At 62.8% G+C, this 55707-nt stretch carries 56 protein-coding genes, 1 tRNA gene and 1 riboswitch (2 of these 58 only partly in view); of the genes, 32 read left to right on the forward strand and 25 right to left on the reverse strand.

Annotated features, from left to right (window positions below; all coding sequences use genetic code 11):
* The 5 genes in view from ACIOTL_RS04005 to ACIOTL_RS04025 are tightly spaced (at most 3 nt apart) and all read right to left on the reverse strand, a layout consistent with a single transcriptional unit that may run on beyond the window.
* Nucleotides 1-1354 carry the 5' portion of a penicillin-binding protein 2 gene (locus ACIOTL_RS04005; RefSeq protein ID WP_133833750.1) on the reverse strand. The gene continues 107 nt to the left of window position 1, outside the view, so the window shows 1354 of its 1461 coding nt (coding positions 1-1354); its start codon is at nt 1352-1354; its stop codon lies beyond the left edge, outside the window.
* Nucleotides 1351-2748 carry an FtsW/RodA/SpoVE family cell cycle protein gene (locus ACIOTL_RS04010; RefSeq protein ID WP_400341857.1) on the reverse strand — a complete coding sequence of 466 codons (1398 nt, stop codon included), beginning with the start codon at nt 2746-2748 and terminating at the stop codon, nt 1351-1353. Before ACIOTL_RS04010 ends, ACIOTL_RS04005 begins: the two co-directional genes overlap by 4 nt.
* On the reverse strand, nt 2745-4139 hold the full coding sequence (locus ACIOTL_RS04015; protein WP_400341859.1) for a PP2C family protein-serine/threonine phosphatase: 1395 nt from the start codon (nt 4137-4139) through the stop codon (nt 2745-2747). Before ACIOTL_RS04015 ends, ACIOTL_RS04010 begins: the two co-directional genes overlap by 4 nt.
* A gap of 3 nt (nt 4140-4142) precedes the next feature.
* A complete protein-coding gene (locus tag ACIOTL_RS04020; protein WP_105658670.1) occupies nt 4143-4622 on the reverse strand; it encodes an FHA domain-containing protein in 480 nt (159 codons plus the stop codon).
* Complete coding sequence (locus tag ACIOTL_RS04025; protein WP_181148929.1) at nt 4619-5434, reverse strand: DUF3662 and FHA domain-containing protein; 816 nt, start codon at nt 5432-5434, stop codon at nt 4619-4621. Before ACIOTL_RS04025 ends, ACIOTL_RS04020 begins: the two co-directional genes overlap by 4 nt.
* A 283-nt stretch (nt 5435-5717) precedes the next feature.
* On the opposite strand from ACIOTL_RS04025, the gene ACIOTL_RS04030 reads away from it, so the two are divergent.
* Nucleotides 5718-5801, forward strand: a tRNA-Leu gene (locus tag ACIOTL_RS04030).
* 85 nt (nt 5802-5886) lie between these two features.
* Here the strand turns inward: ACIOTL_RS04030 and ACIOTL_RS04035 are convergent.
* A complete protein-coding gene (locus ACIOTL_RS04035; RefSeq protein WP_105658668.1) occupies nt 5887-6342 on the reverse strand; it encodes a DUF523 domain-containing protein in 456 nt (151 codons plus the stop codon).
* A 78-nt stretch (nt 6343-6420) separates the two neighbouring features.
* On the opposite strand from ACIOTL_RS04035, the gene ACIOTL_RS04040 reads away from it, so the two are divergent.
* The gene (locus ACIOTL_RS04040; RefSeq protein ID WP_105658667.1) at nt 6421-6957 is read left to right on the forward strand and encodes a YdeI/OmpD-associated family protein; all 537 of its coding nucleotides are present in this window, start codon (nt 6421-6423) and stop codon (nt 6955-6957) included.
* Here ACIOTL_RS04040 and ACIOTL_RS04045 read toward each other — a convergent pair.
* Together ACIOTL_RS04045 and ACIOTL_RS04050 are read right to left on the reverse strand one after the other, a co-directional pair.
* Nucleotides 6946-7113 carry a hypothetical protein gene (locus tag ACIOTL_RS04045; RefSeq protein ID WP_166650740.1) on the reverse strand — a complete coding sequence of 56 codons (168 nt, stop codon included), beginning with the start codon at nt 7111-7113 and terminating at the stop codon, nt 6946-6948. The two genes, ACIOTL_RS04040 and ACIOTL_RS04045, sit on opposite strands and share 12 nt — an antisense overlap.
* 3 nt (nt 7114-7116) lie before the next feature.
* Entirely contained in the window at nt 7117-8166 is a 1050-nt protein-coding gene (locus ACIOTL_RS04050; RefSeq protein ID WP_105662193.1) for a LacI family DNA-binding transcriptional regulator, read from the reverse strand.
* Between the two features lie 150 nt (nt 8167-8316).
* On the opposite strand from ACIOTL_RS04050, the gene ACIOTL_RS04055 reads away from it, so the two are divergent.
* From ACIOTL_RS04055 to ACIOTL_RS04095, 9 genes are all read left to right on the forward strand, one after another.
* Nucleotides 8317-9288 carry a nucleoside hydrolase gene (locus tag ACIOTL_RS04055; RefSeq protein WP_105658665.1) on the forward strand — a complete coding sequence of 324 codons (972 nt, stop codon included), beginning with the start codon at nt 8317-8319 and terminating at the stop codon, nt 9286-9288.
* An 87-nt stretch (nt 9289-9375) separates the two neighbouring features.
* The gene (locus tag ACIOTL_RS04060) at nt 9376-10074 is read left to right on the forward strand and encodes a dienelactone hydrolase family protein (RefSeq protein WP_400341862.1); all 699 of its coding nucleotides are present in this window, start codon (nt 9376-9378) and stop codon (nt 10072-10074) included.
* A gap of 54 nt (nt 10075-10128) precedes the next feature.
* Entirely contained in the window at nt 10129-10560 is a 432-nt protein-coding gene (locus ACIOTL_RS04065) for a universal stress protein (protein WP_038992696.1), read from the forward strand.
* An 88-nt stretch (nt 10561-10648) separates the two neighbouring features.
* Nucleotides 10649-11365, forward strand: coding sequence for a LysR substrate-binding domain-containing protein (locus ACIOTL_RS04070; RefSeq protein WP_388024706.1), 717 nt, complete (start codon nt 10649-10651; stop codon nt 11363-11365).
* 42 nt (nt 11366-11407) lie between these two features.
* Nucleotides 11408-12196: an enoyl-CoA hydratase/isomerase family protein gene (locus ACIOTL_RS04075; RefSeq protein ID WP_105662190.1), complete on the forward strand. Its 789-nt coding sequence runs from the start codon at nt 11408-11410 to the stop codon at nt 12194-12196.
* A 14-nt stretch (nt 12197-12210) separates the two neighbouring features.
* Nucleotides 12211-12876, forward strand: a complete 666-nt coding sequence (locus ACIOTL_RS04080; protein WP_332503170.1) for an alpha/beta hydrolase — start codon at nt 12211-12213, stop codon at nt 12874-12876.
* 9 nt (nt 12877-12885) lie between these two features.
* Nucleotides 12886-13785, forward strand: a complete 900-nt coding sequence (locus ACIOTL_RS04085; RefSeq protein WP_359189306.1) for a PfkB family carbohydrate kinase — start codon at nt 12886-12888, stop codon at nt 13783-13785.
* Nucleotides 13786-14580: an HAD family hydrolase gene (locus tag ACIOTL_RS04090; protein WP_400341865.1), complete on the forward strand. Its 795-nt coding sequence runs from the start codon at nt 13786-13788 to the stop codon at nt 14578-14580.
* On the forward strand, nt 14577-15296 hold the full coding sequence (locus ACIOTL_RS04095) for a glycerophosphodiester phosphodiesterase family protein (RefSeq protein WP_400341867.1): 720 nt from the start codon (nt 14577-14579) through the stop codon (nt 15294-15296). Before ACIOTL_RS04090 ends, ACIOTL_RS04095 begins: the two co-directional genes overlap by 4 nt.
* 9 nt (nt 15297-15305) lie before the next feature.
* Here the strand turns inward: ACIOTL_RS04095 and ACIOTL_RS04100 are convergent, their stop codons facing one another.
* Entirely contained in the window at nt 15306-16283 is a 978-nt protein-coding gene (locus ACIOTL_RS04100; RefSeq protein ID WP_332486985.1) for a hypothetical protein, read from the reverse strand.
* Between the two features lie 92 nt (nt 16284-16375).
* Here ACIOTL_RS04100 and ACIOTL_RS04105 point away from each other — a divergent pair, with 92 nt between their 5' ends.
* A complete protein-coding gene (locus ACIOTL_RS04105; RefSeq protein WP_400341869.1) occupies nt 16376-19558 on the forward strand; it encodes an HAD-IA family hydrolase in 3183 nt (1060 codons plus the stop codon).
* Nucleotides 19559-19641: 83 nt separating this feature from the next.
* Here the strand turns inward: ACIOTL_RS04105 and ACIOTL_RS04110 are convergent, their stop codons facing one another.
* The 7 genes from ACIOTL_RS04110 to ACIOTL_RS04140 form a co-directional block, all read right to left on the reverse strand.
* A complete protein-coding gene (locus ACIOTL_RS04110) occupies nt 19642-21048 on the reverse strand; it encodes a sugar porter family MFS transporter (protein ID WP_388024699.1) in 1407 nt (468 codons plus the stop codon).
* Nucleotides 21049-21263: 215 nt separating this feature from the next.
* Nucleotides 21264-22547: a uracil-xanthine permease family protein gene (locus tag ACIOTL_RS04115; protein WP_388024698.1), complete on the reverse strand. Its 1284-nt coding sequence runs from the start codon at nt 22545-22547 to the stop codon at nt 21264-21266.
* Nucleotides 22548-22574: 27 nt separating this feature from the next.
* The gene (gene thiD / locus ACIOTL_RS04120; RefSeq protein WP_105662184.1) at nt 22575-23999 is read right to left on the reverse strand and encodes a bifunctional hydroxymethylpyrimidine kinase/phosphomethylpyrimidine kinase; all 1425 of its coding nucleotides are present in this window, start codon (nt 23997-23999) and stop codon (nt 22575-22577) included.
* Complete coding sequence (gene thiE, locus ACIOTL_RS04125; RefSeq protein WP_400341872.1) at nt 23996-24637, reverse strand: thiamine phosphate synthase; 642 nt, start codon at nt 24635-24637, stop codon at nt 23996-23998. The genes thiD and thiE overlap by 4 nt, the downstream gene beginning before the upstream one ends.
* A complete protein-coding gene (gene thiM / locus ACIOTL_RS04130) occupies nt 24630-25424 on the reverse strand; it encodes a hydroxyethylthiazole kinase (protein ID WP_134778967.1) in 795 nt (264 codons plus the stop codon). The genes thiE and thiM overlap by 8 nt, the downstream gene beginning before the upstream one ends.
* Nucleotides 25414-25508, reverse strand: a riboswitch (TPP riboswitch). It overlaps the preceding gene by 11 nt.
* Before the next feature lie 34 nt (nt 25509-25542).
* Nucleotides 25543-25911 (reverse strand): GntR family transcriptional regulator, encoded by a 369-nt coding sequence (locus ACIOTL_RS04135; RefSeq protein ID WP_388024692.1) that lies wholly within the window; start codon nt 25909-25911, stop codon nt 25543-25545.
* A complete protein-coding gene (locus tag ACIOTL_RS04140; protein WP_400341875.1) occupies nt 25908-27467 on the reverse strand; it encodes a hypothetical protein in 1560 nt (519 codons plus the stop codon). Before ACIOTL_RS04140 ends, ACIOTL_RS04135 begins: the two co-directional genes overlap by 4 nt.
* Nucleotides 27468-27526: 59 nt before the next feature.
* Here ACIOTL_RS04140 and ACIOTL_RS04145 point away from each other — a divergent pair, with 59 nt between their 5' ends.
* Together ACIOTL_RS04145 and ACIOTL_RS04150 are read left to right on the forward strand one after the other, a co-directional pair.
* Entirely contained in the window at nt 27527-28960 is a 1434-nt protein-coding gene (locus tag ACIOTL_RS04145; protein WP_388024688.1) for an aldehyde dehydrogenase family protein, read from the forward strand.
* 79 nt (nt 28961-29039) lie between these two features.
* On the forward strand, nt 29040-30488 hold the full coding sequence (locus ACIOTL_RS04150; protein WP_388024687.1) for an amino acid permease: 1449 nt from the start codon (nt 29040-29042) through the stop codon (nt 30486-30488).
* On the opposite strand, the gene pgm is transcribed toward ACIOTL_RS04150, so the two are convergent.
* Nucleotides 30485-32083 carry a phosphoglucomutase (alpha-D-glucose-1,6-bisphosphate-dependent) gene (gene pgm, locus ACIOTL_RS04155; RefSeq protein ID WP_400341876.1) on the reverse strand — a complete coding sequence of 533 codons (1599 nt, stop codon included), beginning with the start codon at nt 32081-32083 and terminating at the stop codon, nt 30485-30487. The genes ACIOTL_RS04150 and pgm overlap by 4 nt on opposite strands.
* A 56-nt stretch (nt 32084-32139) precedes the next feature.
* On the opposite strand from pgm, the gene ACIOTL_RS04160 reads away from it, so the two are divergent.
* A complete protein-coding gene (locus ACIOTL_RS04160; RefSeq protein ID WP_105658645.1) occupies nt 32140-32478 on the forward strand; it encodes a DUF4190 domain-containing protein in 339 nt (112 codons plus the stop codon).
* 63 nt (nt 32479-32541) lie between these two features.
* Here ACIOTL_RS04160 and ACIOTL_RS04165 read toward each other — a convergent pair whose 3' ends face one another.
* Together ACIOTL_RS04165 and ACIOTL_RS04170 are read right to left on the reverse strand one after the other, a co-directional pair.
* Nucleotides 32542-33999 carry a peptide MFS transporter gene (locus ACIOTL_RS04165; RefSeq protein ID WP_400341879.1) on the reverse strand — a complete coding sequence of 486 codons (1458 nt, stop codon included), beginning with the start codon at nt 33997-33999 and terminating at the stop codon, nt 32542-32544.
* Between the two features lie 52 nt (nt 34000-34051).
* On the reverse strand, nt 34052-35398 hold the full coding sequence (locus ACIOTL_RS04170) for an amidase (RefSeq protein ID WP_400341881.1): 1347 nt from the start codon (nt 35396-35398) through the stop codon (nt 34052-34054).
* A gap of 67 nt (nt 35399-35465) precedes the next feature.
* On the opposite strand from ACIOTL_RS04170, the gene ACIOTL_RS04175 reads away from it, so the two are divergent.
* Both ACIOTL_RS04175 and pheA read left to right on the forward strand, forming a co-directional pair.
* Complete coding sequence (locus ACIOTL_RS04175) at nt 35466-35792, forward strand: rhodanese-like domain-containing protein (RefSeq protein WP_105658642.1); 327 nt, start codon at nt 35466-35468, stop codon at nt 35790-35792.
* Nucleotides 35789-36712, forward strand: coding sequence for a prephenate dehydratase (pheA, locus tag ACIOTL_RS04180; RefSeq protein WP_400341882.1), 924 nt, complete (start codon nt 35789-35791; stop codon nt 36710-36712). The genes ACIOTL_RS04175 and pheA overlap by 4 nt, the downstream gene beginning before the upstream one ends.
* Before the next feature lie 65 nt (nt 36713-36777).
* On the opposite strand, the gene ACIOTL_RS04185 is transcribed toward pheA, so the two are convergent.
* The gene (locus ACIOTL_RS04185; protein WP_105658640.1) at nt 36778-37824 is read right to left on the reverse strand and encodes a diacylglycerol kinase family protein; all 1047 of its coding nucleotides are present in this window, start codon (nt 37822-37824) and stop codon (nt 36778-36780) included.
* Nucleotides 37825-37862: 38 nt separating this feature from the next.
* Here ACIOTL_RS04185 and serS point away from each other — a divergent pair, with 38 nt between their 5' ends.
* Both serS and ACIOTL_RS04195 read left to right on the forward strand, forming a co-directional pair.
* Complete coding sequence (gene serS / locus ACIOTL_RS04190; RefSeq protein ID WP_105658639.1) at nt 37863-39140, forward strand: serine--tRNA ligase; 1278 nt, start codon at nt 37863-37865, stop codon at nt 39138-39140.
* A 124-nt stretch (nt 39141-39264) separates the two neighbouring features.
* On the forward strand, nt 39265-40095 hold the full coding sequence (locus ACIOTL_RS04195) for an HAD family hydrolase (RefSeq protein ID WP_105662175.1): 831 nt from the start codon (nt 39265-39267) through the stop codon (nt 40093-40095).
* 9 nt (nt 40096-40104) lie between these two features.
* Here the strand turns inward: ACIOTL_RS04195 and ACIOTL_RS04200 are convergent, their stop codons facing one another.
* The 4 genes from ACIOTL_RS04200 to ACIOTL_RS04215 form a co-directional block, all read right to left on the reverse strand.
* Nucleotides 40105-40707 (reverse strand): hypothetical protein, encoded by a 603-nt coding sequence (locus ACIOTL_RS04200; RefSeq protein ID WP_105662174.1) that lies wholly within the window; start codon nt 40705-40707, stop codon nt 40105-40107.
* A 112-nt stretch (nt 40708-40819) separates the two neighbouring features.
* On the reverse strand, nt 40820-41479 hold the full coding sequence (locus tag ACIOTL_RS04205) for a YitT family protein (protein WP_105658636.1): 660 nt from the start codon (nt 41477-41479) through the stop codon (nt 40820-40822).
* A gap of 179 nt (nt 41480-41658) precedes the next feature.
* Nucleotides 41659-41880: a hypothetical protein gene (locus tag ACIOTL_RS04210; protein WP_133833724.1), complete on the reverse strand. Its 222-nt coding sequence runs from the start codon at nt 41878-41880 to the stop codon at nt 41659-41661.
* Between the two features lie 9 nt (nt 41881-41889).
* Nucleotides 41890-42513: a pyroglutamyl-peptidase I gene (locus ACIOTL_RS04215; RefSeq protein WP_105662172.1), complete on the reverse strand. Its 624-nt coding sequence runs from the start codon at nt 42511-42513 to the stop codon at nt 41890-41892.
* Between the two features lie 83 nt (nt 42514-42596).
* Here ACIOTL_RS04215 and ACIOTL_RS04220 point away from each other — a divergent pair, with 83 nt between their 5' ends.
* A complete protein-coding gene (locus tag ACIOTL_RS04220) occupies nt 42597-43805 on the forward strand; it encodes a DNA recombination protein RmuC (RefSeq protein WP_400341884.1) in 1209 nt (402 codons plus the stop codon).
* A gap of 100 nt (nt 43806-43905) precedes the next feature.
* Here the strand turns inward: ACIOTL_RS04220 and ACIOTL_RS04225 are convergent, their stop codons facing one another.
* Nucleotides 43906-44385 carry an inorganic diphosphatase gene (locus ACIOTL_RS04225; RefSeq protein ID WP_105658632.1) on the reverse strand — a complete coding sequence of 160 codons (480 nt, stop codon included), beginning with the start codon at nt 44383-44385 and terminating at the stop codon, nt 43906-43908.
* A 97-nt stretch (nt 44386-44482) separates the two neighbouring features.
* Between ACIOTL_RS04225 and dacB the strand changes: the two genes are divergently transcribed.
* The 12 genes from dacB to ACIOTL_RS04285 all read left to right on the forward strand — a co-directional run.
* Nucleotides 44483-45847, forward strand: coding sequence for a D-alanyl-D-alanine carboxypeptidase/D-alanyl-D-alanine-endopeptidase (gene dacB, locus ACIOTL_RS04230; RefSeq protein WP_388024668.1), 1365 nt, complete (start codon nt 44483-44485; stop codon nt 45845-45847).
* An 18-nt stretch (nt 45848-45865) separates the two neighbouring features.
* Complete coding sequence (locus ACIOTL_RS04235) at nt 45866-46792, forward strand: zinc-dependent metalloprotease (protein WP_105662169.1); 927 nt, start codon at nt 45866-45868, stop codon at nt 46790-46792.
* The gene (tilS, locus tag ACIOTL_RS04240) at nt 46789-47715 is read left to right on the forward strand and encodes a tRNA lysidine(34) synthetase TilS (protein ID WP_400341886.1); all 927 of its coding nucleotides are present in this window, start codon (nt 46789-46791) and stop codon (nt 47713-47715) included. Before ACIOTL_RS04235 ends, tilS begins: the two co-directional genes overlap by 4 nt.
* 64 nt (nt 47716-47779) lie before the next feature.
* A complete protein-coding gene (hpt, locus tag ACIOTL_RS04245; protein ID WP_105658629.1) occupies nt 47780-48331 on the forward strand; it encodes a hypoxanthine phosphoribosyltransferase in 552 nt (183 codons plus the stop codon).
* 107 nt (nt 48332-48438) lie between these two features.
* Nucleotides 48439-50364, forward strand: a complete 1926-nt coding sequence (gene ftsH, locus ACIOTL_RS04250) for an ATP-dependent zinc metalloprotease FtsH (protein WP_400341887.1) — start codon at nt 48439-48441, stop codon at nt 50362-50364.
* 9 nt (nt 50365-50373) lie between these two features.
* A complete protein-coding gene (gene folE, locus ACIOTL_RS04255) occupies nt 50374-50952 on the forward strand; it encodes a GTP cyclohydrolase I FolE (protein ID WP_286134348.1) in 579 nt (192 codons plus the stop codon).
* Between the two features lie 8 nt (nt 50953-50960).
* Nucleotides 50961-51863: a dihydropteroate synthase gene (gene folP, locus ACIOTL_RS04260; RefSeq protein WP_105658627.1), complete on the forward strand. Its 903-nt coding sequence runs from the start codon at nt 50961-50963 to the stop codon at nt 51861-51863.
* On the forward strand, nt 51850-52692 hold the full coding sequence (gene folK / locus ACIOTL_RS04265; RefSeq protein WP_166650737.1) for a 2-amino-4-hydroxy-6-hydroxymethyldihydropteridine diphosphokinase: 843 nt from the start codon (nt 51850-51852) through the stop codon (nt 52690-52692). The genes folP and folK overlap by 14 nt, the downstream gene beginning before the upstream one ends.
* Nucleotides 52680-53141, forward strand: coding sequence for a DUF3180 domain-containing protein (locus ACIOTL_RS04270; RefSeq protein WP_105658625.1), 462 nt, complete (start codon nt 52680-52682; stop codon nt 53139-53141). Before folK ends, ACIOTL_RS04270 begins: the two co-directional genes overlap by 13 nt.
* A complete protein-coding gene (locus tag ACIOTL_RS04275) occupies nt 53110-53607 on the forward strand; it encodes a PH domain-containing protein (RefSeq protein WP_400341888.1) in 498 nt (165 codons plus the stop codon). The genes ACIOTL_RS04270 and ACIOTL_RS04275 overlap by 32 nt, the downstream gene beginning before the upstream one ends.
* The gene (locus ACIOTL_RS04280) at nt 53604-55001 is read left to right on the forward strand and encodes a PH domain-containing protein (RefSeq protein ID WP_181148927.1); all 1398 of its coding nucleotides are present in this window, start codon (nt 53604-53606) and stop codon (nt 54999-55001) included. Before ACIOTL_RS04275 ends, ACIOTL_RS04280 begins: the two co-directional genes overlap by 4 nt.
* A gap of 2 nt (nt 55002-55003) precedes the next feature.
* Nucleotides 55004-55707, forward strand: the 5' portion of a protein-coding gene (locus tag ACIOTL_RS04285) for a Rossmann-like and DUF2520 domain-containing protein (RefSeq protein WP_105658622.1). The gene runs 163 nt beyond the window's last position; only the first 704 of its 867 coding nucleotides appear in the window; the start codon lies at nt 55004-55006; the stop codon falls past the right edge of the window.

The following is a 55707-nucleotide window of genomic DNA, read 5'->3' on the forward strand; positions in this document are numbered from 1 at the left end:
GATCATCGGCCGGTGCGAAACCGGTCATCCAGGAGTTCACCATGCGGACTCCGTTCTCTGATGGTCGCTGCGAGGTGCCGGTCTTGGCTCGGAAATCCACGCCGGGAACGCGGGCATTCATGGCCGTACCGCTCACAACCGGGCCTTCCATCAGCTCGGTGAGCTGTTCGGCAACTTCCGGGGTGGTGGCCGTGGAGAACTTCTCCGGCTTCGGGTCCTCGATAACTCGAAGATCCGGCGCGATGACCTTGCCGATCAAATTCGGCTTCATGATCACGCCGTCATTGGCGATGGCCATGGCGGCCATGTTCATCTGCAGCGGAGTAGCCTTGTTTTCCCATTCGCCGATTGCCATCTGCGCCATCTGCGCTTCATTGGCCTCAGCAGAAGGGAACTCGCTTGGAACAACATTCTGCGGGATGCTCAGCTGCTGCCCGTAGCCGAAGCGCTCGGCAACCTCGGTGAAGGCATCCTTGCCGACGGTCTGGCTGATTTCCATGAACGGGGTGTTGCAGCTCTGGGCAAAGATGAACTCGAGCCTTGCCCGGGTATCCCGCGCGCAGATGCCCTCATTGAAGTTGTTCATCTTAGCGGTCGAATGCGGATAATTCACCGACACCGGATTGTCGATGGGGGTTTCCATATCGAACTTGCCTGATTCCAGGGCCGCAACGGTGCTGAGGATCTTGAACGAGGAACCTGGGGTCACCGGGTTGCTGATGGCCGGGTTCCGGTAGGGGCTCAAGCCGTCGGTGTTGCTGATGTCCTTCAGGTTCTGGGCCGCCTGGGAGGTCGAGTGCACCGCCAGCAGGTTGGTGTTGTAGCTTGGCTTGGAAGCCATCGCCAGGATGTCACCGGTCTTCGGATTGGTCACGATGATCGTGGCCTTCAAGTTGTCAGGAATCGCTTCGAAGGCAGTCTTCTGCAACTGCCCGTCAATGGTCAGCTCAACCGAGGCGCCTTCGGAACGGGTACCGGTGAACATGGCCGACAAGCGGTCGAAGAGCAGATCCGAGCTCGTGCCGGTCAGCCAGTCGTTCAGCTGCGATTCGAGCTGGGTGGTGCCATTCGCGAGCGAATAGTAGCCAGTCAGGTGGGCGTAGGTTTTCGCGTCGTGGTAAACACGCTGGAATTCGAACTGGCCATCATCGGTCGGAACGGATTCGGCAATCGGCTTGCCGTCGACCAGGATCGCGCCGCGGGGCAGGTCGAACTCGCGGTAGAGTTCGCGCTTGTTCAGCGCATTCTCCGAGAGCGGCTTGGCGTCGAAGAACTGGATGTAGCTCAGTCCACCCAGGCAGATGACGAACAGGACGGTTAGCGCAACCCAAACGCGCTTGATTGCATGATTCACTTTTTCGTCACCGCCTTGGTGCTGGAGGTAAGGGCCGTGCTGGCACTTGCAAATTCATCGGTTGGTCCTACGCCGCCAGTCTTCGGGCGGCGCGAGTTGTGGGAGATCAGGAGCAGCAACGCGATGATGATCCAGTTCGCCAGCAGCGATGAGCCGCCGGCGGCCATAAATGGCGTTGCCAGGCCGGTCAGCGGGATCAGCCGGGTGACGCCTCCGATGATCACGATGCATTGCAGGCCCAGGGTGAAGGACAGGCCTGCAGCCAGTAGCTTGCCGAAGGTATCGGCCGAGCCCAAGGCGGCCCGCAAGCCACGGGAGACCAGCAGCATGTAGAGCAGGATGATCGCGGCCACGCCGATCAGGCCAATTTCTTCGCCGAAGGAGGCAATGATCATGTCGGAGTTGGCCAGCGGAACACGGTAGGGGGAACCCGCGCCCAGGCCGGTGCCGAACAAGCCGCCGTCAGCCATGCCGAATAAGCCTTCGACGATCTGCATGCTGCCACCCTTGGCCTGGTAGATCGCAGGGTCAAAGGCGTTGAGCCAGACGTCCAGGCGGCGGGTCACGTGGCTCATGGTCAGGCCCGCGACGATGCCGCCGGCGACAACCATCAAGGCACCGATGAGCACCCAGGAAATACGCGCGGTTGCCACGTAGATCATCACGATGAACAGGCCGAAGAAGAGGATCGCGGAACCGAGGTCTCGCTGCACCACGAGCACGCCGATGGAGAGCAGCCAAGCGATAACCATCGGAGCCATATCCCGCAGGCGGGGCAGCTGCAGCGGTCCGAACTTGCGGCCAGCCATCAGGATCAAGTCGCGGTTCGACGAGAGATAACCGGCGAAGAAGATCGACAAGGTGATCTTCGCGAGTTCGCCTGGCTGCAGTGAGAACATGCCCATGCGGATCCAAATGCGGGCACCGTTGATCGTGACACCCAGTTTGGGAATCAACGGAAGCAGGAGCAATACGACCGATAGCAGCAGGGCGATATAGGTAAACCGACGCAGCAGGCGGTGGTCCTTGATTGCCCAGAGAACGACCGAAGCAATGACGATGGCAATGGCAGTCCAGAGCAGCTGGCGCGCCGACTGGGACGTTCCTTTAGCCAGGTCAATGCGGTGAATCATGGCTAAGCCAAGGGAGTTCAACGCAATCGTAATCGGAAGTATTACTGGATCGGCATATTTGGCGAAGATGCGCAGCAGCACATGAACCGTCAGGGATAGTGCCGCCAGGATGCCCATCTGCACGTAGAAGTCGGTGCTGTCGACATCCTCGGTGGAGCTGCCCACCAGATAGAACGCGGCACCGCCCACGCAGAGGGCCAGCAGCACCAGCAGCAGCTCGAGATTGCGCCGAGGCACCGGTGCGGTTTGCACTTCGGTCATTGCATTATCTCCTGGCAGTAGGCGGGCAGTTCGAGCTGGTTGGCGGAATCCGAGGATCCGGGAACGGTGACCGGGCAGTTCTGCTTCGCGGTGACCAGGAGTTCCTGGATGATCATCTGGGCATGCTGCTGGTTCTCTGCCGAGATGGTCGATTCAACGCGGTGGCGTGAATACTCCGGCAGGGCTTCGAGCGGCACCTTGCTGACTGTGTCGACCTCGGAGAGCGAAATCGGTCCGAGCTCCTGGGGAACGCCCTTGTAGATTGCGACCTTTCCATCGACAGTGCCAACAAAGTACTGGGTCTGGGTCCACATGTAGCCCCAGACGCCCAGGGCAATGACGAAGAAAGCCGTCAAGGTCAGCAGGATCGGCATCATCCAACGGCGCTGCTGCACCGGAGCATCCAGTGGATCCAGCACCTCGCCGGCCGCCGGGGAACGGTGGGTCAGCAAGGCAGCTGCACGGCGTTCGCCGGTGTGCTGGGTCACCACCGGGATCTGGCCGGTTTGCGTCGCAAGCTGGGCGGCGCCCACCAGCAGGTGGGGACGCTGGGAAATCTCATGGCGGAGCAGCGAAGCGCTGGCTTCGACATCGCCTTCGGCGGCAATGGTGAGCTGGCCGGTATCCGGTGCGGGTTCTGGTTCGGCGGGCGCTTCGCCTTCGACGACAGCGTTTTCGACAACCTCGAACATCACCACGGTGACGTTATCCGGCGCACCATTCTTCAAGGTGATGGCAACCAGGTCGTTGACCGCTTCATCCATATCGGCGGTAGTGCGGATGATCTGCTCGATTACCGGAACCGGCACCGCGTCGGTGAGTCCGTCAGAGCACAGCATCCAGCGTTCGCCGGGTTCTGCCTCGAATTGGTCGACATCGAGTTCCGGGGAGGCATCCGAGTCGCCCAGCACGCGCAAGAGCACGTTCTTATGCGGGTGGACCTCGGCCTCGGCCGGCTTGATGCGGCGTTCGTCGACCAGCCGCTGCACGAAGGTATGGTCCTTGCTGATCTGCTCGAAGACCCCGTGCTTCAAGCGGTAGGCGCGGGAGTCGCCGATGTGCGCCATGTGCAGGGTACTTCCCGAGAGCAGCAGGGAAGTGACGGTGGTACCCATCCCCGAAAGCTTCGGGTTGGCGCCGACGAGTTCATTCAGCACCAAATTGGCGGCCTGGATCTCATCCGGCAGGGCATTTTGCGGATCTGCGGTGCCATCGTGGTCCAGATGCACCAAATCAAGCACGGTGGAGGCTGACGCCACGTCACCGCCGACGTGTCCGCCCATGCCATCGGCAAGCACCGCGAGGTACGCGCCGGCGTAGGCGGAGTCGTCATTCTTCTTGCGAACCCGCCCCACGTCGGATTTCGCAGCAAATTTTAGTTTGAGGGCCATAGGCTAGGGCTTCAATTCCAGGACAGTCTTTCCGATGCGGATTCGCTGGCCGGGCTCCACTGCCTGGGCGCGTGAGAGCTGGTTGTCACCCACGAAGGTGCCGTTGGTTGAGCCGAGATCTTCAATGAACCAGCGCGATCCCTGCGGGAACAGGCGGGCATGGCGTCCCGAAGCGTAGTCATCATCGAGAACGACGGTGGCATCCTGAGCTCGCCCGAACATGATCGGTTGGCCGCGGAGGGGAATGCTGCTGCCGGCCAGTGGGCCCTCAACAACTTCCAATGACGTGGCGGCCTTGCGCGCAGGCACTTCTGGTTCCGCCAGCTCTGGATTCTTCTTCAGTTCCCGAGCGCTGGGCTTGCCGGTGCGGGCCCGCGATCCGATGGCCAAGTCGCGGCGCATCGATCCGACAACGCTTAATACGAGCAGCCAGATGAGGACCAAAAAGCCCAATCGGAACAAGCTTAGAACCAGGTCGTTCACGCGCGGCCTCCGTTGTTCGAGGTAATCAGCCGAAAGACGATTTTTGTCTGTCCGATAGTAATGATCGAACCGTCAAATATACGGGTTTCTTCCGAAATCTTCTTGCCGTCCACGTAGGTTCCATTGGTTGAACCCAGATCGGTGACGACGAAACTGGTTTTGCCACGGGTTTCGACGCGCACATGCTGGCGGGAAACGCCGGAATCATCCACGGGAATATCGGTGCTGGCCGAACGGCCCAGCACGATGGAGTGGTGATGCAGGGCGTAGCGCTGTCCAGCGACCTCAAGAATTGCCTGCTTCTGCATGGGCTTCTTGGGGATCTCTGCAATCGGACGGACCGATGGACGTGGCTGTGCGGTTGTCGGCGGGGTGGCGGATGGCGCTGCGGGCGCTGCTGCTCGCTCTTTTACCGGAGCCGAGGCTGCTGGGCGCGAGCTGGACTCCTTGACCGAGCTGGCAATCTCCATTTCTCCGGGCTTGAAATCGTCCTTGGAAACAAAATGGATCGTGATGTCGCCGTGGACCGAGTAGTCCTGGGCTGCCGCATGCTCAGCGGTGACCTTTGCCATTTCGTTGACGACGCCCCGCCCCCAACCCTGCGCGGTGTTGTAGTCCTTGGTGCTCAGCGAGACAACGAAGTCATTGGCTGCAAGGCTGCGGCCCTCGCTGATTGGCATGATTCCGCGGTCCATGTCATTGCGTAGCGCGGTAGTCAGTTCGACTGGCTTGAGATCTGCGGTGCTGGTGCCACGAAAGAAGCTAGTGACGACCTTCTCTAAGCCGCGTTCGACATTGTCGAGAAAGCCCATTATTCGTGCTCCTTCCTTAGGGTCCATGGCTGGTTATTGCGAGCCTGCATTCACGCCGTCCAAGCTGTGAACACAGAACTTCATATTCGATCTTACTGTTTTCAGCTGTGCAAATGCCGAAAAATCATTGAGCGGCTCAAGTGCGTCAATATCAACGATAAATGCCCCAAAAAGGTTTCCCATGTGTCCCTAACCACAAATCAGGGTTTCGATTAGGTGAACGGAAAATGAGTGTGTAAGCTATTTCTTGTTGCAAAGAACGATGGCAACGAAAACAGAATATGCGCGAGTGGCGGAATTGGTAGACGCGCTGGCTTCAGGTGCCAGTGATCGCAAGGTCGTGGGGGTTCAAGTCCCCCCTCGCGCACAAATGGAAAATAACCCTTGATCTTCGGATCGAGGGTTATTTTTTTGTTTAAAAGAGCAACTGAATCGTTATCTTGCAGGGTGTGTCAGTTTGCCGGTGGCGCGCTGACATTGACGCCCCGGCGCTTGAGCAGGGCGGCCAGTACGCCATCGCCTGCAACGAGTTTTCCGGTGTGCGAGCCATCGTAGATGGTGCCGCAGCCGCACGAGGGGCTGCGATCCTGCAGGATCGCCTCGGTGATTCTCTGGTGCTGGACTAGATCCGAAACCTTCTGGGCACCAGCTATGAACTGCCCGCTGATGTCCTCGCCGTTGATGTCGATCACGCAGGCCCGGCCTTCCAGCACGTCGTGGCCATCGCCACCGACAATCTCCGCTGGCGGACGCGGAGTAGGGAGCTCGCCCAATTCCTCAGCGCAGGCCGCAACGGCTTCTCCTCGTGCCACGGCCTCGACGATGGCAGGGTTTGCCTTCGCCTTGCCGTTGTAGCGGCAAGGGATGCCGGCCAGGCAGGAACTAACGAGCAGCGGAGGTTGGGTCATAACAGCAGTCTAGCCACGTGGAAGCGCAATGCCGCCGTGCCATAGACTGCCCTTGGACAACGGAGAAGGGGAATTCCCATGGCGGTATCCAATGAGATATTCGAACTGAATGGAACTGCAGATCTGGTCAACGATCGGAAGATAATCAGGCTCGACCAGGAATCCAGCGACAAGTTGCCAAGCCGCGGACAGGTTGCGGTGGAACTTCTCCAGGCGCATGAAGGCCACGTGGTCGTAATAGATCCCGACGGGCGCCGAGGCCACTGGTTGGCCCTCGATGGACAGGGCGCGCCCCAGCTGTTGGCCGAGGCGGGGGATCAAGTGGAATTGACCGCCCGGGTCGCTAGAACCTGGCCGGAAACAGGGATTCCGCAAGACCTGGCCAGTGCCCTGGGCGAGGCTGGGGATCTGGATGAGATGTGGGCAGGGCTCACTGCCATGGCCCGCTGGGAATGGGTACGCTGGATCGGTGCGACCAAGAACCCTTCCACGCGCGAACGCCGAGTGGAGGCCAGTATTTCCAAGCTGCGTGATGGCAAGCGCCGGCCGTGCTGCTTTGATTTGTCCTCATGCACCGATCCCGAAGTTTCGAAGAGCGGAAAGCTAATCCAGTAGCACCCAGCTGCGCGCGGCGGATTCGATGCCGGTGCCCGGTGGGGTTGCCGGGCCGGTAATGAGGCCCAGCACTCCGCTGGACATGACGATCAGGCCCAAAGCAATCAGCAGGGCGATGGCGGCAGTGACCTTGGCAGGCCATTTATGCATGTTCACCGGCTAGTCTCCTTTGTTGCCCAGCGTCGATCCGCGGACAATCAACGAACTGGGCAGCATTGTCTGCAGTGGGTCAGGGGTTTTTCCATCGAGCAGCGCGCGCAGCTTCAATGCGGCCTGGCGCCCGCCTTCCTGGGCGTTGAGCTGCACGGAAGTGATGGAAGGGCTGGACGTCGCCGAGTAGGGAAGGTCGTCGAATCCGGCCACCGCAAGCTGCTGCGGAATGCGGATACCAAGCAGGCGCGAAGCATGCAGCACGCCGAAAGCGTGGTTATCGGTTGCGCAGCCCAGTGCGGTCACGCCCGATTCATGCCACTTGGGCCAATGCTGGCCAAAGGCTGCTGAAGCCTCAGTGACGTCGATCATCGAGCTGGCAACAGAAGATGGCAGCACTTCGATGCCGTACTCCCTTGCCGCCGCCAGGAAGGCCTCGCGGCGCACTGCCAGGGTCTCGGTGCCGGTGCTGGCATCCAGGTAGGCGGCCTTGGTGTGTCCCTGTGCAGCGAAATGGGCTACGACTTCCCGCGCTCCCTGGGCGACGTCCATATTCACGGCAGGAATCGATGGATCGATGCCCGGGGCATCCAGGGCCACCAGCGGGAGGTTGCTCGAAATTTCCTCGAGGAAATCCTGGCTTGGGGCATGGACCAGCAGCCCGGCCGGACGGAGGCCCATGATCTTCCTCGTTTCGCTGGCGCTGGGGGAGACGCCGGCATCCGTGACCGAGAGCAGGAGCTGGTAGTCGCTAGCCAATACCGAGCGCACGCCAGCGATCACCTTGGCAAAGAAGGGGTTGGAGATATCCGGGGCCACCAGGACCACCAGCGAACTGACGCCCTTGGCCAGCGAGCTGCCGATGCTGTCGACGAAGTAGCCCAGTTCGCGAATTGATTCACGCACGCGCTGCTCATTCGCGGCCGAGACCCGGCCCGCCGACTTCCCGTTGGCAACAAGAGAGACCGTTGCGGTGGAAACGCCGGCGTGTTCGGCTACCATCGCTGCGGTCACGCGGCGTGGAGCGCGCGAGTTGCCGGACTTCTCACCATTCTTCATGGCTCCATCGTAGTCGGAGTTGTGACACGCGACAGCTTTGCGTTAAGCGCTTGACGATAGCATGGGGACGCGAAAGAATTATCAAAGGATGCCTATCCGCCCCCACGACTTAGCTACCGGCCGCCAGCTGGCAGAGCGAAGGAAGAAGCCATGACCCAGGACAGCAATGCCCCGCGCAAGATCATTTTGGACTGCGACCCGGGTCATGATGACGCCGTGGCAATGATTCTTGCCCATGGCAATCCCAAGATCGACCTGCTGGCCGTGACCACCGTGGCCGGCAACCAGACCCTGGATAAGGTCACTGCCAACGCGCTGGCCGTGGGTACCATCGCCGGCATTACCGGCATTCCCTTCGCGGCCGGCTGCGCCCGTCCGCTGGTGCGCGAAGTGGAAACCGCGGGAGACGTCCACGGGGATTCCGGGATGGACGGGCCGGCCCAGCCGGAGCCGGGCATCGAACTCGATGGGCGCCACGCCGTGGACGTCCTCATCGACCTGGTGATGAGCCATGAACCCGGCGAAATCACCTTGGTGCCCACCGGCGCATTGACCAATATCGCCTTGGCGGCCCGGAAGGAACCGCGCATCGTTGAACGCGTGCGCGAAGTGGTGCTGATGGGCGGCGGCTACCACACCGGCAACTGGTCGGCGGTGGCAGAATTCAATATCAAGATCGATCCTGAAGCTGCGCACATCGTCTTCAACGAGGCCTGGCCGGTGGTGATGGTCGGATTGGACCTGACCCACCAGGCGTTGGCCACCTCCGAGGTGGTTGAACGCATCGAGAAGATCGGCACCGGCCCATCGACCTTCGTGCGCGAGCTGATGGACTTCTTCGCCCGGGCCTACCGAGACCACCAGGGCTTCGATGCACCGCCGGTGCATGACCCATGCGCCGTGGCCTACGTGATCGACCCGGATATCGTTCGCACTGTCAAGGCCCCGGTCAGCGTTGAGCTGCGTGGCGAGCTGACCTTGGGGATGACCGTCACGGACTTCCGCGCGCCGGCTTCCGCCGACTGCAATACTTCCGTGGCGGTGGACCTGGATCACGAAGGCTTCTGGAATCTGGTGGTCGATGCGCTGGAACGTATCGGCGAGGTCACGCTCGGAAAATAGAACAACTTTGGCGCAATGTGGGGCAGGTCAATGCCAATGGCGTCCAGACCTGCATAAACTGGAGGCACACGCAGAGCAGGAGGCACCATGGCGGACAAAACCCCGCACCAGAACGTGACTTTCCCTTCTTCAGGCGCGCAAGCGCATGGCTATCTCGCCTTGCCGGAGTTCGGCAAGGGCCCTGGGGTCATCGTGATCCAGGAATGGTGGGGTCTGACCGACCATATCCGCGACGTTGCCGACCGGCTGGCCGCGCAGGGCTTCGTGGCTCTGGCTCCGGACCTCTATGGAGGCTGGATCACCCACGACGGTGAAGAAGCCGGGCAGATGATGTCCCAGCTCCCGGAAGCCGCCGGGGCCCAGCTATTGAGCGGTGCCGTGGACTACCTGCTGGCCAATGAGCACGTCACCAGCGAGAAGCTGGGCGTCATCGGCTTCTGCATGGGTGGCGGTTTCGTGCTGCAGATGGCTGCCCAGCAAGGCGGGAAAATTGCCGCGGCCGTGCCTTTCTATGGCGTCGGTCAGGGTGTGCCCAACGATTTTTCCGGAGTCCGCGCGGCCATCCAGGGCCACTACGCGAACCTGGACCAGATGTACTCGCCGGCTCAGGCGAAGGCTCAGGAAGAGCAGATTCGCCAGGAATCAGGCGCGGAAGTCCAGTACTTCTACTACGACGCCGATCACGCATTCCACAACGACGAGAACCCTGCCGGCAACTACGATCCCGAACAGGCTGCCATCGCATGGCAGCGCGCCGTGGACTTTTTGCAGGCTAAAGTGGCCTAAAGGCCATAAAGTGTTACCCATCACTTAATGCATCACTCATATAAGGAGAACAATATGTCTGAAACCATCATCGTAGGCGTAGACGGTTCCGAAACCGCACAGCGCGCAGCCCGCCGCGCTGCAGAACTCGCCGTCAAGCTCGACGCTGACCTGGTGGTCATCACCGCTCACGCATCGGATAACACCGAGGTCGTTTCCATCGGTTCCGATACCTGGATCCTGGACGACGCAGAGCAGGCCCGCAAGCTGGCCCAGCGCGTAGCCAACGACGTGAAGAACGCTGTGCCAGGCGTCAAGATCACCGCTGCTGCCGGCCACGGCAAGCCAGGTGACGTGCTGATCTCCGACGCCGAGGACCGCAAGGCTTCGATGATCGTTGTCGGCAACGTGGGCATGAAGGGCCTGGGCCGCGTGCTCGGTTCGGTAGCTTCCTCGGTGGCCCACTCGGCACCATGCGACGTTCTGGTCGTCAAGACCGACAAGTAGGCCTCCCCGGCTTGCGCGGACGCAGGCGGGCACCGGTTCACCGGTGCCCGCCTGCGCCATTTAACCCGGCAGAGCGTAGGCTTAACCCGTGCAGAAACTTCGAATCGCCTACGCAACCGGCGTCACCCCCGGCAAATGGATGGACCGCTTCCAGGAACGCTATCCTGCCATCGAGCTGAAAGCCTGGCGCCTGGATGAGGGGGAAATCCTGGATCTGCTGGCCAATGGCGAGGCTGACGCAGTATTCGTGCGCTATCGCGGCGACTCGCCCAAGGACGCAACGCGCCACGTCATCCCGCTTTACGAGGAACTCGAAGTGGTCTGCGCGGGCAAAGACCACGACGTGGAGTACTTCGAAGAATCCGTTCCGCTGGAGACCGTAGAGTCCTTCCCGCAACTCGACTTGGCCGACTACCCGGAATCCGTGGGCGGCATTCCGGTAGCGATGGAAGTTGTCGCTTCCGGCGCCCAGGTGCTGCGCACCACGCAGTCCATTGCCCGGCTCTTCGCCCGCAAGGACGTGGTGGTGCGCTTCATTGACGACGGTTCGCCAACCCAGGTGGGCATCGCCTGGCCTACCGCCACCGAAGACACCGCCTTGCTCGAAGAATTCATCGGCATTGTGCGCGGACGTACCGCCAGCTCCTCGCGCCAGACTTCGGTGCGCAACCAGGAGCAGAAGGCCAAGCGCGTCAATGAGCAGAAGAAGGCCAAGGCGAAAGCCCAAGCCAAGGCAAAACAGCAGGCCAAGAGCTCATCCAAGAAGCCGCAGGGTGCCAAGGCAAAGCCACGCAAGCACCGCTGACAATCCAATACGTGACGCGCGTTACGTGAGAGAGTTAGGGGTATGAAGCAATTCGATACCCTCAGCCTGAGCACCCAGGGCTCGGCCCTCATCCTGACCGTCAACCAGCCGAAGTCGCTGAACGCGTTGGCAAAAGAGGTCGTCAACGACCTTGAAGCCTTCCTGGACTGGTTCGAGGCCACCGGCTATGAATACCGCGGCGTGATCCTCACCGGTGCCGGCGAGAAGTCCTTTGTCGCCGGCGCCAATATCGTGCAGCTGCGCGAAATGGACCCGGCGGCGGCGCTGGCCTACGGGCGCCAGATGCACGCGGTCACCGAACGCCTGGAGAAGCTGCAGGTTCCAGTGATCGCCGCAGTCAACGGCTTCGCCCTGGGCGGCGGCTGCGAACTCGCCCTGGCTTGCGATTTCATCTACGCTTCCGAGACGGCCAGCTTTGGGCAGCCGGAGGTCAACCTCGGGCTGGTGCCCGGCTTTGGCGGCATGGTGCGCCTGCCGCGACGTGTCGGCAACGCGATGGCCCGTGAATTGGTTTTCACCGGCCGCCGCATCAAGTCCGAGGAAGCATTGCGCATTGGCCTGGCCAACCGCGTTGTCCCGGCCGGGGAACTGATTGACCAGGCCGTGGCCACCATCGAGGAGATCGCGAAGGTGGCACCGACGGCCGTTGGCAATGCCAAGGCCGCGATGGTGGACATGGACGCGCTGAACACCCATGACGCCCTGCTGGTTGAAGCACAGTCCTTCCAGCAGGCCTTCGGAACCGCCGACTCGGTGGAAGGCCGTGCCGCCTTCGTCGAAAAGCGCGCCGCGGTCTTCCCGGGCAACTAGCCGGGGCGCCGACCATGCACTACGGGGCGCACCCGGACCAGCAGGTCCAGTTCTACGAGCCGGAACGCACCACCGCTCGCGGAGCGGTGATGATCATCCACGGCGGATACTGGCGTGAAAAGTACACCGCTAGCCTCGGCGTGCCCCTGGCAGAGGATCTCGCCGCCCGCGGGATCCCTGCCTACAACCTCGAATACCGGCGTGGGCCGGGCAGCGCGGCGAAAATGCTGGCCGATGCCCGGCTCGCGCTGGGCCTGGTCAAGGAAGAAGGGCCGATCACGCTGATCGGCCATTCAGCCGGAGCGCAATTGGCCTGCGTGCTGGCCGCCCATGATGCACGGGTCTCCCAGGTGATCAGCCAGGCCGGGGTCCTGGACCTTGAAACGGCGCAGCGCCTGAAGCTCAGCGGCAGCGCAGTGGACGAGATGCTCGCAGGCGCGCCATTGGGCGCCTGCAATCCGGTGGAATTATGGCCAATGCATGCCCGTGTCGTAATCTTTCATGGACGGGACGATGGCGATGTTCCGGTAAGAATTGCCCGTATCGCAGCCCAGAAAGCGGCTGCGCTCGGACAGGAGCACAGCTTCTCGCTGTTCGCGGGCGACCACTACACCTGGATCGATCCGCACAGCAGCCAATGGGCTGCCTGCGTGCGTGCCCTGTCCCCACTGCACTACTGAAGGAGCAGCATGAACCCGACCGTGATCGGCGAGGCCCTCGTTGACGTCCTGGCCTCCGGCATTGCCCCAGCCCAGGAGTTCGTTGGCGGCAGCCCGTTGAACGTCGCGGTTGCGCTCTCCCGCCTGGGGTACCCGGGAACCTTGATTTCCCGCTGGGGCGCCGATGACAAGGGCCGCAAGATCGAGGATTACCTCAAGGACAACAACGTGGCATACCTGGGCGGAGCCGATGACCAGGCCACCGTCATTGCCCATGGCATCCTCGACCCGGCCGGCGGCGCGGCCTTCGCGTTCAACGCCTACTGGCAGATGCCGACCATCGGGCCGGAGCTGGCCCAGGATGCCGAGCTGGTGCACACCGGCTCCATCGCCACCCTGTTCAGCCCCGGAGAACTGCTGCCGCTGCTTTCGGCCGCGCGCACCCATGCCACCATCAGCTACGACCCGAACCTGCGCCCGTCGCTGGTCACCAACCATTCGCAGACCGTGGCCGAGGTCGAGCGATTCGTCGGCCAGGCCGACGTGGTGCGGGTCTCCGGCATCGACCTGAAGTGGCTGTACCCGATGCGCTCGGTCCAGGACTCGGCCCGTGCCTGGCTGGACATGGGTCCGGCGATCGTGGTGTCCACCGCAGGCTCGCGCGGGTCCTGGGGCGTCGTTCGCGCCGGCGACGCCGAATTCACTGCGCCGTCGGTGGAAGTCACCGATACCGTGGGTGCCGGCGATACCTTCACCGCCGCGCTGCTGTGCTGGCTGGCCGAACATGGACTGATTGGCGCGGCCAACCGCGAAAAGCTGAACCAGCTGCAGATTGCGGAGCTTTCGCGAGCCCTGGAATTCGCGGCCCTGGCCGCCGCGGTGACCGTGCAGCGTGCCGGGGCGAACCCGCCACGCCGCGAGGAGCTGTAGATGATCAAGCTGATCGCCTCGGACCTCGACGGCACCATTGTCGCCAAGGACGGCACCATCTCCGAACGCACCCAACGTGCCTTCATCCAAGCCCGCGACGCTGGCATCCAGATCGTCTTTGTCACCGGACGCCCCTTCCGCTGGCTGAGCCCGATCATTGAAGCCTTCGGCGGGATGGGCACGGTCATCTGCTCCAATGGCGCGGTGCTCTACGACCTGGAACAAGACGAAGTGATCTGGTCGCGCACGCTCAGCGCGGCTACCGCGCGGCGGGCGAGCGAAATCATCCTGGAGCTGGAACCGCGCGCGTCCTTCGCTGCCGAGACCACCAAGGGGCTGCACCTGGGTGAAGGCTTTGCCGACCGCCACCACAACTTCGGGGTGCAGACAGTCCTGGATCTGGCTAGCGAGTCAATTGATTCCGAGGGCATCGTGAAATTCCTTGCCCGCTCCCAGCACCTGCCGATAGACAAGTTCTATTCCTCGGTTGAGCCGCAGCTGGCAGAACTGGTATCGGTGACCCACTCCGCCTTCGACGTTTCCCTATTGGAAATGGCGCATGTGGATATCCACAAGGCCACCACGCTGCATGAATACTGCCAGCGCCTGGGAATTGCCGCAGCTGAAGTGATGGCCTTCGGCGACATGCCCAACGACATCGAAATGCTCGAATACGCCGGCCACGGCTACGCGATGTCCTCCGGACACCCCATGGCGCTGGCTTCCGCCCGCTTCCGTGCACCCTCGCTGGCCGATGACGGGGTAGCCCAGGTCATTGAAGGCCTGCTGAAATGACCTACGCCTTTTCGCACCGCGGCGTACGCACGGGCAACGAGGAAAACACGCTGGCAGCCTTCCAGCGCGCCGCAGACCTGGGCATCACCCATCTGGAGTCGGATGTGCACGCCTCCGCCGACGGCACGGTCTACCTGTTCCATGACCAGAGCCTGGACCGGGTAACCGACGCGAGCGGGAATTTCAACGACTTCACCGACGAGCAGCTGGCAACGGTGCGGGCCGGCGGGGAACCGCTGTGCACGCTTGATGAACTGCTCGACGCGTTCCCGCACGCCACACTGAACCTGGACGTCAAGGACGAGCACGTGATCGGCCCGCTGGCCGAGCTCATCGAGCGCAGGAAAGCCCATCGGCAAATTGCCCTCGCGTCCTTCTCCACGGCACGCAGCGCCGCGGTCGGCCACCTGCTTTCCGCTCCGATACGGCGCTCGCCGGGTCAACGGGAAATTGTCGCCATCTGGCTGTGCGCCCACCTGCTGGGCTGGGTTCCCAAGCGGCTGCTGGCAGGCTTCTGGGCGGTCCAGGTGCCGCTGAACCAGGGCATGCTGCCGGTAGCGACCCGTCGATTCATCAAGGCGGTCCACCGAGCCGGCGCCCAGGTGCATGTCTGGGTCATCAACGACGAGCCGACCATGCAGCTGCTGATGGAGCGCAAGGCCGACGCCATCATGAGCGATGACGCGGCCTTGCTGGCCAGGGTTCTGGGCTCTTGAACTGCGGCCCTAGGAGATATCCAGGGTTCCCAAAACGGTCTCGGCGTGCTCCTGCAGTTGCTCGTCGCTGGCATCCAGGAGCAGGCGCAACCAGGTCTCGTGCTGCGACAGCGGCGCAACCAGGCAGGCTGGATTAATCAGGTCGTACAGCTCATCTGCTGAGCCGTAGGCAGAGAACTGGTCCAGGTACGCGAAAAGCACCTTCATCACGCGCTCATCACCGGTATCGCAATCCCACGCTTCGCACATGGCGGCCAGCGGCGTGTTCAGGGATGAGAAGGGGTGAGCCCAGTGCGCGGAGGACAGATTCAGGATGCGGCCGTGGTCTCCGGCTTCGGCAGGAACCACCACCTGCGACAGATCGAAGTTGCCGTGCTCGATGCTCAACGGCACCGCACCGGCATGAAGGGCAGCGGTGGCCCTCCTCAACTCATCGAGATGAGAAACCATCTTGTCCGCCATGGATCCCTCCAGGTACAGCGGGTGTGCCGGGTCCAGGGACACATGCATCATCAGCGCCTGCTCGTACTGCTCGGGCAGGAACTGCGGGTCCACTACGGTGACCCCGGAATCAAAGAATTCTTCCTCGTGGCCCATCAGCGCGACCTGGAAGGAACCGAGCGAGGCCATGGCCAGCTCCCAGTTCTCCACCGAATCGCCCAGATCCGCCAGGGTGTGCCCGAAATCCGGGCTGAGCATGTAGCCGGCGATCCGGTCGATAGCCAGTGGCATCACCACGCGATCGGGCAGCAGCTGGCCGGCAGCGACCGTGGTCGCTGGTTCCGAAGCCAGCCCCGGAGCGTTGGCGCTGAAGATCAGATCTGCGGCACCGGTCTGAACCGCCGCCTGGATCTGGTGCAAATCTGCGGGCCAAAAATCCGGTCCTGCGGTGCGCTGAATGCCATATGCCTCGCACGCAGCATCGATCCACTCGGCGGTTGCCTCACGCCAGTCTTCGCTATTCCATACATCTATCCACTGAGCCACATTCTTATCGTAGTATGTCGAAGCAAGCGCGTTCAGTTGCTACGGTAAGGACTACGGCCAGTAATTCGCTCCTCTTTCGAAGGATTTCGATTGTGAACGCTTTTCGTCCTGAGTACCGACATCGTGATTACAAGGCCGTCCTCTTTGATCTGGATGGCGTGATCACTCCTACCGCGTTGCTGCATCGCAAGGCGTGGGAAGAACTTTTCACCACCTTTTTCGACAAGCACCCGGGCGTGGCCCCATACACTTCCGAGGACTATTTCAACCTGCTTGACGGCCGTCCGCGTTATGACGCGGTGGCGGCCACCCTCGAATCCCGCGGCATCAGCTTGCCCCGCGGGGATGAAAGCGATCTGCCGGGGGAAGGCAGCATTTGCGCGCTGGGCAATATGAAGAACGAAAAGTTCACCCAAGTGCTGCAGCGCGACGGGATCGACCCCTATGCCGGCTCCGTGGCCTACCTGCAACAGGTGCTGGATGCCGGGCTGGACGTCGCGGTGGTGTCCTCCTCGCGCAATGCCAGCGTGGTACTGGCTGCCGCAGGACTGGCCGAGCACTTCCCATTGGTGATGAGCGGCCAGGAAGCTGCTGCGCGCCGGCTGGCGGGCAAACCGGCCCCGGACACGTTCCTGGCTGCCGCCGCCGATCTGGGTTGGCGTCCGGAAGAATGCGCCGTCATCGAGGATGCCACCAGCGGGGTGAGGGCAGCGCGTGCCGGAGGCTTCGGAGTCATCGGCGTGGCCCGCGAAGGCAATGAGGCCGCCTTGCTGGATGCAGGGGCCCATTTTGTGGTTCATGACCTTTCCGAACTGGTCTCCGAGCAAGCAGCCAAGGCCTGGGAAGAGGACTCCTGGTCGCTGTGGCGCGGGAACCAGCGTGACAGCGATGGCGCCGAAGACACCGTTTTCTCCTTGGGCAACGGTTTTCTGGGTGCACGGGCTGCGCAACTGGGTCTGGGGGACCAAGGAGGCGGCACATTCATCAACGGGCTGCATGAGACCTGGGAAATCCGCCATGCCGAGAGCGCCTTCGGGCTGGCCGAAACCGGGCAGACCATGATCAGCGCCCCGGATTTCCGGACCATGCGCGTGTTCATCAATGACGAAGCCCTGGAAGTCGGCCGCACGGAGATGCTGCGTGATGAGCTGCGCCTGGATTTCCTTGACGGGACGCTGACCGCGCACACCCTGTGGCGAACTGCCGAGGGGCACCGGGTAGCCGTCACTGCCCGCTCAATGATTTCCTTCACGGATCGCCACGTGGCGCTGCAGGACGTGCATGTGCGCCTGCTCGATGCTCCGGCGCAGGTGCTGGTCCAGTCTTCGGTCATCGGGTACCGCTCCAGCCGGAAGGTGGCTTCCCCGGAGGAAACCGATGCCGGGGTTCCTGCCGATCCGCGCAAGAGCGAGGAAGCCAGGGCCAACCCGCTGCATCCGGCGGGCACCCACCGCGATGGCGCCCGGCTGGGCATCTCGTACCAGGTCTTCGGATCCGGGATGTCGGTAGCAGCAATGGTGGAGCACGAGGTGGCCACCACTGGCGGAGCGCAGGCGGAGCTGTCCGTGGTCCGCAAGGTGGACGATGACCGCGCGGATGAAGTGATCAGCACCAGGCTGGAAGCCGGGCAAGGCGTGCGCGTCTCCAAGTACGCGGTCTACCACTCCTCGCGGCGCCATCCTGCCCAGGAGATGCTCTTGCGTTCTGAGCGGGCCTTGGAGCACCTGGTGCCGTTGGGGATTGACGAGCACTTCCGCACCCAGCGCCGTTTCATGGCCGACTACTGGGACCGCAGCGATGTGGTGGTGGAGAGCGATGAGCCCGAGCTGCAGCGCAAGATCCGCTGGAACCTGTTCCAGCTCGCCCAAGCTGCCGGACGTGCCGACGGCCTGGGCATCAGCGCCAAGGGCGTGAGCGGCAACGGCTATTCCGGGCACTATTTCTGGGATACCGAAATCTATGTGATGCCGTTCTTGACCTATACGAACCAGCAGTGGGCGCGCAACACGCTCCGCGCCCGGGTCTCGATGATTCCTGCAGCGACCCGGCGGGCGCTGATCATGAACGAGGAAGGCCTGCTCTTCCCATGGCGCACGATTAACGGCGAGGAAGCCAGCGCCTATTATCCGGCTGGCACTGCGCAGTACCATATCAATGCCGACGTGGTGTATTCGCTCAACCGGTACCTCGGGGTCATGGAGGATGACGAGTTCCTGCTGGCCGGCGGCGCCGAAATCCTCGTGGGAACTGCGCGCATGTGGGCCTCGCTGGGGTTCTGGCGTGGCGAGCAGGGCAATGAGCGCTTCCATATCCATGGGGTCACCGGGCCCGATGAGTACACCGCGGTAGTCAACGACAACCTCTACACCAATGTCATGGCGCGCTTCAATTTGCGCCGCAGCGCCCAGCTGCTGGCCGAAATGGCCCAAGAGCATCCGCGCGAGTTCGCGCAACTGGCCAGCAGGCACTCATTGGAAAACGAGGAGATCGCCCTGTGGCTCAAGGCCGCTGATTGCATGCACATCCCGTATTCCGAAACGGTCGGGATCCACCCCCAGGACGAGCACTTCTTGAACCGCGAAGTCTGGGACCTGGTCAATACCGGTGCGGATAAGCGGCCGTTGCTGCTGCACTACCATCCGCTGGTGATCTACCGCTTCCAGGTCATCAAGCAAGCCGACGCGGTGCTGGCTTTGTGGCTGCGTTCCAGCGACTTCACCGCCGAGCAGAAACTTGCGGATTTCAACTACTATGACCCGCTGACTACGGGCGACTCGACACTGTCGGCGACAGTGCAATCGATTCTCGCCGCCGAGGTGGGCTACCGCGATCTTGCCTGGGAGTATTTCGAGCACGCGCTGAACGTGGATCTGGAAAACCTGCATGGCAATACCGCTGACGGCGTGCATGTGGCATCGACCGGTGGCGTCTGGTCGGCGCTGATCTACGGCTTCGCGGGACTGCGCGACGATGACGACCAGCTGCGCTTTGATCCGCGGCTCCCGGAGAAATGGCGGGCCCTGCGCTTCAACCTCGGGTGGCGGGGCATGAGGATTTCCGTGGGCTTGCGGGCTGAAGCCATTGATTTCACCCTGCACGGAGCCTTCTCCCGTCCGATCTGGGTGCGCGGCCAGCAGGTGGATCTGCAGCCGGAGCAGACAGTCAGCGTGGCGCTCGCCGGCCAGGGCCCGACGCTGGAAGGGCGGCCAAGCTTGGAGCATGTGCTCTCGCTGCAAAGCGACGTAGGAGTGGATGTGCCCAACAAGGCCTGGTAAGCATCCGGGCACGCAAAAGGAGGCAGGAACCATCTTGGTGCCTGCCTCCTTTTGCGCAATCCGCAATGCCCTGCGGGTGGTGCCTAGAGGGTCATCTCCTCGAGTTGGCGCCCCTTGGTTTCCTTGACCAGGAAGATCACGAAGATCAGGGAAAGCAGCGCGAAGAATGCGTAGATGCCGTAGGCCAATGCCAAGCCTGCCTCGGCGAGGGCCGGGAAGGTGGTGGAAACGGCGAAGTTGGCGATCCACTGCGCCGAGGCTGCCACTCCGAGTGCCATGGCGCGGATCGAGTTCGGGAAGATCTCGCCGAGCAATACCCATACGGCCGGACCCCAGGTGGCGCCGAAGCCGACCACGAACAGGTTGGCCGAGACCAGGGCGACGATGCCCCAGCTGCCCGGCAGCGACACGGCGCCGTCGATGGTGACCGACTGCGCGAACGCTACCGCCATCATGCCCAGCGACACGGTCATGATGGCCGAGCCGATGGTGAGCAGCAGCTTGCGTCCCAGCACGTCGATCAGCAGCACCGCCACGATCGTTGCCAGCACGTTGGTCGCCGAGGTGATCAGCGAAATCGTGAAGGAATCCGATTCGGCAAAGCCGACGGACTTCCACAGCGTCGTGGAGTAGTAGAAGATCACGTTGATGCCGACGAACTGCTGGAAGACCGAGAGCAGGATGCCGACCCACACCAGCGGGTGGAAGCCGAAGCGGCCCAGCAGGTCCTTGAAGACCTGGCGGCGCTCGATGTGCACGGTGGAGCGGATCTCTTCGATCTTCTTTTCGGTATCCGTGCCGGCGTTCATGCCCATATCGCGGGTCAGCACGGTAGCTGCTTCAACGAAGCGGCCGCGCTCGACCAGGTAGCGGGGAGATTCGGGCAGGCGCAGCGAGAGCAGGCCGTAGAGCACTGCTGGAACCAGCAGCGACAGGTACATCCAGCGCCAGGCCGTCAGGCCGAACAAGCCGACGGCATCCGCCGAGCCCATGACGAAGACCAGCAGCGCGCTGACCAGGAAGGCCACGAAGATGCCCAGCACGATGGCCATCTGCTGCATGGTGCCCAGGCGTCCGCGATGCGCGGCCGGGGAGACCTCGGCAATGTAGGCAGGGGCGATCACCGAGGCGAAGCCCACGCCGATGCCGCCGACAATGCGCCAGATGATCAGGTCGGTTACGCCGAAGCACAGGCCGCAGCCGATGGCTGATGCTGCCAGGAGGATGGAGGCGAAGAGCATGGTGCGCACGCGTCCCACGCGTTCGGAGACCACACCCGCTATCCAAGCTCCCAGTGCTGCGCCGAGCAGGGCGCAGGAAACGGAGAATCCGATGGTTACCGCGTTGAGCCCGAATTCGTGCTCGACAGCGTCCACGGTGCCGTTAACGATTGATGAGTCATATCCGAAAACGAACCCACCCAATGCCGCCCCGAGGGCGATGAAGATGAGTCGCGCGGAGAGTTTTCCGTCTGATGTAGTCGCAGTCACAATGAGCCATGCTATCGGATTCGAGAGCCGCAGAATCCCGATTTCCCGATTTTTTATGGGAGATCGATCACAAATTGGAAGGAGTCCTTACTTCAAGACCGGGGGAGGCCCAGTGCGCGTCGCCGGTTCATGACTGGCCAGCTCCCGAATTCTTGGCAAAAAAGCAGGCCGGCATTGCGAGTTATCGCGATGCCGGCCTGCGGGGAATTTATTTGCTAGCTATCCGCAGGCTTCTGCGAGTCCGCCAAATCGTTGCCGCGCATCTTGGCGACGATACTCATCAGGTGGAAGACCACCAAGGTGGCGATCGAGCCCAGGGCGATGCCGCCCAGCTGGAGCTGGCCGAAAGCGATTTCCTTGGTCACCGCAATGGCGATAATCAGGCCGGTGCCGGCGGTCATCAAGTTGATCGGGTTGCCGAAATCCACCTTCGCCTCGATCCACAGGCGCGCGCCGACGATGCCGATCATGCCGTAGAGCACGATGCCCAAGCCGCCGATCACGCCTTCTGGAATGGTGCCGATCAATGCGCCGAACTTCGGCAGGAAGGCCAGGGCCACGGCCACAATCGCAGCGATCCAATAGGCCGCGGTCGAGTACACGCGCGAAGCGGCCATCACGCCGATGTTCTCGGCATAGGTGGTCGTGGCCGAACCGCCGCCGAAACCGGCGAGCACGCTGGCAGCGCCATCGGCCATCAGCGCACGGCCGTTGAACTTCGACAGGTCGCGATTGGTCATCACGCCCACGGTGCGCACATGGCCGATGTTCTCGGCGATCAGCACGAACACCGCAGGCAGGAACATCAGCGCAGTGTCGAAGTGGAAGGTCGGGGTGTGGAATTCTGGCAGTCCGATCCACTCTGCGGCAGCAACCGCCTTGAAGCTCACCTGCCCCTGGGCCAGTGCAACAAGGTAGCCGCAAAGAAGTCCCATGAGGATCGACAGCCGGCCCAGCAGGCCCTTGAACGCAACGGTCGCGACCACGGTAAAGATCACCGTGAGGAAAGTGGTCAGCGGGAACTCGGTCATGGGAACCAGCGTTGCGCTGGCCAAATTCAGGCCGATGAGCGCCACGATGGTGCCCATGACCACCGGCGGCATCAGGGCGTGGATCCAGCCGGTGCCGGTCTTCTGCACGATCAGCCCGACAACGAACAGCAAGGCCCCGGTCATCACGATGCCGCCCAGCGCGCCGGACATGTTGTGCGACTGGGTGGTCGAGAGGACCGGGGCAATCATCGCAAAGGACGAGCCGAGGTAGCTGGGCACCTTGTTCCTGGTCATCAGCAAGAAGATGACGGTGGCCAGGCCGGTGAACAGCAAGGTCGTGGTGACCGGGAAGCCGGTGATGGTTGGCACCAGGATGCTGGCGCCGAACATCGCCAGGATGTGCTGGGCTCCGATGGAAACGGTCTGCGGCCAATGCAGCCGCTCATCCGGGGCAACTACCTCACCTGGGGTGATGGTCCTGCCGTTGCCGTGAATGCTCCAACTCATGATTCCTCTTCCCGGGCCCTGCGGGTTTTAGGCCGTAGAGAAGTCTACTCGGTTCTCGTGCGCCTGCGCGAAGAAAGAGCGCTCATGTTCCGCGGAGCGGATGAAAGCGGCCTCCATGCGGGCCCGCAGCTGCGGATCTGCCTGCTCGAACGCCTGGCGGACCATTTCGATGGCCTGCTCGGTGGCGGAATCGAATTCCTCGGATGCATAGGTTTCCAGCCATTGCCGATAAGGATGCTCGGCATGGTTGGCTGCCGCCAGCCGCTTGCCGATGTCCTGGTACAGCCAGTAGCAAGGCAGGATCGCGGCAATCAGCTCCCCGTAGCTCTCCTGGCTGGCGGCCAGGTGGTTGGTGTAGTTCAGCGTGGTGGCGCTGGGCGTATCAGCGAACTCATCCAGGTAGCTGCCGTGCAGCTGCAGCTCGCCATCGAGGATGCCGTTGGCGCCACGCGACCAGAAACGCTGGGCACCGAGATCCGGCGCCATCGAGCTGGCTAGCGAAAGCACCTTGGCGTAACGCAGCAGATACAGCGCATCCTGGGCGATGTAGTAGTGGAAGTCATCCCGGTCCAAGGTGCCCTCGGATAGCCGGGTGATGAAATCCAGCTGGTCGATTTCCTCGCGGATCGGCTGGATCTTCTGCCACCAGTCGCCCATGGGATCTGCCGTGCCGAAGAAGTCGATGAAGTGGTTGACCGGGCCGTGGCCGCTGCCCACCTGCAATTGGTCGGCCGCTGCGATGGCCTTGGAGAGGTAGGACTTGGACTGCTCCAACGCGGCGATCCAGTCTCCAGTGGCAGCGAAGCGGGTAGCCAGAGTGCTGGAAAGGGTGCAGCCGGTGCCGTGGGTGTTCCTGGTGGCATGGCGCGGTCCGTGCAGCTCCAGCTGCACCCCGCCCGCCGACACCAGGGCATCGGGGCAATCCGCCCCGGCCAGGTGCCCGCCCTTGGCCAGCACCAGCGTGCCGTGCTTGGCAGCCAGCCGCTGGGCCTGGCGCAGGGCTTCGTCCCAGGAAGGGGCCACAGGCTCGCGCAGCAAGCTGGCCAGCTCCAGCAGGTTCGGGGTAATCACCGTGGCGCGATCCAGCAGCGAATCAAGGGCCGATTCGTCGTCGAGCAGGCGATCCCCGCTGGTCGCCACCATGACCGGGTCCAGCACGACGGGGGCGTCAACAGTTTCCAGCCAGCTGGTGACTGCGCGGATCACCTCGGCGTTGGCCAGCATCCCGATCTTGATCGCATCGATGCGGATATCTGTACTCACGGCTTCGAGCTGCGCGAGGACGAAATCGCCGCTGATCGCCTGAACTCCGGATACCCCATGGGTGTTTTGCGCAGTCAAAGCGGTGATCACGCACATTCCGTAGCCGCCGTTGGCGGCAATGGCCTTCAGATCCGCTTGGATTCCGGCGCCGCCGGAAGGATCGGAGCCTGCGATGGATAGGATGTTCATTTCGAGGCCTCCCAGGCTGCGACCAGCTGCGCGCTGGCAAGTTGCGGATCTTCGGCGTTGCAGATGGCGCGGACCACGGCCAGGCCTGCGCCGCCGCCGGCGCGGATCGCGGCGGCATCGTCTTGGGTAATTGCGCCGATCGCTACGCAGGGCAGCTTGGCCAAGGCAGCGGCTCGCGCAAAGCCGTCCAACCCCAGGGGAGCAGGATGGTCTTTTTTCGTCGGAGTGGCGCGGATGGCTCCTACACCGAGGTAGTCGATCACCGAGGCGTCCTTGTTCGCCTGGGCCAGCTGCTCATCGCTGGAAGCACTCAAGCCGATGATGCCCTCGCCGATGATCTGGCGAGCCAGCTGTACCGGCACATCTTTTTGCCCGATATGGATGCCGTTCACTGCTGCGCCAGCAGCCCGTGCCGCGAGGTAGACGTCAATGCGGTCATTGATCAGCAACTGGGCTTTGCCCTCGGTGAGCTTGGCAGCCGCGCAGGCCAGCTCGACGAATTCCCGGGCGCTTTCATCCTTGGCGCGCAGCTGGATCCACCCGATCCCTCCGGCGACGGCTCCCTCGATAACTTCCAGGGTGCTGCGTGGGGTGCAGCTGGCAGTGTTGGCTACTAGATAAGCGCCGTAATTATGCATGGTTCAATTCCTCGTACTTCAAAGTTTTCAGTTCCCGGGGATCGGCAGCCGACAGCGCATCAAGGAAGGCAACTGCGAAGCTGCCCGGACCGGAGCTGCCAGCCAGGGCCTTTTCCGCGGCCAGGCCATAGAAACCGTGGGCTGCGATGGTGGCCTCGAACGGGTCATCGTGGACCGCAACCATCCCGGCGCAGACCGCGCCCAAGGCGCAGCCGCCACCTGTCATCCGGGTCAAGCCAATTCCGTTGGTATGCACCAAGACGGTACGCGTGGCGTCGATGATGGCGTCAGCCTGGCCGGAAATGGCCACTACGCAGTCGTGCTCCGTGGCCAGTTCGCGTCCCGCCGCCAAGGCGGCAGAAACCTCATCCAAGGCATCGACACCGCGCGAAGCAGATTGCCGGCCGGCCAGAGCCAGGATTTCCGAGGCGTTGCCTCGAATCAGGGTCGGGCGTTGCCGGACAATGCGCCGGGCAAACTCCGTGCGCACCGGAAGCGCTCCCACTGCCACTGGATCCAGGACCCACGGGGTGCCTGCAGCGCTCGCCGACTGCACAGCTTCTTCCATGGCGGTCAGCTGTTCAGTGCTTGGAGTTCCCAAATTCACCAATACGGCTGACGCTGCCTGCGCGAATGGACCGGCCTCTCCGGGCAGATCCGTCATGGCCGGAGAAGCCCCGGATGCCAGCAGGGCATTGGCAGTGAAATTGGATACGACGGTATTGGTCAGGCAAAAAACCAAAGGTGATTGTTGCCGGTATTTTTGGGCAACTGCATGCAAAGCCATGCGACATCCCTCCGCTAGCGTGAACTAGATCAGGTTCTACGGGTCTTATCTCAGTCGGTTGATCCGACACCCCGTGTCACTGCCATAGAGCGTACGCACAACCGGTTCCGAGGACAAGTTACTTACGCTCGCGCCGCGCCACCAAGGCCTTGAGCGTGGCCGCATCCACCTTCTGCGCGGCCGCCAGCGCCCAGAGGCGATCCACGGCGGCCAGCAGATCTTCCCTGGTGTCCACCGGCTGCGGCCGCTCGTTGACCACTGTGCCGGCCCGGCGCCGGGAGGTGATCAGCTCTTCGGCTTCCAGCTCCTTGTAGGCGCGCGCCACTGTACCGACAGCGACGCCGAGGTCCGTGGCCAGCGCACGCACAGTAGGCAGCTTGCTCCCCGAGGGCAGATCTCCCAAGGAGATCAGTGAAGCAATCTGCGAGCGGATCTGCTCATAGGGCGGGGTAGCTGCTTGGAGGTCAACACTGATCTGCGTGCTCATGAAGTAGCTGCCGGCTGATGTTCCCGCACGAAGGCGCTACCGGGGCGCTCTAGGAAAATGACTGCTGGGACAACGAAGATGAGCAATGCAAAGAGTCCCAGCCCGGCCGGGAATCCGTAGCCAATGAGCAGCATGGCTACCACTGCACTGGTGTTAACACGCATTGAACGCAGTTCCAGGACCTTGCGGTACCAGATTTCTTCGGCCGACGAGACAGCCCAGGGAATAATTGCCCGGCGGGAGAACCAGACGAATCCAAGATGGGTTGCCAGCAACAGCAGGATCAAGCCTGCAACCATTGTCTTGCCTGGAGGCACGAAGCCCCACAAATAGTCCAGCGGCGGATCGAGCAGAAAATAGGTGCTGGTGGCAAACAGCAAGCCAGCGGCGATGTAGGACCACAAGGGCAGGGGCGCGTGGTACTTGGGTGCTGCAGACGCCTGCCGGGCCACCGTGCTGACGTAGCTGAGATAAAGCGCATTGAGAACGGCATAGCTCAAAGCCGCACCGGCAAAGATCATTAAGATCCACGTAGTTCGCTCATTGGTAGGCATCTGGAGCTCGTCATCCAGTGGCAAGAATGACCAGCCGATTGCAACGCTGAGCAAGGTGAGTGCTGCAGTTACGTATTGCAAGGTGAATAGTTGATCACGCAAACGCGAGAAGGCGGTCCGTTCCCTGGTGGTGGATTGAGCTGAGAATGTAGAGCGCGGTCCCCAGAAGAGCAACGTGAGGGCGACCGCAAGGGCGCCATAGCTAACGAACTCGTACTGTCCATCCGGCGAATTAGCCTGCGAGTAATTGACCACCGACACGGTGAAAGCCAGCAAGACGATGCCGATATTGCGCATCAAGCGGTTGAGCCAGACCGTGCGCAACGCTTGGTTGTCTTCGACCGAGATGCCGGCCAAGGCAGGTCTTTTCAGGATAACTACGGTAATCACAGCCGCGGCCACGATGATCCCTGCCAGGGCCACGATGAATACCGGGAGCATCTGTGTGCCCGGCAACCGCCCATCATACGGACCCTCCGACGTGTATGAATGGATGCCGTCAAAATCAAAGGTCGTGAATTCCGAGGCCGGAACGCCAACGAGCCCTTCGACTTTGGAGGCCGGCCACAGGGAGCCGACTGCGATCAGCAGCAAAAGCCCAACGAAAGCCCCTAGGGCCTTGGGAAATGGAGTTGTCAGGCTGCGGGCCTCTAATGAAGCGGTGCGCACGGGCTGGAGTTCCTTGGGCCAAGTGAACAAGCCGATGAGGTATACCAGAAGAACCCAGATCCCCGGAGTGAGTGCTTCAGCGATAGCCGAACCTGAATTGGTTTCGGTCATTGAAACGCGCCAGGTCTCGGACAAATCCCATGAGGTTGAAGCAAAGAATGCGATCAATGCGCACCAGAACGAGTGGGATCGGGCCCGGTCGATAGCTGGTGTTCCACGCCTGTGCGCCACCGAACGCAACCAAACGCAGATGATTGCGGCAACGAAAGCGATGGATATGGCGCTCGCCGAGAACTGGTTCATGGACATCAATGTATCAACTATTTGATACATATTGAATCCTCTGGCGAATTAAACGATGAAAAATAGTCCCAGTGACGTACGCTCAAATCATGGGTCTGTTTACTTCCACTCCGTTGCCCGAACCGGTCGGTGATTCCGCACCTCCGGTGGACGAGCATCCATCGCGCATAGCAACAGTTCTGAGTCATTTGCGGCGTTCTGCGGACACGCGGATCACGCATCCGCGACGCTTCCGCCTGCAGCAGCTCAAGGCACTGGAGAAGATGCTGGAAGAGCATCTGGAAGACTTCGTCCAGGCCTTGGCCGAGGACTTGGGCAAGAGTGCCACCGAAGCCAAATTCTCCGAAATCGACGTGGTGCGCGCGGAAATAGATTTCGCCCAGCGCCACCTCGTTGAGTGGATGGATTCCACCAGTGTCAAGGTTCCGCTGGCCTTGCAGCCAGCCATGGCCAAGGTCGAGCCGCGCCCGCTGGGGGTCGTGCTGATTATCGGAGCCTGGAACTATCCGGTTCAGCTGGTGCTCGCACCGCTGGTCGCGGCCATTGCTGCCGGCAACGCTGCGGTCATCAAGCCATCCGAGCTGGCTCCTGCGACCTCAGGCGCCTTGGCCAAGTTCCTCCCGGTCTACCTCGACGAACGGGTTTACGCGGTAGTTGAAGGCGGCGTGGATACCTCCACGGAGTTGCTTGCCGCCCGCTGGGACCACATTTTCTACACCGGCGGCGAACGCGTGGCCAAGATCGTGGCTGCCGCGGCCGCGAAGCATCTGACGCCTACCACCTTGGAATTGGGCGGAAAATCGCCGGCCGTGGTGGAGAACGATTCGTTGGCTTCCGCGAAGCGCTTGGCTTACGCCAAGTTCATGAATGCCGGCCAGACCTGCGTGGCGCCGGATTACGTATTGAGCGTGGGCGACTCGTCTGAGCTCATCAGGCGCCTGGGCCAGGCCATCTCCAGCTTCTACGGCAAGGAACCGCTCACCCATCCGGACTTTGGCCGCATCGTCAGCCGCAAGCACTTTGAGCGGCTGCTGTCGATGTTCGAGCAAGGCGAGGTGGTTTTCGGCGGCGAGTACGACGAGGATACCCTGCGCATAGCGCCGAGCATCATGCGCAATGTGGACCTCGAGGGAAGTTTGATGACCGAAGAGATTTTCGGTCCGATCCTGCCGGTGATCGAGGTGGAAACCTTCGAGGAAGCACTCGAATTCATTGCCCGGCGGCCGTCGCCGCTGGCCGCTTACCTGATGAGCGAAAGCCCGCGCCTGCAGTCGATTTTCTCTGACCGGGTGCGAGCCGGCTCCATTGTGCATAATGCTCCGTTGGCCCAGATGATCGTTCCAACCCTGCCTTTCGGCGGCGTGGGACCGAGCGGAATGGGGGCCTACCACGGCAAGCACGGGTTCGAACGGCTTTCGCAGATGCGCTCGGAATTCAACAAAACAACCGTCGTTGATACCCTGAGCGCGATATATCCTCCATATTCATGGGCCAAGCGAAAGATTATTGATCGCTTACTGTAGCGCGGTTCATAGCTTTATGGCTTGTCAGGGTGCTTGGATTGATAGGTTGGAAATTTTCAAGCATCAGGAGATGTAACGCATGACTGAGCCCGCACCGTCCCAGGACGGTCTGAAGCGTGGCCTCAAAGCTCGCCATATGCAGATGATTGCCATTGGCGGCTCGATTGGTACCGGACTATTCGTCGCGTCCGGCGGCACCATTGCCCAAGCTGGCCCCGGTGGCTCGCTGGTGGCCTACGCGCTGATCGGCATGATGGTGCTGCTCCTGATGCAGTCGTTGGGAGAAATGAGCGCCCGGCTTCCGGTCGCCGGTTCCTTCCAGACCTACGCAACGGTCTTCGTGAATCGCCACTTCGGCTTCGCGATCGGCTGGAACTACTGGTTCAACTGGGCCATTACCGTGGCTGCCGAGCTGGTGGCAGCTGGCATCATCATGTCCTACTGGTTCCCTGATGCCCCGGGATGGATCTGGGCGGCCATCTTCCTGGTGCTGCTCACCGGATTGAATGCGCTGTCCGCCAAGGCCTTTGGCGAGGGTGAATACTGGTTGGCCGCGATCAAGGTCATCACCGTGGTGGTCTTCTTGATCTGCGGTGTCGCGATGATCTTCGGCATCCTGGGCGACTCCACCCCTGGCTTCAGCAATTGGACCGATGGCGAAGCGCCATTTGTTGGCGGCTGGCTGTCCATCGTATCGGTCTTCATGATCGCCGGTTTCTCCTTCCAGGGAACCGAACTGATCGGCGTGGCCGCCGGTGAAGCCGAGAACCCCCAGCGCGATATCCCACGCGCCATCAAGGCGATCTTCTGGCGCATCATGCTCTTCTACATCGGCGCGATCTTCGTCATTGGCATGCTGATCCCGTATGTGGATCCATCCCTGCTCTCTTCCGAGGCATCGGATATCACCACCTCGCCATTCACCCTGGTCTTCGAGCGTGCGGGCGTAGCATTCGCCGCGGCACTGATGAATGCGGTGATCCTGTCGGCCATCCTCTCCGCAGGCAACTCCGGTCTATATGCCTCTGCGCGCATGCTTTATTCGATGGCGTTGGACGGCAAGGCTCCAAAGATCTTCGCCCGCTTGAACAAGCGCGGCGTGCCCATGCCGGCAATGCTGCTAACCGCCTCGGTAGGCCTTTTCGGCTTCCTTACCGCGATTGTCGGCCAGGGTTCGGCATATACCTGGTTGCTGAACGTTTCGGGTCTCTCCGGCTTCATTGCCTGGGTGGGTATCGCGGTGTGCCACTACAAGTTCCGCAAGGCATATATTGCCAGCGGGCAGGATCTCGCGAACCTGCCGTACAAGGCGCCACTGTTCCCGCTGGGACCGATCCTGGCTTTCGTGATCCTGATCGTGGTGATCGTCGGCCAGAACTACCAGGCGATCGTGGATGGAAACTTGCTGCAGATGGCTTCGAGCTACATCGGCCTGCCGATCTTCCTGCTGCTCTGGCTGGGCCACTGGCTGGCTACCCGCAAGCAGCCAGCCGTGGCCATCGATCCATGGACCGCGAAGCTGAACTAGCCAGCTAGCGCAGCATCAACAATCACCCGAGCTTCAGCCAGCACCTGCTGCAGATGCTCGGGTGATTTTGTTGATTCTGCATAGATCTTGTAGATGTCTTCTGTGCCCGATGGGCGCGCGGCAAACCATGCGTGCTCGCTGGAAACCTTCAAGCCGCCAATGGGGAAGCCGGCCGCTTGCGTGGCCTTGGCGGTAATCGGATCCGATGCCAGTTCGGTAGCGGTGACCATCGATGGATCCAGCTTGCCCAGTACGGCCTTCTGCTCGCGGTTTGCGGGCGCGTCAAAGCGGTCGTAGAAGCTGGGGCCGTGGCGCTCTACCAGTTCGGCATGCAGCTGGCTGGGGCTCTTGCCGGTTACTGCGCGGATCTCGCTGGCCAGCAGGGCCAGCATCAGGCCGTCCTTGTCGGTGCTGAACGCCTTGCCGGAGAAGTCCAAGAAGCTCGCGCCGGCCGATTCCTCCCCGCAAAAAGCGACCCTGCCGGAAGCCAGCGGTTCAACGAAGTACTTGAAGCCCACCGGTACCTCGCGCAGGGTCCGGCCGTGGGAAGCCACCACCTTGTCGATGAGCACCGAGGAGACCAGGGTCTTGCCGATCTGGGCATCAGCCGGCCACTGCGGACGGTGGGTGAGCAGGTAGTCGATGGCCACGGCCAGGAAATGGTTCGGATTCATCAGGCCGGCATCCGGGGTGACAATGCCGTGGCGGTCAGCATCGGCATCGTTGCCGGTCGCGATGTCGTACTTCTCGCGATTGGCCACGAGGGAGGCCATCGCATGGGCGGAGGAGCAATCCATGCGGATCTTCCCGTCCTTGTCCAAGGTCATGAAGCCGAAGCGCGGATCCACGGACTCGTTGACCACTTCGAGGTTCAGGCCGTATCGGCGGCCGATTTCGCCCCAGTAGTGCACCGAAGCCCCGCCCAGCGGATCTGCGCCAATGGAAATGCCGGACTCGGCGATGGCCTTGAAGTCGATGACTTCAGCCAAATTGGCGATGTACAGTTCGCGGAAGTCGAAGGGCCGGGCATTCGGCTCGCCGCGCTTGACCGCTCCGCTGGCCAGCAATTCGTTGGCCCGTGCAGCGATGGGTCCGGTGATTCCGGATTCTGCCGGTCCGCCATGCGGCGGGTTGTACTTGATGCCGCCGTCGGTTGGCGGGTTGTGCGATGGGGTGATGATCAGGCCATCGGCCTGTTCGCCGCCGCTAGCGTTATGTACCAGGATTGCGTGGCTGACCGCTGGAGTGGGAGTCAGTCCGTCATCGGCGAGCACGGTGACGCCGTTGCCTGCCAAAACTTCAAGGGCGGTGCGGTATGCGGGCGCGGAGAGTGCGTGGCTGTCCTTGCCCACGTACATCGGGCCGGTGATCCCCGCACCGTTGCGGTAGTCGACCACGGCCTGGGTGATCGCAGCGATATGCGTTTCATTGAAAGTGGTGTTCAGGGAGCTTCCGCGATGTCCCGAGGTGCCGAAAACGACGGCCTGGTCGGGGTTGCCGCTGGAAGGAACCAGGGTGCTGTAGGCATCGAGTACCTCCTGCAAATTGATCAGGTCTGATTCTTGGGCTGGCTGGCCAGCTCGGAGGTGTGCCACAGATTGCCTTTCAGATTGATGCGCTTATCGCAGTTTCGTAGAAGAATGGTAGGCAAATGAGCTACTACCAGTATCCGCAGAACCCCTACCAACGACCGCCTGAATCCGCCGGCCTCTCGGTGGCTTCCCTGGTGCTTGGCATCTTGTCGTTGCTAGGCTTCACTGTCATTATCCTTGTTCCGCTGGCCGGAGTCATTACCGGGCACCTGGCCTACCGGCGTGAACCCAGCTCCCGGGGCCTGAGCCTGGCCGGGCTAATTACCTCATGGATTGGATTGGCACTAGCCATAGTCATTTATGCGGTAGCCATCTGGTTCTTCTGGGCATTGTCAACCGGGTTCGGCTACGACTCGTATTACGACAACGTGACCTTCTCACAAGGGCTTCTTCGATAATCCCCGGGCATGAAAAAAGCGGTTGGTTCAAATGAACCAACCGCTTTTCGCATGATCGAACGCCTAGAGGATCGGGCCCATCAGCTTCTTCAAGGCCGGGGTAGCTGCCATCATGGCAATACCCAGGACAACAGCGGTGCCGCCCATGGCGATGAAGTACGGGATCTCGTTGCCCTCGGTGTAGTAGCCGGCCAGCACACCCGACAGGGTGGTGCCCAGCGAAACCGACAGGAAGAACAAGGCGATCATCTGGGTGCCGAAGGCGGCTGGAGCCAGCTTGGTGGCAATTGCCTGGCCCACTGGCGAGAGCAGCAGCTCGGCAAAGGTGCACAGCAGCAGGATGCCGACCAGCGCCAGCAGCGGGGTCTTCACGAAGGATTCCAGCGGGATGAACAGCAAGAAGGCCGCACCCACAACCACCAGTGCCAGGCCGAACTTCATTGATGTGCGTGGCTGGCGCTTGCCCAGTTTGGTCCATAATGCGGCGAAGATACCGGCGAAGATGATGATGAAGACCGGGTTGATCGAGGTAACCCAGCTCGGTGGCATTTCCCAGCTGCCCAGGTGGCGGTCCAGGCGCTGATCCGAGTAAGCGGCAATGAAGGTGAACTGCTGCTGGAACAGGGCCCAGAAGGCAGCCGTACCGATGTAGAACGGAATGAATGCCCAGACTTGCTTGCGCTCGGTGGCGTCAACCTTCTTGCTGCGCAGGATCAACGCGAAGTAGATGATCGAAGCGGCGATCACCACGTAGGCGATGGTGCTTGCCAGATTCTCCGGAGTCACGATCTTGGATGCGAAAGCGGCAATGATCAAAACGATCACGGCAGCGAAGATGACCACATAGCGGTTGCGCTCAGAGGCAGGCAGCGGGTTGCTTGGGATGTGGCCGGAGTCCGGCAGCTTCTTGCGTCCAAGGGCATAGATCCCCAGGCCGATAGCCATGCCGACCGCGGCAGCGGCAAAGCCGATGTGGAAGCCGTACTGGACCTGCAGCCAACCGGTGAGCAGTGGGCCGAGCAGCCCGCCGATGTTCACGCCCATGTAGAACAGGGAGAAGCCGGCATCGATGCGCGGATCTTCCTTGGAGTATAGGGAGCCCACCAGGGCTACAGCGTTGGCCTTCAGGCCGCCGGAACCGACGGCAACGAAGATCAGGCCGATAACCAGTCCGGCATAGCCGGGCAGGAGCGCCAGGCCAATATGGCCGATCATGATCGCGATGGCCGAGAAGAACAGGACGCGTTCCGAGCCGAACAGGCGGTCGGAGAGCCACGCGCCCAGGATGGTGGACAGGTAGACAGCGCCGCCGTAGGCGCCGACCAGCGACAGAGCCAGACCCTGGTCCATGCCCAGGCCGCCGTCGGTGACCGAGTAGTACATGTAGTAAGCCAGCAAGCCCTGCATGCCGTAGAAGGAGAATCGTTCCCACATTTCCACGCTGAAGAGGCTTGCGAGCGCACCGGGGTGACCGAAGAAGGTCTTTCCGGAAGCTTTGGTGCTCGTTGTTGCAGTAGACATACGTAATATTTTTCGCCCTTGCCCACCCGAGTACCTACTTATATGGGAAAGGTCACACCTGCATCTGGGCTGCCAGCGCGAGCAGCAGTCCTTCGTCCGAGCGCGGGGAAATCAGCTGAATACTCATTGGTAACCCCTCGTTGGAGTGGCCTACCGGAACGGTGATGGCCGCTACTGAGGCGACGTTCACCATGGAAGTGTAGGGGGTGTACTGGCACTGCAACATATAATCCACATCGGCTGTGGATTGTGTATAGTGCCCGATCTTCGGCGGGATCGAGGCCATGGCAGGGGTGGCCACGACATCGTAGGCGGACCATTGGCGCACGAAGTCGGCCGCAATCTGCTTCAACCTCGAACCTGCCTGCAGGCTCTGTTCCAGCGAGCGGTCGGCGGCGCGTCGGCGGAAATCCCTTGCCAAATCGCCGAGTAGCGAATCATCCGCGACCGGAACGTCCTTCAGCCCATTGGTCCACACCGCCGCGAAGGTTTCCGGATAGTCCGTGGCGTAGTGCAGGTTGGCCGGCTGGACGCGATGCCGTTCTCCAAGGCGTTCAAGGCCCTGGGCAAATGAAGCCCGGGCTTCTTGCGCCAGGGTAATTTCATAGACCGGTTCAAACGGGGAATGGATGCTGTACCCAATCTTCAGCCCGTCCAGGCGCTGGGGGTAGCTTCCCTGCAGCAACGGCAGATAGTGGTCCTTGCCGCGCATGGCGTCAAGCAGCAAAGCCGCATCCAAGGCATCATGGGCCAACGGTCCGCTAACCGCTAGCTTCGGTGCGCCCATGGGATCGGTGTAGCCATCAAGGATGTCGCTGGGAACGCGGCCCAAAGAAGGCTTCAGGCCTACCAGCCCGCAGGCGGCCGCGGGGATGCGAACCGAACCGCCGCCATCAGAGCCCGGACCCAGCGGAATCATGCCGGCGGCAATCGCCGCGGCCTGCCCGCCAGAGGAACCGCCCGACGAGCGCGTGGGATCAAAGGGATTGCGTGATGGGGGCGCCACGAGGTTCTCTGAATAGCTGCTCAGCCCGAATTCCGGAACCTGCGTCTTGCCCAGGACCACCACGCCCTCGGCGCGCAGCCTGGCCACCAAGGAGTGATCACGTTCAGCGACCATCGCAGGCATCGCCGCAGTGCCATAGGTGGTAGGCATCCCGGCCACGTCACTGAGGTCCTTGAACGCGGTGGGGAGCCCATGCAAGCGGCCAATGTCGCCACGGGCATGCGCCTGGTCCGCCGCTGCCGCGGCCTCCATCGCATTTTCTGCCACGTGGACGAAAGCGCCAAGGTCCGCTTGCTCTTCGATGCGCTTGAGGTAGTGCTCGGTGACCTCGCGGCTTGAACGCTCGCCGCGGGCCAGCTCGTCTCGCAATTTCAGGGCGCTTGAGGGAAACATGTCGGCTTTCGACGCAGGAAATGACTAGTCTTATAAGCAAACACCCTATGTGAGAGGAATGCTAGCCGTGAGCGATTTTGAGACTGTTTCGGTCAATGATGTCCCGAAGGATGCCTTCATCCTTGACGTGCGCGAAGACTTCGAATGGGAAGCAGGCCGTGCTGCCGGAGCAACCCATATTCCCCTTGGCTCCTTGCCAGAGAAGATTTCCGAGCTTGACCCGGATGTAGACACCTACGTCATCTGCCGTACCGGTGGCCGTTCGGCCCAGGCCGCATCATGGCTCACCGTGATGGGCTACACCGCCTTCAACGTCGCCGGCGGTTCCGATGCGTGGATCGAAGCGGGCTTGCCAATGGAAGCGGATAACGGCCAGGAGCCAACCGTACGATGAACTATGCCTATCTGGGACCTGCTGGCACTTTCACCGAGTCGGCCCTGCTGCAGGTTCCCGGGGCTACCGAGGCGCAGCGGATCGCGGCCTCCAACGTCAACGTGGCGCTGACCATGGTGCGCGAGGGGACCGCGGACGCGGCGATGGTCCCGATCGAGAACTCGGTAGAAGGCGGCGTTTCGGCCACCTTGGACGCCATTGCGCAGGGCGAAGCCCTGCAGATTGTTTCCGAAATCCTGGTTCCGATCACTTTCGTGCTGGCGGTACGCCCCGGCATCGACTCGCTGGAGCAGATCAGGCAGATCTCCACCCACGGGCATGCCTGGGCGCAGTGCCGCTTATGGGCCGAAGCGAATATTCCCGGGGCCGCATTCACCCCGGCTTCTTCCACGGCAGCCGGCGCCCTGGCTCTCGAAGAGGACGAACCGCCGCATGATGCGGCGATCTGCTCTCCGCTGGTAGCCCAAGAGCGCGGCCTGAAGGTGCTGGCCAGCGGGGTCGAGGACAATATCGGCGCGGTGACCCGCTTCATCCTCGTGACTCGTCCGGGAAGGATTCCGCAGCCTACCGGCGTGGACAAGTCAACGCTGATCCTGCCGCTGCCCGAGGACCGTCCCGGTGCGCTGATGGAAATCCTCGAGCAATTCACCGCGCGCGGCGTGAACCTCTCGCGCATCGAATCGCGTCCTACCGGCAAGAGCCTGGGCGAGTACTTCTTCTCCGTCGATATCGAAGGCCACGTGGCCGAGGAACGCGTTGCCGCCGCCTTGTCGGGGCTGCACCGGCTGTCCCCGCAGCTGCGCTTCCTCGGTTCCTACCCAGCCGCCCAAGGCCTGGAGCCGGCCGTGGATACGCATAATTCAGATGCGGCCTTCAGTGAAGCCCGTGCCTGGGTGCAGTCGCTGCGCGACCGGCTTTAAGCAGGCAGCGCGAAGGCCCGGCCTAGCTCCCCGCAAGGGGAAATCGGCCGGGCCTTCGGCATGCGCTACGGGGTGCGCAGGCGCAGGGCGCTCGGGTTCACGGACACCTGCAGTTCGTTGACCTGGCCGGTGGGGTCCCCGTCGATCTGGGTATTCATCGGCTCATCGCAACGCAGCGACACGCCAGAGGTCTGGTAGAAGCTCATCACCGGAATCTTGTTCTTGGCGCGGAATGCGGTCTTGAGCAGGATCCAGGTCCAGCCGGCGGCCGAGCGGGGAGAAAGGATCACTGCGTCGAGCACGCCGTCGTCGATCTTGGCGTCGGGCACGAAATCCAGGCCCTGCAGCTTTCCGCAGTTGGCGAAGAGCACCGAACGGACCTTGCGGGTCTGCCAGCTCTCGTCGCCCGAGAGCTTGAAGCTGACCTTCTTGCGCTGGCCCGGCAACTGGCGCAGGCCGGCTTCCGAGTAGGCCAGCCAGCCGACCTTGGATTTCAGCTCTTCGTTGGTGTCGTCAAACAGGTCGGCGTCGGTGCCCACGCCGGCGATGACCAGGAAAGCATGATCCGCCTCCTTGCCGTCCAGCAGCTGCAGCTTCATGTGCCCGACGTCGATCCGGCGAACCATCCCGCGCACTGCCACCAGCGCCGCGGTGTGCAGGTCATCGAGCGGAATATCCACGTTGCGGGCCAGCAGGTTGCCAGTGCCCAGCGGCAGGATTCCCAGGGATGCGCCGGTGCCTTCGAGCACTTCCGCGACGGCGCGGATGGTTCCGTCGCCACCTGCGGCAATAATTGTGTCGCATTGCGCATCGAGTGCTTCACGGGCTGCATCCTGGCCGGCGTTGTCCTTGGTCGTTTCAAGGACCAGCGGTGCTTCCAGGCCCGCTTCAGCGCAGACGCGGACCACGGCTTCCCTTGCTTCGTCAGCACCTGACTTGGAAGGATTGATGACCAGGGCCACCTTGGTAGCCGCTGCCTGTTCAGCCGCTTCGGGCTGCTTGATCAGCGGTTTGCTGTAGTTCGAAAGCTTGCGCACCGAATACCAACTGGTCGCCGCGGCGGCAGCTGCAGCAGCCACGGCAGAGAAAACGATCACACGATTTGTCTGCATAATGCTCTCATCGTACTCATGATTGCTACCCTTAACATGTGATCGACCTGAAAATGCTCACCGAAAATCCGGATTTGTACCGTGCCTCGCAACGCGCGCGCGGTGCCGACGAGTCGTTAATTGACCAGCTGCTGGCAGCTGACACGGCACGTCGTGAAACCATCGCCACCTACGAGCGCCTGCGTGCCGAGCAGAATGCGTTCTCCAAGAAGGTCGGCAAGGCCAAGGGCGACGAGCGCGCCGCCCTGCTTGCCGAGGTCAAGGAGCTCGCTGCCGCGGTGAAGTCCGCCCAGGCCGAGTCCGACGCGGCCTCCGCCAAGTGCACCGCACTGCAGCGTTCCATCCCCAACCTGATCATCGACGGCATCCCGGCCGGCGGCGAGGATGACTTCACCGTCGTCAAGCACGTGGGCACCGCCCGCGACTTCAAGGCCGAGGGCTTCGAGCCGCTGGACCACCTGCAGATCGCCGAGAAGCTGGACGCCATCGACATGGAACGCGGCGCCAAGGTTTCAGGCTCGCGCTTCTACTTCCTCAAGGGCATCGGCGCCCGGCTGGAAATCGCGATGATGAATATGGCCCTAGATGTGGCCATGGCGCACGACTTCATCCCGATGATCACCCCGACCCTGGTCCGCCCCGAAACCATGCAGGGCACCGGCTTCGATGTCGAGCACGACGACGAGATCTACAAGCTCGAGCGCGACAACATGTACCTGGTCGGCACCTCGGAGGTGGCCCTGGCCGGCTACCACGCGGACGAGATCATGGATCTGGCCGACGGCCCGATCCGCTACGCCGGCTGGTCCTCCTGCTACCGCCGCGAGGCTGGTTCGGCCGGCAAGGACACCCGCGGCATCATCCGCGTGCACCAGTTCAACAAGCTGGAGATGTTCGTCTACGCCAGCGTCGAGGATGCCGAAGCAGAGCACCAGAAGCTGCTGGCCATGGAAGAGGACATGCTCGGGCGCATGGAACTTCCCTACCGCGTGATCGACACCGCCGCCGGGGATTTGGGCATGAGCGCCGCGCGCAAGTTCGACTGCGAAGCCTGGGTTCCTACCCAGGGCACCTTCCGCGAACTGACCTCGACCTCGAACTGCACCACCTTCCAGGCCCGCCGCCTGAATATCCGCGAACGCGAGATCATCGACGGCAAGGCCGGCAAGACCCGTTCGGTGGCGACGCTGAACGGCACCCTGGCGACCACCCGCTGGCTCGTGGCGATTCTGGAAAACCACCAGAACCCGGACGGTTCGGTCAACGTGCCCAAGGCGCTGCAGCCTTACCTTGGCGGACTCGAAGTACTCAAGTAGCCAATGACCGGCCATTTGCCGGCTGCCCCTCGCGGGCAGCCGGCAAATGCTTTTAACCGGTTGTTCACTTGGCGCTGTGCCTTGGGTCATCGCCAAAAACCCGCGGTGGTGGTTAACTTGAGCCATGACTGTTATGACTAAGCTCGGCAACGATGACCGGCTGACCAAGCAAAAATTGATGATTTGCCTTGACGTGGATGGCACCATCGTCAACCACCAGGGGGAAATGAGCCAGCGCGTGCGCGATGCCGCGCGGGCTGTAGTGGCCCAGGGCCATGAGGTAATCATCTCCACCGGCCGCTCCTTGGGTGCGGCCCTGCCCATCATGGCGGAACTGGGCATCGACCATGGCTATGTCGTGGTCAGCAACGGCGGCGTGCTCGCAAAGGTGTGCCAGGATGAAGTCGAGATCCTGCACCGCGAGATCTTCGACCCGTCGACAGCGCTCAAGGCGCTGCGCGACCAGCTTCCCAAAGCCAAGTACGCCTTGGAAAACGAGCGCGGCGAATTCCTTTCCAGCGAAACCTTCGGCGACATGAGCTTTGGCGCCGAGAGCAAGGTCGTTGATTTCGGCGAGCTGGTCAACAGCAAGGCCGTGCGCGTGGTGGTTTTCTCCACCGACAACACCGCCGAGGAATTCGGGCATGCCGTGCAGAGCCTGGGGCTCTCCGGGGTGACCTACTCGGTGGGCTGGACCGCTTGGCTGGATATTGCCGCCGAGGGTACCACCAAGGCCAGCGGCCTGGAGCGGCTGCGGGCGATCCTGAAGTTCGATTCGAAGGACTCGCTGGCAGTAGGCGATGGCCGCAATGACGTCGAAATGCTGCAGTGGGCCGGACATGGCGTGGCCATGGGCCAAGCGCCGGATGAGGTCAAGGCAGCGGCCGACGCCGTGACTGAAGGCGTTGACCAGGATGGCCTGGCCATCGTCCTGGAAGGGCTGCTGGGCAGCTAGCACCAGGGTCTAGAGCTGGTCGGTGTATTCCAGCAGCCGGGCGATCGCTGCCCGCGCGCCCAGCTCGTCGTTGTAGCCCGAACGCACGATCGCCGCAGATACTGCCTGGGGAGTGATTCCCAGGATCCCGGCGACCGCTTTTTGCTGCCCGCGCACACCGGGAGTCAACAGGTCAACGACGGACCATTCGGCCTCGGTGCGGGTGCGGATCCACTGTCCGAGCATGCGCAACAGGCCCTCGAGCTCGCCGTCCATCTCGTCATTGCCCGAGGAAACGCAGATCGGGACCCTTTCGCCGCGGTGGCTGGCCGCCTCCAGCGCGCCGAGCGCGCGCCGCGCCGCCCTGCCCTCGACCAGGTCGGCCTCTACGGGCACCGGCTCGTACAGGCTGCCGATGCCCAGCCCGATATTGCAGAAGTTCAGCCGTGCCACGCGCAGCAGCGCGTCGACGGCGGCATCGGGGTCACTGGGCACTCCGAGCAGCAGCTGCCCGCTGAGCGCGGTGAACGGCGCGTGGGTGTCGACTTGTTCCAGCTGGTGCCAGAGCTGCTCGCTGGCGGCGGCAACATCGGTGACCGAGCGGGGCCGGGGGCTGAGCGCAACGACAAACATGATTCAAGTATTGCGTGTGCAACCGGGTTTGTCGCGCACTGTGCGGCACTTGGCGGCTAACGGTGCTGCTCCAGCCTGATGCTGGTCCGCCGGCTGGCGGGATCAGGAGGAACTAGGACAGGGTGCTGCTGGGCGCGCCCTGCTGGGCGGGCAGCGCAACGGTCGTGTACTTGAAGAAGAACTGCGTAGCGGGGCCAATCAGCAGCGCATAAGCCACCGTGCCCACGCCCACCGGACCGCCGAGCAACCAGCCGATCCCCAGCACGCACACCTCGATAATGGTGCGCAGCAGGCGGATCGATTTGCCGGTGCGCAAATGCAGCCCGGTCATCAGGCCGTCGCGCGGGCCGGGGCCGAAATGGCAGCCGATGTACAGGGCGCCGCCAAGGCCATTGACGGCGATGGCGCCAACCAGGGTCAGGATCTGCCAGCCCAACCCGTGGACATCAGGGATGAGCCAGAGAAAGAAGTCCAGGCCAAGCCCGATGAGCAGCACATTGGCGACGGTGCCCAATCCTGGCCACTGCTTGAGCGGAATCCAGGCCAGCAGCACCACGACGCCGACGATGATCACTATCGTTCCCAGCGACAGCGGAATGTAGTTGGCCAGGCCCAGGTGAAGCACATCCCACGGATCCACGCCGAGCTGGGCGCGGATCAGCAGTGCCATGGCCAGCGCAAAAAGCATGAGGCCGATGAACAGATTTGCAAGACGCAGGGGGAGCTTTCCGGCACGCAGCTGATCGAGCGGAGTGAGATTATGCAGGGTCATGATGCTTCAAGGCTAGCCCTGCGCTGAACCCCGGCAGTAATCCCGCAAGTATCAGATGGTCACATTCCTAGTCCCAGTCCAGCCATGGTGCAGCGAGCCCCGAGACAACCAGGGCGAAAGCTCCGATGAAAAGAAAGCCGATGGCAAGCGAAAAAAGAACCATCCAGCGGGTGGGACTGCTATTCATTATCGGATCCAGGCTTTCGTTTCATCATGATCCCGGTCAAGCGGGCCACCGAGTAGACGGCGCCAAACAGGGGAATAGGCATGGCTAGGGCCAGCGGTATGGCGGTGCGCACACAGCGTTCGCGGAGGAACTGCACCAGCACAAAGAGCGTGCCCAGCGCCCACAGCACCAGAATGCCAACTTCCAGGCCGTCCAGTGCCATTACCGCTTCCATGAAAGCAGTCTATCCACCGGGGGCGAGGCTTCCCAGTATCGCAATGCCCAGGGCCGACGATAGCTGGCTCAGGTCCCCGGGCCGAGGTTGGCTGGCCGATGCGTCGGTTTCAGCACCAACCGTGGCTTGAACCCCTGGCGGGCGCAGTGCGGGAACATGGATGAACAATGCCGGGACCGGTTGGGAATACGCCAAATACGCAGTGTGGTTGCACACGAAACGCCCGGCATCCTCGGAGACCCTTGCCTCATAGCCTGCGGCGAGCAGGGCGCGGACGGCCGCTGCTGGATCAAGTGTGGCATCCAAGCGTCCCGGCGCATTCGCCTTGATGGCCGCTGACCGTGGCTGGGCGCCATCATTGTCGGGGATGCGGGCATCATCTTCGTTAAAAGCCCATCGCTCCGGCGTGATTGCATTCCGGCCGCCGGCTTCGCCGACGCAAATCAGCGCATCGGGCTGGTGCTTCGCCAAGAGCGATTCGAGTGCTTTGCCGGAGGCCGCGAAGGACACCGGAAGCATGGCGGTGAGGACCTGATGCTCGCCCAGCTGCCTGGGAAGGCTGGAAACGGCTTCCTGGCTGGCATTGAATTCGTCGTTGCCGAACGGCTCGAAACCGGTGACCAAAATATGCATGGACCCATTATGGGCCCAAACTGTCGGTGTCCGCTGATAGGACTGAGGCAATGGTCCGCTCGACAGTTCTTGGTTAGGTGCTCATGGTAATCGCGGTTTTTGCACTCGTCATCCTGAATATTCTGGCAACGGCATGTATTGCCTTGCTGCTGGTGCGCAGGACATCCGGCTCTGATGACACCCAGATCCAGGACTCGGTGCGTGCTGCTAATGCGGAGCTCCGGCAGGAACTGGGGACCCAGCGCACCGAACTGCGCCAGGGGATGGGCGAAGTGCGTACCGAGATCGACGCCAAGCTGACCGCGATGGCAGAAGCCAATGCGAACCGCCATCTGCAGGTCCAGGGGCTGCTCCAGCAGGAAATGGAGAAACTGCGCTCGGGCAATGAAGCCAAACTCGAGAAGATGCGCGAGACGGTGGACGAGAAGCTCCAGGGGACCTTGGAGAAGCGGCTGGGCGAATCCTTTGAACTGGTCAGCAAGCGGCTGGAAATGGTGCAGAAGGGGCTGGGGGAAATGCAGAGCCTGGCCCAGGATGTCGGCGGGCTGAAACGCGTGCTCACCAACGTGAAGAGCCGTGGTTCATGGGGCGAAGTGCAGCTTTCGCGCCAGCTGGAAGACATCCTCACCGCAGAGCAGTACGAGCAGAACGTGGCGGTCGTGCCCGGCAGCCGCGAGGTCGTGGAGTTCGCGGTGATCCTGCCCGGGCGGGATGCCGGAACGATCTATCTGCCAATCGACTCCAAGCTGCCGCAAGAGGACTACGAGCGCCTGCTCGATGCCCAGGAGCACGGCGACAAGGCCGTCATCGCCGCTGCGGGCAAGGCGCTGGACCGGGCGATCCTTGAGCAGGCCAAGCTGATCTCCAGCAAGTACATCGCCCCGCCGTACAGCACCGACTTCGCCATCATGTACTTGCCCACCGAGGGGCTGTTCGCCGAGGTTGTGCGCAGCCCGGGGCTGGCCAGCAAGCTGCAGGCCGAGCACCGGGTGCTGGTCACGGGGCCGACCACCCTGATGAGCCTGCTGAACTCCTTGCAAATGGGTTTCCGGACACTGGCCATTGAGAAGCGCAGCAGCGAGGTGTGGCAGGTGCTCTCGGCGGCCAAGGAAGAGTTCCGCAAGTACGGAGATGTCTGGGACAAGCTGGGCAAGCAGCTGGCCACGGCGCAGAACACGGTGCGCGATGCCGGTACCCGGACCCGTGCGGTGGAGCGGAAACTCAAGGACGTGCAGACCCTGGAAGTTTCCGCGCAGGAAGATGTGCTCAGCGGAATGCTGCCTGAAGCCTAGCGCCGGGCAAGTCCGGGTCTCCGGCAGTGAACCGGCAGCAAAAGCAATGGCGGCGACCCCGATTCGGGGGTCGCCGCCATGTTCGGCTTGAGCCTAGTGGCTAGGCCTTGAAACGCTCGATGGAGCGAGCCAGCTCGGCTTCGGCAGCCTCGCGGCCTTCCCAACCCTCGGCCTTGACCCACTTGCCTGGTTCCAGGTCCTTGTAGCGGGTGAAGAAGTGCTCGATCTCCTTGATCAGCCATTCGTCGATGTCTTCAAGTTCCTTGATGTGGTCAAAGCGCTTGTCGGCAGGAACGCACAGCAGCTTGGCATCGCCACCGCCATCGTCGGTCATGTTGAATACGCCAATTGGGCGTGCTTCGACAACAACACCTGGGATCAGGTCAACACCCGGGATGAAGACCATGGCGTCCAATGGATCGCCATCTTCGCCCAGAGTATCGTCGAAGTAGCCGTAGTGGGTTGGGTACTGCATCGAGGTGAACAGCACGCGATCCAGGCGCAGGCGGTGGGTCTCGTGGTCGATCTCGTACTTGACGCGCGATCCGGTGGGGATCTCGATGGTCACGTCGTGGCTCATGAAAAGCACACTCCTAAACTAGTCTTAGGGATATCCGCTAATAAGGGTATCGCCCCATTGCGCCTGATGGATAAAACTGCGAGAGGAATGTAACCATATGAACACTGCCGCCCGACGCGCTATTACGCTGGGGGTGGCGATTGTTGCCATGGTTGCAGTGATTGCCGCGATGCTGCTGGCCCCGCGATTCTTCACCGGAGAGCCCGAGGCTTTCTACACCCCGGCCAGCGCGCAGCTGGCCGATAAATCCCCAGTCGCCGTGCGGGACCTGGACCCCAACGCCGCGCAACCGGACCCCGGGATCCTCGCCGCGAAGCTGGATAGCATCCTGGCGGACAAGCCCGACCGGACGTCCTTCAACGCCCAGGTGGTCGACGTGGCCACGGGCACAGTCCTGTATGACAGGAACTCCGAAATAAATGGCACCCCGGCCTCCAGCCTGAAGGTAGTCACCGCCATCGCGGCCCTCGATGCCCTCGGCGGCGACACCCAGCTGTCCACCAGCGTGCTGCTCGATGGCGGCACATTGATCCTGCGCGGCGGGGGAGATGTGCTGCTGGGCGACGGGGAATCGGACCCGGCGCACCCCAAGGGCTATGCAGGACTGGCAACCCTGGCCAAGCAGACCGCCGAAGAACTTGAAAAGCGCGGCATCAGCGAGGTCAAGCTGTGGCTGGACGACTCGCTGTTCGGCGATGCGCACAGCAACCCCGCCTGGGACAAGTCGCTGTTCACCTCCAATAACATTGGCCAGGTCTACCCGATTGCGCACTACGCCGGGCGTGCCGGGGAAAGCACCAGCACCGCCTACCAGTCCGACCCGGCCGCGCAGGTCCGCAAGGTCTTCGCCCAAGCCCTGGGCGAGCGGGTCAAGGTGGATGAGGGTGGCCGCGGCCCCTATGCGGGGGGCGAGCAGATCACCGAGGTGAAGTCGGCACCGCTGCGCGATGTCATCAAGCACATGCTGCTGGTTTCGGATAACTACATTGCCGAATCCATGGGCCGCCTGGTGGCGCTGGACCGCCAGATGCCCGGGGAGCAGGCAGGGGCCGCCGTCGCTGCTGTGGCCCAGGCCCATGGGGCTGCTGGCCACACGCTCGTGGACACCAGCGGCCTGGCTGCCAGGAACCGGATTTCGCCCGCGGCGCTGACCGCGGTACTGCGCTCGGCCGCCACCAGCAAGAAGCCGGAATTGCGCGAGGTCGTCTACTCGCTGCCGGTCGCCGGCTACAACGGCACCTTGATGAACCGCCTGGGCGGTGCCGGAACACTTGGCCTGGTCCGCGCCAAGACCGGCTCGCTCACCGGCGTGGCCACGCTGACCGGCATGGCCATGACCGAAGACGGGCGCCTGCTCGCCTTCTCGATCTATGCCGATCAGCCCAACGGAACACTCGCACCCCACAAGCCAACCATTGACTCTGCTGTCACCGCCATCCGTGGCTGTGGCTGCCGGAGCTGAACGCCGCAGGAGCAGCAAATGAACCAGTTCGTCGATTGGAAGCTGGCGGCCAAGGCCGCGAAAACCCTGATGCCCGCCGGGCCGGGGATCCAGGCCCAGGATGCCGCACGGATCATCGAGGAACTGCGCATCGCCGCCGGCGAAGGCCTGGTGGAGGCCGAGAAGGTTTCCAAGCTGGCTGCTTCCGCGCCCTCGCAGACCCTGGTGGTGGACCGGTCCGGCTGGGCCAAGGCCGTCAGCCAGAATTTCGCGGCCCTGCTCCCGGCAGCGCGCCAGGACGTCCCCGGGGTGGTCCCCTTGATTGCCGGCGCAGAACTTGGCGCGGTGCTCTCGGTGCTGGGCACCCGGGTGCTGGGCCAGTTCGACCCGTTCGTCGGCCCGCGCCTGCTGCTCAACGCCCCGACCATCACCCAGATCCGCGGCGAGCTGAATGTGAACGCCCGCGACTTCTACCTGTGGATCGCCACCCACGAGCAGACCCACCGCCTGCAATTCGAGCACGCTGCCTGGATCCCCGGGGTCATGAAGCAGACCCTGGCCGAGGCCTTCGAGCCGCTGGCCGGCACCACCCACTCCATGGGCGAACTGGGTGAACGCCTGAAATCCATGAAGTCCGAGGTCAGCGAACTGACCAGCATCATGTCGGTGCTCGAAGGCCACGCCATGGTCGTGATGAACGATGTCACCTCGATCCGCAGCATCAAGACCATCCGCCGCCGCTTCGAAGCCCGTGGCGAGAACCGTTCGGCCCTGGCGATCCTGCTGGGCAAGCTGCTGGGATTGGATGCCAAGGCGCTGCAGTACAAACGCGGGGCAAAATTCGTGCGGCATATCGTCGACGCGATCGGCTACGAGGGCTTCAACGAAATCTTCACCGCCCGCGAGATGTTCCCGAGCGCCGGGGAACTCGATGACCCGGAACGCTGGCTGGCCCGCACCCGATGAGCCGCGCCCTTCACCTTGCCCGCGCCGCCATCAGTGCCAGCAGCGCGCCCGGGCTGAACCTGATCGGGGTTTCCGGCGGTGCCGACTCGCTAGCCCTGGCCATTGCCGCGGCGACGCTGCCCGCTTCCTTCGGCGCCGTGGTTATCGATCACGGCCTGCAGCCCGGCAGCGCCCAGGCGGCCGAACGCGCCGCCGGGCAATGCCGCGAGCTGGGATTGGACCCGGTGGCGGTGGTCCAGGTCGAGACCTCGGATGACGAGGCTTCGGCCCGCACGGCCAGGTACCAGGCCTTTGAAGCAGCCCTGCAGCAGTTCAACGCGCAGGCATTGATGCTCGCCCACACCCGCGACGACCAGGCCGAGCAGGTGCTGCTGGGGCTGCTGCGCGGATCGGGAACCCGCTCGCTGGCCGGCATCCCTGCCCGGCGCGGAGCCTACCGGCGCCCCCTGCTGGAACTGTCCCGGGCGCAAACCGAGGAAATCTGCCGGCAGGCGGGGCTTGGCTACTGGGAAGATCCGAGCAACGCGGACACCGGGTACAAGCGCAACCTCATCCGCCATAGGATCCTGCCCTTCTTGCGCGAGGAACTTGGCGAGCATGTTCCCGAAGCACTGGCGCGCACCGCCAGCCTGGCCGCCGCCGACGCCCAAGCCCTCGACGAATGGGCCCAAGCGGCCAAGGACGAGCACGGGTTGGCGATCCCGGACCTGGCCACGCTGCCGGTGGCCATCAGCTCGCGAGTATTACGCCTGGCCGCCATGGAAGCCGGGGCCAGGAATGTGGGCCATGAGCGAACGGCGGCGCTGTGCGCGCTGGCCGGGCTCGGCGTCCCCAAGTCCAAATCAGCTGGTCCTGTGCAGCTGGATGGCAGGATCAGCGCCTTCCGGCGGCAATCGGTGATCGTTTTCACCAACACCGGCTAAACAACCTTCCGCTAAATGTGGCACTCTAGGTAAGTACCACACCTCTAGAATCAGGAGAATTCTCGTGGATTCCAATGCAGTCAAAGCCGATCTTGCGCACGTTCTGTACACCAAGGAAGAAATCCAGGCCCGCGTGGAAGAACTTGCCGCGCAGATCGACAAGGATTACGAAGGCCGCGACATCCTCGTGGTAGGTGTGCTCAAGGGCGCCGTGATGATCATGGCTGACCTGGTTCGCGCACTGAACTCCCACCTGACCATGGACTGGATGGCAGTGTCCTCCTACGGTTCGGGTACCCAGTCCTCCGGTGTGGTGCGCATCCTCAAGGACCTGGATTCCGACCTCATGGGCAAGCACGTGCTGATCGTCGAGGACATCATCGATTCCGGCCTGACCTTGTCCTGGCTGAAGTCCAACCTGGAATCCCGCGGCCCGGCCTCGGTGGAAATCTGCACCCTGCTGCGCAAGCCGGAAGCAGCCAAGGTGGAAATCGACGTCAAGTACGTCGGCATGGACATCCCCAACGAATTCGTGGTGGGCTACGGCCTGGACTTCGCGGAAAAGTACCGCAACCTTGATTGCGTGGGCACCTTGGCCCCGCATATTTACCAGTAGGGAACTTTTCTCGCCAATGGGGCGTTGAGAAATATCGAAGGTGGCGTGACCCGGACGCCAGAGCAGTGCGTGAGGGGGATGCGCCAGGCGCGGGGCCTGTCGGATCAATGAAAACGAAGAAGCTTTTTAACAGCTGGATCATTTGGGTCCTGGCCGGCGTAGTCGCCGTGGTGTTGTTCCTGCCGATGGTCTTCGGCAATAACTCGGCCAAGGTGGACACTTCCGTAGGCCTGCACCAGCTCACCAGCGGCAATGTCACCGAAGCGAAGATGTTCGACGGCGACCAGCGCGTGGATCTGAAGCTGCGCGACTCGCTGAAGGTCGATGGCGTGGACAAGGGCACCTCGGTGAGCTTCTACTACTCCACCGCCCGTGCCGAACTGGTGGTCGATGAGATCAACAAGGCCAACCTGGGCAAGTTCACCGACCAGCCGGTGGAAAGCAACTGGCTGCTGTCGATGCTCGGGATCATCATCCCGTTCCTGCTGATCGCCGGCATCTTCTGGTTCATCCTCGCCCGCTCCCAAGGCGGCGGCTCCAAGGTCATGCAGTTCGGCAAGTCCAAGGCGAAGCTGATCACCAAGGACATGCCGCAGGTGACCTTCAAGGATGTCGCCGGCGCCGACGAGGCCGTGGAGGAACTCCACGAAATCAAGGAATTCCTGCAGGAACCAGCCAAATTCCAGGCCCTGGGCGCGAAGATCCCCAAGGGCGTGCTGCTCTACGGCCCTCCGGGCACCGGCAAGACCCTGCTGGCCAAGGCCGTAGCCGGCGAGGCGGCGGTACCGTTCTACTCGATCTCCGGTTCGGACTTCGTGGAGATGTTCGTCGGCGTGGGCGCCTCGCGCGTTCGCGACTTGTTCGAGCAGGCAAAGACCAACTCCCCGGCGATCATCTTCGTTGACGAAATCGACGCCGTCGGCCGCCATCGCGGCGCCGGCATCGGCGGCGGCAACGATGAGCGCGAGCAGACCCTGAACCAGCTGCTGGTGGAGATGGACGGCTTCGACGCCACCACCAACGTCATCCTGATTGCCGCGACCAACCGCCCCGACGTGCTGGACCCGGCGCTGCTGCGCCCGGGCCGCTTCGACCGCCAGATCCCGGTGGAGGCACCGGATCTGAAGGGCCGCGAGCAGATCCTGGCCGTGCACGTGAAGGGCAAGCCGATGGATGCCACCGTGGACCTGAACGCCGTCGCGAAGAAGACCCCGGGCTACACCGGTGCCGACTTGGCCAACGTGCTCAACGAGGCCGCGCTGCTCACCGCCCGCTCCAACGCGAACCTGATCGACGACCGCGCCCTGGACGAGGCCATCGACCGCGTCATGGCCGGCCCGCAGAAGCGCACCCGCCTGATGGACGAGCACGAGCGCAAGGTCACCGCCTACCACGAGGGCGGCCACGCGCTGGTGGCAGCGGCCATGAACCAGACCGCACCGGTCACCAAGATCACCATCCTGCCGCGCGGCCGCGCGCTGGGCTACACCATGGTGGTTCCCGAATCCGACAAGTACTCGGTCACCCGCAACGAGCTGCTGGACCAGATGGCCTACGCCATGGGCGGGCGCGTCGCCGAGGAGATCGTCTTCCACGATCCGTCCACCGGCGCCAGCAACGACATCGAGAAGGCCACCGCCACCGCGCGCAAGATGGTCACCGAATACGGCATGAGCGAGAAGGTGGGCGCCGTGCGCCTGGCCGGCTCGGCTGCCGAGCAGGGCATGGGCACCGCCTCCCGCGACTTCTCCGACGAAATGGCCCACCTGGTGGACCAGGAAGTGCGCGAGCTGATCGAGCAGGCGCACAACGACGCCTACCAGGCGCTGATGGCCAACCGCCATGTGCTCGACCGCCTGGCCCTGGCGCTGCTGGAGCGCGAGACGCTGAACCAGAAGGAGATCGCCGAGATCTTCTCCGACCTGGTAAAGCGCGACAAGCGCGAAGTCTGGCTGAGCAACGAGGCCCGTCCGGTGCACCAAGAGGGCCCGATATTAAGCCCCAAGGAGCGCGCAGCTTCCTCGACCGACTAGGATCGAAGCGTGAGTGAACTACAAGAGATTGATCAGCCGCGGATCGCGGCAGCCGTGCGCGAGATCCTGGAAGCCATTGGCGAGGATCCCGACCGCGACGGCCTGGTAGACACCCCGAAGCGGGTGGCCAAGGCCTATGCGGAGTTCTTCGCCGGCTTGCACCAGAAAGCGGCAGACCACTTGTCCACCACCTTCGACATCGAGCACGATGAGATGGTGCTGGTCAAGGACATCCCGTTCTACTCGACCTGCGAGCACCACCTGGTGCCCTTCTACGGTTCGGCGCATATCGGCTACATCCCGGGCAAGGGCGGCAAGGTCACCGGCCTGTCCAAGCTGGCCCGGCTGGTCGAGGTGTACGCCCGCCGCCCGCAGGTCCAGGAGCGCCTGACCACCCAGATCGTCGATGCCCTCGTGGAGCACCTGAACCCCTCCGGTGCGATCGTCGTCGTTGAATGCGAGCACATGTGCATGTCCATGCGCGGGGTGCAGAAGCCCGGCGCGAAGACCGTGACCAGTGCGGTGCGCGGGCAGCTGCGGGAAACCGCCACCCGTGCCGAAGCCATGAGCCTGATCCTCGGAAAGTAGGAACCCCCATGTCGCTTGGAGCGATCCCGGGCACCGGCCCGAACACCAGCCCATTGCCGGTGATCCGCAAGTCCAGCAAGAAGACCATGGCCGACCTGCCAACCGGCCGCACCCTGGTCATGGGCATCCTGAACGTCACCGAGGACTCCTTCTCGGATGGCGGGAAGTACCTGTCCGCCGATGCCGCGATCGACCAGGGCCTGAAGCTGCTGTACTCGGGTGCCGACATCATCGACGTGGGCGGCGAATCCACCCGCCCGGGCGCCACGAACGTGGATCCTGCCCTGGAGCGCGAGCGCATCATCCCGGTCATCGAAGCCCTGGTGAAGGCCGGCGCGGTGATCTCCGTGGACACCATGCATGTCTCCACCGCCCGCGCGGCCATCGCCGCCGGCGCGCACCTCATCAACGACGTTTCCGGCCTGACCTATGAGCCGGGCATGCCGGAGCTGATCGCGGAAACCGGCGTCCCCTACGTATTGATGCACCGCCGCGGCACCGCGCAGGACATGGTCTCCGAGGCCAACTACCAGGACGTGGTCACTGAGGTCATCGGCGAATTGCGCATGCTGCGCGATGAATTCGTCGCCAAGGGCGTGGCCCCGGAGCAGATCATCATCGATCCGGGACTGGGCTTCGCCAAGGATGCGCAGCACAACTGGGCGCTGCTGGCCAACGTCCCTGCCATCGAGGAGCTGGGCCACCGGGTGCTGATCGGCACCAGCCGCAAGCGCTTCCTGGGCGAACTGCTGGCCGAAGGCTCCAAGAGCCGCGCGCCGATGGAACGCGATTCCGCGACCGCAGCGACCACCGTGCTGGGCGCCCGCGACAAGGTCTGGGCAGTGCGCGTGCACGATGTCACCGGCAACCGCGACGCCATTGAAGTCGTGCAGGCCTATGGATCGCATTAGCATCTACGGAATTTCGGCCACCGGCTACCATGGCGTTTTCGACCATGAGAAGCGCGACGGCCAGGAATTCATCATTGACGTGGTGCTGCACGTGGATATCTCACGTGCGGCAGCCAGCGACAATGTTCTTGACACGGTGCACTACGGCGAAGTCAGCGAGCTGGTAGTCCAGCAGATCCAGGCCGGCCCGTGGGACCTGATCGAGAAGCTGGGCAGCGAAATCGCCGAGGCGATCCTCGCCGCCTACCCGGGCGTGTTCACCATCGACGTGGTGGTGCACAAGCCGCAGGCTCCAATCCCGGTACCGTTCACCGATGTCACCATCTCGCTGACGCGGCACCAGAAGCAGCACACCGCGATCATCGCGTTGGGCGCCAACCTGGGTGATCCGCAGGCTACCCTGGCCGCCGCGGTGCAGGACCTCGGCGCAGAAGTCGAGCTGCTCAAGGTTTCCCCGCTGGCCATCACCAAGCCGGTAGGCGGTCCGCCGGAACAGCCCGATTACACCAACCAGGTCGTCCAAGTGCGTACCCGGCTGGCCCCGCATGAGCTGCTGGATCTGTGCCAGTGGATAGAAGCCAAGCACCACCGCACCCGCGAAGTGCGCTGGGAAGCGCGCACGCTGGATCTGGACCTGATCGCCTACGACCAGCTGAACCTGGATGATGAGCGGCTGACCCTGCCTCATCCGCGCGCCGCGATCCGCGGCTTCGTGCTGGCCCCGTGGAGCTGGATGGATCCGGACGCGGTGCTGAACGGGCAACTGGTTTCCCGTTTGGCCGCCGAAGCTGCCGATACGAAGGACATCATCCGGCTATGGCCAAGCTGAAGCTGCGCTGGCTGCTCTGGTGCGCCGGGCTCGGGGCCGTGGCCGGCTGGATCGCGTTGCGCCTGCTCACCGCGGCAGGCAGGTACGCGCCGGTGCTGGACTACTCCGCCCTGTACTCGCTGGGCGCAGTCTGCGCGGTGATCCTGTTCCTGGGGATCCGCGTGAAGCGCTCCACCCTGGGCAAATCGGACTTCGAGCCGATCGCCGCAGCTCGTACCCTGGTTCTGGCCCAGGCCTCGGCGTATGCCGGTGCGGTGATTGCCGGATGGCATGTTCCGGCCATCATCACCCTCTGGGCGGCCACTGGGATCACCCCCACCCTGACCCGCGGCCTGGTGCTGACTGGTGCTGGTGTCCTCATGGTGATTATTGGGTATATTGTTCAGCAACTGTGCAAACTACCTCCAGAGGATACCGATGGCAACAGCGACTCCGTGGTCACCGAATAACTTCACCCCAGCCCACCGGGACTACGCCAAGCTCAAGTTCACCACCTGGGCAATCACCTGGGGCCTGTTCCTGCTGGCGGCACTGGTCCCTGCCGTGCTGGCAGTCACCGGCGTCGGCATCCCGCTGTGGCTGGTGCTTTCCCCGGTCCTGCTGGTGCTGGCGATCGCGTTGCCGGCATTGCGCATCATCCGCCGCCAGGTCGCCGCACTGGGCTATCTCGAACGCGAAGAAGACTTCATCGTCCGCTCCGGGGTGATGTGGCGCAAGCAGGTGGTCATTCCCTACGGCCGCATGCAATACGTCGAGGTCAACAGCGGGCCGCTGGAGCGCCGCTATGGGCTATGCCAGCTAACGCTGAACACCGCCGGCAGCGCTGCCACCGCGCACGTCTACGGGTTGCCCGAGCGCGAAGGGCAGGCCCTGCGCGAACGGCTTGTGGCCGCCGGCGAAGAGAAAATGCTATGAGCCAGGCCGAAGAACTGGCCACCGGAGACAGTGCCGAGCCATGGCAGCGGGTGCATCCAGCCAGCCCGTTCGTCCACGGCTGGCTGGCCATCATCGGCCTGGGCTACATCTACTGGCAGAACACCGACGACCTGTCCTGGGCGGAGCGCTTCTCCGGCACCAGGTTGATGTGGACCGTCGCGGGCGCCGGCATCGCACTGGCCGTGGTGCTCATCTTCTACTTCCTTTCCTGGTACTTCACCCGCTATAAGCTCACCAGCACCCACGTGTACGTGAATTCCGGGATGCTATTCCGCAGCCAGAAGCAGGCGCGCATCGACAAGGTGCAAGGCATAGACATTGCCCAGCCACTGGTAGCCCGGCTGCTGGGTCTCGCCGAACTGCGCTTTGACGTGGCCGATTCCTCCGAGTCGGTGCTGCGCCTTTCCTTCCTGCGCAAGGCCGATGCCCACGCGCTGCGCGTGGTCATCCTGGAGCGGGCCCGCGGCGAAGAACCTGCCGCTGCCCAAGAAAGCGGCTCCCACGACGCGGCGGATCGCGCGGCAGCCCAGCCGCAGGCCGCCGCGGACGCATTGCCGCTGATGGCCAACGTGCCCATTGGGCGCCTGATTGGCTCCATGTTCCTGCAATTGCCGGTGATGTTCGGGGTGCTCGCATGCCTGGCGATGCTGGTGCTTTGGCTTGCCGGGGTCGACGGAATCATCGCGGCCCTGGTCCCCGCGGCCTTGGCCTTCGGCAGCTTCTACTACAAGCAGCTGAACCAGGGCTGGAACTTCACCGCCAGTGCCTCGGACACCGGCATGCGCATCAGCTACGGACTGGCTGACACCCGCCAGCACTCCATTCCTGCCGGCCGCGTCCAGGCCATTTCGGTGACGGCACCCTTCTTCTGGCGGATGCTGGGCTGGTACAAGGTGGAAGTCAACGTGCTGGGCACCAAGAGCGATGACGCGGATAACCTGCAGGTGCTCCCGGTGGGCGACTTCGAGTCGGTCGCCCGCATCATGGGGATCCTGCTGCCGGATCTTGGCGTCGCCAACCAGCGCGAGGTGCTGGCCACCGCGGTGAGCACCGGATGCGAACACGGTTTCACCGGCTCCCCGGAACGCGCCAAGCCGCTATCGCCCGGGGCATGGAAGCACCAGGCGTTCCTGGCCACCGGCACCACGGTGATTTCCCGGTATGGCTGGCTGGCCCGGCAGGCCAGCTTCGTGCCGCATAACCGGGTGCAGGGCATGAGCTGGGGCCAGGGACCATGGGAGCAAGGACGTAAACTGGCCGGTGTCCGCTTGCACTGTGCCGGCGGAAACATCATCGGATACCTGCATCAGATTGATGCGGACACCGCAGCAGAATTTATTCGGGCGCAAACCCGGCGCCTGGTTGAAAGGTAGAAGTGGACGCACCACGCTTGGGAATCGGCATCATCTCCGCCGGCAAGGTAGGCACCGTGCTTGGTGCGGCGCTGGCAGCCAGCGGACACCGGATCACCGGAATCCACGCCGTTTCGGAGGATTCGCGCGATCGCGCCGACGCCTTGCTGCCCGGCGTGGAACTGCTGGACCCAGCAGAAATCCTGCGCCGCAGCGAGCTGGTGCTCTTTGCGGTACCCGACGACGTGCTCGGCGAACTGGTGTCCGGACTGGCAGCGGGCGGCCATATCGCCGCCGGGCAGTTGATCGCGCACACCGCCGGGCGGTACGGCACCTCGATCCTTCAACCGGCCTTGGATGCTGGCGCCTTTGGACTGGCAATCCACCCGGCCATGACCTTCACCGGCATGAGCATGGACCTCCAGCGCCTGACCGACTGCGTCTTCGCGGTCACCGCGGACGAGGCCATCCTCCCGGTAGCCCAGGCGCTGGTGGTGGAAATGCGCGGGGAGCCGGTGGTGATCGCCGAGCAGGATCGTGCCAGCTACCACGCGGCCCTGGCCCATGCGGCAAACCACCTGAACACCATCACGGCGCAATCGGCGGACATCCTGCGCCGGATCGGCGTGGAAGAACCATCCAATACCCTGCGCGCCCTGATGTACGCGAGCCTGGATAATGCCCTGCGTTCCGGCGCGGGCGCACTGACCGGCCCGGTAGCACGAGG

The organism is Glutamicibacter sp. NPDC087673 (assembly GCF_044743255.1).
Lineage (GTDB): Bacteria > Actinomycetota > Actinomycetes > Actinomycetales > Micrococcaceae > Glutamicibacter.

Coding starts and splice junctions, on each gene's coding strand:
- ACIOTL_RS04010 (WP_400341857.1), bottom strand. CDS start 2,748: ATGACCGAAGTGCAAACCGCACCGGTGCCTCGGCGCAATCTCGAGCTG.
- ACIOTL_RS04015 (WP_400341859.1), bottom strand. CDS start 4,139: ATGGCCCTCAAACTAAAATTTGCTGCGAAATCCGACGTGGGGCGGGTT.
- ACIOTL_RS04025 (WP_181148929.1), bottom strand. CDS start 5,434: ATGGGCTTTCTCGACAATGTCGAACGCGGCTTAGAGAAGGTCGTCACT.
- ACIOTL_RS04035 (WP_105658668.1), bottom strand. CDS start 6,342: ATGACCCAACCTCCGCTGCTCGTTAGTTCCTGCCTGGCCGGCATCCCT.
- ACIOTL_RS04040 (WP_105658667.1), top strand. CDS start 6,421: ATGGCGGTATCCAATGAGATATTCGAACTGAATGGAACTGCAGATCTG.
- ACIOTL_RS04050 (WP_105662193.1), bottom strand. CDS start 8,166: ATGAAGAATGGTGAGAAGTCCGGCAACTCGCGCGCTCCACGCCGCGTG.
- ACIOTL_RS04055 (WP_105658665.1), top strand. CDS start 8,317: ATGACCCAGGACAGCAATGCCCCGCGCAAGATCATTTTGGACTGCGAC.
- ACIOTL_RS04060 (WP_400341862.1), top strand. CDS start 9,376: ATGGCGGACAAAACCCCGCACCAGAACGTGACTTTCCCTTCTTCAGGC.
- ACIOTL_RS04065 (WP_038992696.1), top strand. CDS start 10,129: ATGTCTGAAACCATCATCGTAGGCGTAGACGGTTCCGAAACCGCACAG.
- ACIOTL_RS04075 (WP_105662190.1), top strand. CDS start 11,408: ATGAAGCAATTCGATACCCTCAGCCTGAGCACCCAGGGCTCGGCCCTC.
- ACIOTL_RS04080 (WP_332503170.1), top strand. CDS start 12,211: ATGCACTACGGGGCGCACCCGGACCAGCAGGTCCAGTTCTACGAGCCG.
- ACIOTL_RS04085 (WP_359189306.1), top strand. CDS start 12,886: ATGAACCCGACCGTGATCGGCGAGGCCCTCGTTGACGTCCTGGCCTCC.
- ACIOTL_RS04090 (WP_400341865.1), top strand. CDS start 13,786: ATGATCAAGCTGATCGCCTCGGACCTCGACGGCACCATTGTCGCCAAG.
- ACIOTL_RS04095 (WP_400341867.1), top strand. CDS start 14,577: ATGACCTACGCCTTTTCGCACCGCGGCGTACGCACGGGCAACGAGGAA.
- ACIOTL_RS04115 (WP_388024698.1), bottom strand. CDS start 22,547: ATGAGTTGGAGCATTCACGGCAACGGCAGGACCATCACCCCAGGTGAG.
- thiD (WP_105662184.1), bottom strand. CDS start 23,999: ATGAACATCCTATCCATCGCAGGCTCCGATCCTTCCGGCGGCGCCGGA.
- thiE (WP_400341872.1), bottom strand. CDS start 24,637: ATGCATAATTACGGCGCTTATCTAGTAGCCAACACTGCCAGCTGCACC.
- thiM (WP_134778967.1), bottom strand. CDS start 25,424: ATGGCTTTGCATGCAGTTGCCCAAAAATACCGGCAACAATCACCTTTG.
- ACIOTL_RS04135 (WP_388024692.1), bottom strand. CDS start 25,911: ATGAGCACGCAGATCAGTGTTGACCTCCAAGCAGCTACCCCGCCCTAT.
- ACIOTL_RS04140 (WP_400341875.1), bottom strand. CDS start 27,467: ATGTATCAAATAGTTGATACATTGATGTCCATGAACCAGTTCTCGGCG.
- ACIOTL_RS04145 (WP_388024688.1), top strand. CDS start 27,527: ATGGGTCTGTTTACTTCCACTCCGTTGCCCGAACCGGTCGGTGATTCC.
- ACIOTL_RS04150 (WP_388024687.1), top strand. CDS start 29,040: ATGACTGAGCCCGCACCGTCCCAGGACGGTCTGAAGCGTGGCCTCAAA.
- ACIOTL_RS04160 (WP_105658645.1), top strand. CDS start 32,140: ATGAGCTACTACCAGTATCCGCAGAACCCCTACCAACGACCGCCTGAA.
- ACIOTL_RS04165 (WP_400341879.1), bottom strand. CDS start 33,999: ATGTCTACTGCAACAACGAGCACCAAAGCTTCCGGAAAGACCTTCTTC.
- ACIOTL_RS04170 (WP_400341881.1), bottom strand. CDS start 35,398: ATGTTTCCCTCAAGCGCCCTGAAATTGCGAGACGAGCTGGCCCGCGGC.
- pheA (WP_400341882.1), top strand. CDS start 35,789: ATGAACTATGCCTATCTGGGACCTGCTGGCACTTTCACCGAGTCGGCC.
- ACIOTL_RS04185 (WP_105658640.1), bottom strand. CDS start 37,824: ATGCAGACAAATCGTGTGATCGTTTTCTCTGCCGTGGCTGCTGCAGCT.
- ACIOTL_RS04195 (WP_105662175.1), top strand. CDS start 39,265: ATGACTGTTATGACTAAGCTCGGCAACGATGACCGGCTGACCAAGCAA.
- ACIOTL_RS04200 (WP_105662174.1), bottom strand. CDS start 40,707: ATGTTTGTCGTTGCGCTCAGCCCCCGGCCCCGCTCGGTCACCGATGTT.
- ACIOTL_RS04205 (WP_105658636.1), bottom strand. CDS start 41,479: ATGACCCTGCATAATCTCACTCCGCTCGATCAGCTGCGTGCCGGAAAG.
- ACIOTL_RS04210 (WP_133833724.1), bottom strand. CDS start 41,880: ATGGAAGCGGTAATGGCACTGGACGGCCTGGAAGTTGGCATTCTGGTG.
- ACIOTL_RS04215 (WP_105662172.1), bottom strand. CDS start 42,513: ATGCATATTTTGGTCACCGGTTTCGAGCCGTTCGGCAACGACGAATTC.
- ACIOTL_RS04220 (WP_400341884.1), top strand. CDS start 42,597: ATGGTAATCGCGGTTTTTGCACTCGTCATCCTGAATATTCTGGCAACG.
- ACIOTL_RS04225 (WP_105658632.1), bottom strand. CDS start 44,385: ATGAGCCACGACGTGACCATCGAGATCCCCACCGGATCGCGCGTCAAG.
- dacB (WP_388024668.1), top strand. CDS start 44,483: ATGAACACTGCCGCCCGACGCGCTATTACGCTGGGGGTGGCGATTGTT.
- ACIOTL_RS04235 (WP_105662169.1), top strand. CDS start 45,866: ATGAACCAGTTCGTCGATTGGAAGCTGGCGGCCAAGGCCGCGAAAACC.
- tilS (WP_400341886.1), top strand. CDS start 46,789: ATGAGCCGCGCCCTTCACCTTGCCCGCGCCGCCATCAGTGCCAGCAGC.
- ftsH (WP_400341887.1), top strand. CDS start 48,439: ATGAAAACGAAGAAGCTTTTTAACAGCTGGATCATTTGGGTCCTGGCC.
- folP (WP_105658627.1), top strand. CDS start 50,961: ATGTCGCTTGGAGCGATCCCGGGCACCGGCCCGAACACCAGCCCATTG.
- folK (WP_166650737.1), top strand. CDS start 51,850: ATGGATCGCATTAGCATCTACGGAATTTCGGCCACCGGCTACCATGGC.
- ACIOTL_RS04270 (WP_105658625.1), top strand. CDS start 52,680: ATGGCCAAGCTGAAGCTGCGCTGGCTGCTCTGGTGCGCCGGGCTCGGG.
- ACIOTL_RS04275 (WP_400341888.1), top strand. CDS start 53,110: ATGGCAACAGCGACTCCGTGGTCACCGAATAACTTCACCCCAGCCCAC.
- ACIOTL_RS04280 (WP_181148927.1), top strand. CDS start 53,604: ATGAGCCAGGCCGAAGAACTGGCCACCGGAGACAGTGCCGAGCCATGG.